The organism is Collinsella aerofaciens ATCC 25986 (genome assembly GCF_964259375.1).
GTDB classification, from domain to species: Bacteria; Actinomycetota; Coriobacteriia; order Coriobacteriales; family Coriobacteriaceae; genus Collinsella; species Collinsella aerofaciens_BO.
In genome coordinates this window covers 34,706-78,820 of sequence record NZ_CAXVJM010000012.1, presented here as the reverse complement: position 1 = coordinate 78,820, position 44,115 = coordinate 34,706, and the positions used below count along the sequence as shown (strand labels likewise).

Genomic DNA, 44,115 nt, shown 5'->3' with positions numbered 1-44,115 from the left:
AGGGCGCTCGTCCGGGAGGGCGGGATGCCGTTCGAGATGAGGGTCAAGACGCCGGCGCCCGACGGGGAGACGGCGAGATAGCCGGCAGGTCGGCATGAAACGGCAGGGCCAGGCGAGCAACTCGTCCGGTCTCGGGCGCATCGCCCCTTGCCGGATTCAGATTCGACAAGGGGCGACCATTGTGCAATCGCAAGAAGATGACGGGGCGGAATGTCAATCCTGGTCTAACAGAGCCTTAAAAAATCATCGAGAAGATTGCCTGCTCGAAAAGTAGTCAAAAAAGCCCCGTCCCAAAAAGACTGGGTATTGGGCGTTGACAGTTGGCGAGCCGTAGGTAAAATATCAACTTGTCCTGGGGACGTAGCTCAGTTGGGAGAGCGCTGCCGTCGCATGGCAGAGGCCGAGGGTTCGACTCCCTTCGTCTCCACCCTTGGATTTGATAAGCCGCTGACATTGTGTCGGCGGCTTTTTTTAAAAAGAAAGGGCTGCACCATGGCCGAGCTTGAGTCCCAACCACTGTCTGCCGAGGAGCGCGCCGAGTTGGAAGAGCTCCGCGCCGAGAAGACCCGCCGCGAGGAGCAGGAAAAGGCTCGTCGCGAGCGTGAGGAGCTGGCCGCCTTGCGTGCCGAGCGCAAGAAGGCCGAGGCAGCCGCTGCGAAGGTCGCATCCGAGCCTGCACCCGCGCCCAAGCCCGCCGCCGCGAAGCCCGCGCCCAACGCACCCAAACCTCAGCCCAAAAAAGCCGCTCACCCCAAGCCCGTCGAGCCCAAGCCGAGCCGTGACGAGATGACCTTTGCCCAGCGCATGGTCACCTCCAAGGAGCCTACGGGCGAGAATGAGATCCCCGGCATGGCCCCGGCTCAAAAAATCATCATCGTGCTCGCCCTCATCGCGTTTGTCATCTTTATGGGCTACACGATCCTGACCAGCATGGGCCTGCTCTAGCCGATTCGCGCCGGGTGCCATGCCCGAACACTCTACCCTTCTCCAACCCTCAACCTCTGCACAACACATCCGAAAGGTCGCCCCATGGCTTTGACCGACATCTCGCATCCCACCGACATCGCAATGCTCACCGATCTGTACGAACTCACTATGGCCCAGGGCCTGTGGGAGAGCGGCAAGGCCAATGAGCAGGGTTGCTTTACGGCGTTTTACCGCGACCATCCCTTTGGCAGTGCGTATGCCGTCATGTGCGGCACCGCCGAGCTGCCCGAGCTTGTCGAGAACCTGCGCTTTACGCCCGAGGACATCGACTATCTAGCTTCGCTCCAGGCTCCGGCCGGCGGCGCGATGTTTAAGCCTGCATTCCTCGACTACCTGCGCAACTTCCGCGCACACGTGAATATTGACGCCGTGCCCGAGGGCGAGCTTGTTTTTCCGCGCGAGCCCATGGTGCGCGTCACCGGCCCGTCGCTGGAGTGTCAGCTGCTCGAGACCGCGCTGCTCAACATCGTCGGCTTCCAGACGCTTGTTGCCACCAAGACGGCGCGCGTGGTACTGGCCGCCGATGGTCGCCCCGTTGCCGAGTTCGGCTTGCGTCGCGCCCAGGGTCCCGATGGCGGCCTGGCTGTTGCGCGCGCGAGCTTCGTGGCGGGCTGCTCGTCTACGTCCAACGTGCTTGCCGGACGCCGCTACGGCATTCCCGTCTTTGGCACGCATGCGCACAGCTGGGTGATGAGCTTCGATTCCGAGCTCGAGGCCTTCCGCGCCTTTGCCAAGTCGAGCCCCAAGAACTGCACGCTGCTCATCGACACCTACGATGTGCGCGAGGGCTGCGAGCATGCCATTACGGTTGCCAAGGAGATGGAGGCGGCAGGGGAGCGTCTGTCGGCCATTCGCATCGACTCGGGCGACCTCGCCAAGCTCTCCAAGTATGTTCGCGGCCGTTTTGACGCCGAGGGCCTGCCCTATGTGGGGATTTCGGTCTCCAACGATCTGGACGAGTACACGATTCAGTCGCTGCTCGACCAGGGCGCGCCCATCGATAGCTTTGGCGTGGGCACCAAGCTCGCGACCTGCTACGATCAGCCGGCGTTGGGCGGCGTGTACAAGCTTTCGGCCCGCCGCGCGAGCGACGCGGAGCCGTGGACGCCGGTGGTGAAGCTTTCCGAGCAGCCCTACAAGCGCACGATCCCCGGCGTGCAGCGCGTGCGACGCTATTACGATGGCTTTGGCGGCCCGGTCTGCGACATGATCTATGACGAGGACCATCTGGCGGGGGAGGGCGCCGCGCGCGGCAATACCCTCGTGGCCGTGAACGATGCCGCTCTGGTAACCGATGTGTCGGAGCTTGAGTATCGTGAGCTGCTGGTGCCGATCGTGCGCGACGGCAGCGCGGTGGCTCCGCGTGAGAACATCGAGGACGCGCGCGAGCGCTGTGCTTGGGCAATCGATCATCTGGACGCGGCTTTCAAGCGCTTCCTGTACCCGCAGACCTACGTGGTGGGCATGGAGCAGGGCCTGGCTCGGGTACGCGACGAGCTCGTGCGCAAGAACATGGCCGCGGCTTCGGCCTTCCCCTGGGCAAAATGATCCGCATGCGACGGAGGAAAACGAATCATTTTCTCGCTCGCCCGTTCGCCCGAACGCTCGACATTCGATTGGTTTGACGTATGACGACTTCTTATAAAACGATGGTGGTAAAGATCGGTTCGTCCACGGTGGTGGGCGCCGATGGCAAGGTCAACCGCGCCTTTATCGGTGGCCTGGCCGATCAGGCCGCGGCCCTGCGCAAGCTCGGCTGGCGCTTGGTCGTGGTGAGCTCCGGCGCCATTGCCTGTGGCTATCCCGTGCTGGGTTTCGACCGCAAGCCGGTCGGCGATCTGCCGAGCCTGCAGGCATGCGCTTCGGCCGGCCAGTGCATCATCTCGTCGGCCTACGACGAGGAGTTCCATGCGCGCGACCTGCTCACCTCACTCGTGCTGCTCACGCGCCACGACACGGCGCGCCGTACGTCCTACCTGCACGCGCGCGACGCCCTGCTGCGCCTCGTGGAGCTGGGCGTGGTGCCGGTCGTCAACGAGAACGATACCGTTACCGTCGATGAGATCAAGTTTGGCGACAACGATACGCTCGCGGCCCTCGTGAGCTGTTTGGTTTCGGCGGACCTGTGCGTGACGCTTTCGGACATCGACGGCCTCTACACCGCCAATCCGCATGAGGATCCGACGGCCGAGTTTATCCCGGTCGTGCGCAAAATCGATGCCAAGATCATTGCCTCGGCGGGCGATTCTTCGACCTCGGTGGGTACGGGCGGCATGATCACCAAGATCCGCGCGAGCCGCATTCTGATGACGGCGGGCATCCAGAGCGTGATCTGCTCGGGCGAGGAGTCCGATGCGCTCGTGCGCCTGGCCCGTGGCGAGAGCGTGGGAACCCTGTTCGATCCGCCGGCGGAGCGCCTGGACATTGCGCCCCGCAAGCTGTGGATCGCGCTGGGTGACAAGGCACATGGCTCGGTAACGGTTGACGACGGTGCCGCGAAGGCGCTGGTCAGCCGTGGCTCATCGCTGCTCGCGGTGGGCATTCGCCAGGTCGATGGAGATTTTGCCGAGGGCGATGTGCTCGACGTGTGCGACCCGAGCGGCATGGTCGTCGCCCGCGGTATCGCCGAGGCCGATTCAGACGTGCTGGAGCTTGCGGCAGGACGCCGCCAGGACCAGATTGCCAGCAACCGCCTGCTGGCAGACCTGGCCGAGAAGCCCGCAATCCACAGGGACAACTTGATAGTGTTCGCATGACCAATTGACGCTGCAAACGCCCCTAAGCGGCAATCTGACGTTCAATCGTCGGGCATGACCAAAAGGTCAATGCCCTCCTCTTTCACGTCACCTTGCTCGCTTAGGGGCGTTTTCGCTTTCCGTCCTCTACCTGCGATGTTGCTGTTACCGGCACTTGGGTGGCACTTGGGGACGTTCCTTATGTGCCGGCAGACGGGGACGCTCCTTTGCTAGAAGATCCGGCGCAGGTCTCCGCGGTTGAGGGCTTCGTCGAAGAGATGTTTGAATACCACGCTGCCGTGTAGGCCGTCGTGCTCGAACTCGTTGGTCACCCAGGCATGCGAGTTGCCCACGCGGCTGAGCGTGTCGAGCTGCAGACCCGAGTCCACGTACATGTCATCGAAGTACACCGCGGCCTGGAGCGGCACCTCGTTGCAGGCCAGGCGCTGCGGGTCGTAGATCTTGTCCCAGCTGGTGTCCTCCATCAGCAGGTCCATCGCCGGCTTGAAGGGCTTAAGTTCGGGCATCTGCTCAAACATCCACGGGAACATGGCCTCGCCGGTAAACATGAGCGGGCGCGCGAGTGTGTCGAACTCGGCACGATGAGCTTTCTCCTCTGTCGCGGCCCAGCGAATGGGCATGGTATCGCCGTCGGCGTAGATGAACTCCTGAAGCGTCCAGTACAGCGGATTCGTGCGCGTGTTGGTGCGCTCGAAGGCGCGCATCAAAAAGCTATCGGATACTGAGGCACCGCAGCTCAACGTGCCGTCGCCGTCAACAAAAGCGTGATCGATAATCCAATGCATGCGCTCAAAGCTCGGCTTCATGCCAAAGTCGCTGCCCATAAGCTGCAGGCGCTCCACCGTCATTGGCGAGCCATCGGGCAGCACGGGCTTCTGCTCCTCAAGCGCGTCGGCCAGCGCCGCCACGCGCTCGACGTCGGCGGGGTAGCGGTCGTAATACTGTTGCGTCTTGGTGGCCATGCGCGGGAAGGTGTGCGCGTAGACCTCGCTGGCGCTCGCCGGGACGTGGGGGATGCCACCGCAGGTAAAGCTCGCCGCCACGCCCTCGGGGAAGAGCGACAGGTAGCTCAGCGTCAAAAAGCCGCCGTAGCTTTGGCCGAGCGTGACCCACGGCTTGCCGCTAAAGCCCACCAGGCGCAGGTACTCAAAATCGCGCACGATGGAGCTGGCGAGGTGGCGCTTGAGGAAGTCCGCCTGCGAGCGTGCGGCATCGGAGCCGGCCGCCGTCGCGCGCTCGCCCAGAGCCGCGATCGTGCGCCCGTCTACACAGTTGCTGCGTCCCGTGCCGCGCTGGTCGGGCAGCACGACGCGGAAATGCTTGACGGCCTCCTCGATCCAACCATCGCTCGTGGGCGAGAGCGGACGCGGGCTCTCGCCACCGGGGCCGCCCTGCAAAAACAGGAGCAGCGGCAGATCGTCGTTGATGCGGTCGGGCGCACAGACCACGCGGTAGAAGAGCTTGATGCTCTCGGGCGCACCTGCGATGGGCGCTGGCATGGCGCCGCGGCGCATGGTGCTGCCGACGGCCAAAAGCATGGGCTCCAGGCCGCGCCAGTCGAGGGGGACATCGATGCTGTGGTCCTCGACGTAGAGGCCGGGGACGTGGTACGAAGTGATGAGGGCCATGCAGTACTTCCGTTCGTTGCGGTGTTTCGGGTTGACCAATTCTACCGCCGCGCGCGAGGGCATGCACAAATCGGCTACCATGGTGGGCAAACTACTAAGAGAAAGGGCCGCCCATGTCGGTCGATATAGCCACGTATGTCCACGATCTCGCCGTTGAGGCCAAGGCCGCTTCGAGCGCGCTTGCCGCGGCGAGTGATGCCCAGCGCCAGGAGGCCGTGTGCGCCATGGCCGCGGCGCTGCGCGATGGTGTCGACTCCATCGTCGCCGCTAACGAGCTCGATATGTCTGCCGCACGCGATGCGGGCACCTCGGCGGGACTCCTCGATCGCCTGCTGCTGACGCCCGAGCGCGTCGAGGGCATGGCCGCCGGCCTGGAGAAGCTCGCCGAGCTGCCCGATCCTGTCGGCCGCGTGCTCGACCATCGCGTGCTTGCAAGCGGTGTGGACCTTACGCGTGTGACTGTGCCGCTGGGTCTGGTTGCTATGGTCTACGAGGCGCGCCCCAACGTGACGGCCGATGCCGCGGGCATCTGCATCCGCACCGGCAACGCCTGTATCCTGCGCGGCGGTTCGCTGGCCTATCACTCGTGCGCCATGATTGCCGAACTGCTGGCCGATGCGCTTGAGGCCCAGGGTTTCCCGCGCGAAGCTATCTCGATGATCGAGTCCACCGACCGCGAGGCCACCGGCGAGCTCATGAAGCTCCGCGGTATCGTCGATGTGCTCATTCCGCGTGGCGGTGCGGGCCTGATCCAGCGCTGCGTGCGTGAGTCGCTCGTTCCGGTGATCGAGACGGGCACGGGCAACTGCCATATCTACGTGCATGAATCCGCCGACTTCGATAAAGCGCTCAACATTATCGTCAATGCCAAGACCCAGCGTGTGGGCGTGTGCAATGCCGCCGAATCGCTGCTGGTCGACCGTGCCGTGGCGGATTCGTTTTTGCCGGCGGTCGTTGCCGTGCTGCACGACCACGGCGTGCTGATTCACGGCGACGAGGCCACGTGCGCCGCATGCGCCGCCGCCGGGCTTGCCGAGGGCGACGACTATGTTGCCGCGACTGAGGAGGACTGGGGCCGCGAGTATCTGGCGCTCGAGATGAGCGTGAAGGTCGTGGCGAACGAGGACGAAGCCATCGCGCACATCAACCGCTACGGCACCATGCACTCCGAGGCCATCGTTGCCGAGGACGAGGATGCCTGTGAGCGCTTCCTGGATGCGGTCGATGCCTCGGCCGTGTACGCCAACGCCAGTACGCGCTTCACCGACGGCGGCGAGTTTGGGCTGGGTGCCGAGATCGGCATCTCGACCCAAAAGCTCCACGCCCGCGGCCCCTTTGCCGCCGAGGCCCTCACCACCTACAAATACAAGCTCCGCGGCACCGGCCAGGTTCGCCCCTAAACGCCCGCGCAAAAAATCACCGCAAAGGGGCCAAGCCCCTTTGCGGTGATTTTGGTGCTAGGCCTGGAAGGTGTCGCGGTCGGGGGCGAAGGACTGCATGGCTGCGATGGTGCGGTCGAAGAGCTCGGGAAGCTCCCAGCCCAGCATCTCGGCACCCTGCGAAATCACTTCGCGCGAGCAGCCGGCGGCAAAGCGCTTGTCCTTGAATTTCTTTTTGAGCGACTTGGTCGTAAAGTCCATGACGCTCTTGCTCGGGCGCATGATGACGGCGGCGCCGATCAGGCCGGTGAGCTCATCGCAGGCAAACAGGATCTTTTCCATCTGCAGCTCGGGCTTGGGCAGCGAAGAGTTGAAATCGGACGTGTGTGTCTGGATGGCACGGATAAGCTCGGGAGAGGCGCCCTCACCTTCGAGGATCTCGGCAGCATAGATGGTGTGGTTCATGGGGTCGTCCTCATGCTCCTCCCAATCCAGGTCGTGCAGCAGACCGACGATGCCCCAAAACTCCTCGTTCTCGGGGTCGAACTTGCGCGCAAAGTAGCGCATAGTGCCCTCGACCGTCTCGCCATGGGTGATGTGGAACGGGTCCTTGTTGTGCTCGTTGAGCAGTTCGAACGCACGGTCGCGGGTGATTCCGGCGGTAAGCGGCTCTGCCATAACAGACTCCTTGTGCTCGTAGGTATCGATAAGAATGAATACTACTAGAACAAGAAAACCGCCACAAAGGTACCTGTCCCCTTTGTGGCGGTTCTTGGTGCGGATGGGTTAGATGAGGGCGGCTTGGGCTAGGCGGGCTTCGGCGTCCTCCTCGGTGACACCCAGGGCCACGGCGAACTCCTCGATGGAGCGGCGCTTGGCTTCCTTGAGTACGCGCATGTAGTAAGAGCTGGGTTTTTTATCTGCTTCCTCGGCCTGGCGAATACGGTGCATCATGGTTTTTGCCACGCGGACCGTCTCGGGCGCGCCCAGCTTGAGCTGCTGCTTAAAGTGCGTCTCCTCCAGCGAGCTGTTGCGCTCGGTAAAGGTGTCGCACTCCAGCTCGTCGTAGTGGCTCAGAAGGTGCTCGGCATCTTGCTGGGAGATGGCGGCATGCAAACGGTCGGCCTGCGCCACGGGATACATGAGGATCGTCTGCGCATGTCCCTGCTTGGTCTCGAGCAACAGCATGGGCTGCGGCGTGTCGTCCCTAAAACCGACGACAGTGCAGACTCCCTGACCCGGATGAATGACGTGTTGACCGATTGAGAACATGCTACCTCCAACTTATACGAATTTACGTATGTCTAGAATAACACGCTGACGTGCGCAAACCCTTACTTTATGCAGGAAAAGCACACAACTCTGATAGGTAAGAGTATTCGATAAATAGAACGGCTTATTCAATCGTTTATGCATTTCCAGAACGTGTATAAATTGCAGGCAAACCGCCAACTTTGTACCACAGCGCAAGAGCGGTAGTCATTTTTGTGCATATGCAATTTCGATTGGCTTTACCCTGCGACAGTGTGCGTCGCTTGTGATAGAGTGCTACAAACTCTGGCTTTTGCCCTACGAGTGACCAAGAGCTCGGGGGCTTTAACACAAGGAGGATCTATGCCCGAGAAGATTGAAGAGCTGGTACGCGCTGCGCTTGCTGCGGCCCAGGAGGCCGGCGACCTTTCTGCATTTGAACTTGACGATTGCGCTATCGAGCGACCGGCTGACACTTCTCATGGCGAGTGGACCTCCACCATGGCCCTGAAGTCCGCCAAGCTGGCTCACTGCGCCCCGCGCAAGATCGCCGAGGCCGTCGTTGCCCATATGCCCGAGGACCCCGCGATCGAGAAGGTCGAGATCGCCGGCCCCGGTTTCATCAACTTCTACCTCTCCGTTGCCGTCAAGAACGCCATCTTTGGCGAGGCCCGCGAGAAGGGCATGGACTTCGCTAAGTCCAACGTCGGCGGCGGCCTGAAGACCCAGGTCGAGTTCGTCTCCGCCAACCCCGTCGGCCCCATGCATATCGGCCATGGCCGCTGGGCCGCGCTGGGCGACTCCCTCTGCCGTGTTATGGACCACGCCGGTTACGACATCCAGCGTGAGTTCTACATCAACGATCACGGCTCGCAGATGAACACCTTCGGCAACTCCATCAGCACGCGCTATATGCAGCTTGCCGACATCATCGCCAAGCAGGGTGTGGATATCGACGAGGCTCACAAGCTGCTGGTCGCCGACCGCGATGCTTTCGTTGCCGATGAGAACGACGAGCACCCCGAGACCCATCCGTATCAGGACAACTTTGCTGAGACCCTGGGCAAGGACTCCTACGGCGGCGACTACATCATCGATGAGGCTGCCGAGTTCTGGCGCACCGACGGCGACAAGTGGGTCGAGGCCGATCCGCAGGAGCGCATGGAGAGCTTCCGTGAGCGCGGCTATGTGAAGATGGTCGACAACATGCGCAACCTCTGCCACGCCGTCAACTGCGACTTTGACCGCTGGTTCTCCGAGCGCTCTCTGTACGTGAAGGACACCGAGGGCGAGACCGCCGGCACCTCTGCCGTCGACCGCGCTTTTGAGAAGCTCGACAAGATGGGCTACCTCTACACCAAGGACGGCGCCCTGTGGTTCCGCTCCACTGATCTGGGCGACGACAAGGACCGCGTCCTGATCAAGTCCGACGGCGAGTATACCTACTTCGCCTCCGACGTTGCCTATCACTGGGATAAGTTCCAGCGCGTCGACCACGTCATCGACATCTGGGGTGCCGACCACCACGGCTACATCGAGCGCGTCCGCTGCGTCTGCGACGCTCTCGGTTACCCCGGCAAGTTCGAGGTTCTGCTGGGCCAGCTCGTCAACCTGCTGCGCAACGGCAAGCCCGTCCGTATGTCCAAGCGCAAGGGCACCATGGTGACCCTGCAGGAGCTCGTCGACGAGGTCGGCTCCGACGCCGCCCGCTACACGCTCATCTCCAAGAGCTCCAACCAGATGGTCGACTTCGACATCGAGGCCGTTAAGAAGCGCGATAACTCCAACCCGGTCTATTACGTGCAGTATGCTCACGCCCGCGTGTGCTCCATCCTGCGCCGTGCCGCTGACGTTACGCCCGAGCAGGCTGACGAGATGGGCATGAAGGCCGTCGCCGCCAAGGCTATCGGTGAGAACGTCGATTACTCGCTGCTGACCGACCCGACCGAGCTTGCCCTTTCGCGCAAGCTTAACGAGCTTACCGACCTGATCGCCAGCTGCGCTCGCGACCGCGCCCCGTTCCGTCTGACGCACTTTGCCGAGGAGCTTGCCGGCGACTTCCACAGCTTCTACGCTGCCTGCCAGGTGCTGCCGAGCGAGGGCCGTCCCGTCGATCCCGAGCTTTCGCGCGCCCGTCTGGCCGCTTGCGACGCTGTCCGCGTGACGCTCGCCCTGGTGCTCACCCTCGTTGGCGTGACCGCCCCCGAGCAGATGTAAGCTGCGGGTCGTTTGACCGTGTAGGTTCGGCTTCGCTGAGCCCTATAAGCCCGATCTCCATGCGGAGGTCGGGCTTTTTGCGTTTGGCGGGGCTTTTTGGCGTGTTGGAAAATGCTACCAAATCGCAACTATAGCGGTTTACGGGGCTGAATCGCTGCCTGGCGACCATGGCGCCAATTGTGAAATTAAAACCGCAGGTAGACGGTTTATTGTTTCTTGAAAATACTGGATATGGTTGGCTCGCATCATTCTGGCTCTATAATCCGGCATAGTTTTGAAAATTGTCCCTTGGGGACGGAGGAAAACGGATTGATTTGTCTCGAGGAGCGGTGAAGCGATACTGTCCGCTACGATTTGGGCTCATCTCCTACGTTTGGACGCATATCCCGAACCATGACGAAAAGTGCGATATTAAAACCGCAGGTAGCGGGCTTGCAATTTTAGGAAGATCGAGGGAATGGTCAGGGGTCGCGGGTCAAACGTAGTAGATAGGCGCGTTACGTGGCGCGGCTATTCCGGATGCCACGGCTTCGCTCCTCTGGCGCGACATTTCAAGGTGCTTTTGAGGGAGAGTGTTCCTGATGACTGGGCGTTTAAGAACGTCCAATGACTAAGTTGCAGGTGGTTGCGGTTGTGTTACACTAACGCTGCGTATATGACGCAATCATCTCGATACAGATCAATGATGTCCGTCGGTATTTGACGGAGCTAGACTGTTTAGCCGCCCTGAAGGTTTATGCAGGGAGCATGTGATCACAGGGCTTGAAAAGAAAGTTGAGCAAACACTGTGTCTGATCAACAGCAAGAAAACGAAATAACGACGACGGCCGCTCCCGCTGCACCGGCTGCGTCGGACCAGGTCGTGATGCCTGCGCCGGTGCAGGCATCGGCTCCTGAGGCCTCCAAGGCTGCCCCGACAGCCGCGCCCGCTGCAGTCGAGAGCGCCGCGCCCGCACTTTCCGCCGCTGGCGATGAGGTCGCGCCTGCAAAGCCTAAGCGTACGCGCCGTGCATCCAAGCCCGCAGCCGAGGGTGTGGAAGCTGTCAAGCCCAAACGCCGCACCACGCGCACGACGCGAGCTAAGCGCACCGTTGCGGCCGACCCCGCCGCGCCGATTTCCGATGAGGTTGCACAGGCCCGTGCGCTGGCGCAGATTAGCGAGGCCCAGGTTGTGCGCGCCCGTCGCCGTGCTGCCGAGCGCGAGGCCGCGGCACTGACCGAGCTTGCAGCGCCGGTCGTCTCCGAGGCGTCTGCGGCCACCGAGGCCCCTGTCGCGGGACAGCTGACCGAGAAGCCGGCTCCGCGCACGCGTCGTCGTGTGGCCAAGTCTCAGCAGGATGCTGAGCAGGCGGCTCAAGAGTCCGGTGAAGCTCCGGCTCGTTCTGCAGTAGGGGAGGGTGCGCAGCCTTCTGAGTCTGCAACACCTGCCGAGGCCAACGAGGTTCCCGTTGTCGATCCCGCTCTTCGCCCGCACCGTCGCGGCCGCAAGCCCAAAGCCTTCGTCGAGGCCGAGAAGGCTGCCGCCGCTGCGGCCGCAGCCGCAACTCAGGGTGCTGCGGTGGCCACCGAGCCCACGCTCGTTGCCGATGCTCCTGTCCAGGACGCCGCAGTCACCGATTCCGCTGCCGAGGGCGAGCAGGCCGATGCCCGACCTGGTCGCAGCCGTCGTACCGCTTCCAAGCGCTCGACCAAGGCCAAGGGCGCAAAAAAGGACGTGTCCGAGGATGCCGCCAATGAGGTCGCTGGGGCAACCTCTGACGTCGCTCCCGAGACCGAGAGCGCCGATCAGCCGGCAAGCGAGAAACCCAAGCGCACGCGCAAAAAGTCCGCAAAGGCCAAGGCTGCCGAGCATCAGGCCGATGCCGATGCTGCTTCCGCCATCGATGGCAAGTCTGACGGCGAGGCCTCGAACAACGCCGATGGCGCTGCCTCTGACGGCGCTGCGCCTGCCGAGTCCGACGAGGGCAACCGTCACAACCGTCGCCAGCACAAGCGCAACGACGAGCGCAACGAGCGCAAAGACGAGCGCAACAACGACCGCCGCAACCGTCAGCGCGACCGCAAGCAGCGCAATAAGGAGCGCAATGCCGCCCCGACTGAGCCTACGCTTTCGCGCGAGGAACTCGCGGCCATGAAGGTCGCCGAGCTGCGCGAGAAGGCCAAGGAGTTCGAGATCGAGACGACCGGCAAGAAGAAGGCCGAGCTCGTCGAGGAAATCTACACCACCGCTGCGAAGGCCGAGGGCTTCCGCGACATCAAGGGCATTTTGCAGATTCGCCCGGACAGCTCCGGCATCATCCATGCCCACGGCTATATGAAGTCCAGCGACGACGCCTTTGTTCCCGCATATCTCATCCGCTCCGCACGCCTGCGCACGGGCGACGTGATTGAGGGCTCGCTTCGTCCCTCACGCGGCGGCGACAAACGCGCCGGCCTCGCCAAGATCGCGACCGTTAACGGCATGGATCCCGAGCAGATTCGCAATCGCCCCAAGTTCGGCGACCTTACCCCGGTCTATCCCAATGAGCCTCTGCGTATGGAGCACGGCAAGGATTCCATCACCGGTCGCGCTATCGATATCGTGTCGCCGATCGGCAAGGGCCAGCGTGGCCTGATCGTGTCGCCGCCCAAAGCCGGCAAGACCACGATCCTCAAGAAGATCTGCCAGTCCATCTCTATCAATAACCCCGAGGTGCACCTCATCTGCCTGCTCGTCGACGAGCGCCCCGAAGAGGTTACTGACATGCAGCGCTCCATCAAGGGCGAGGTCGTGGCTTCGACCTTCGATATGCCCGCCGACAACCACACTCGCGTGGCCGAGCTCGTCATCGAGCGCGCCAAGCGCATCGTGGAGCTGGGCGGCGACGTCGTGGTGGTGCTCGATTCCATCACGCGCCTTGCCCGTGCTTACAACTTGGCCGCGCCCGCCTCGGGCCGCATCCTTTCGGGCGGCGTCGATTCGGCGGCTCTGTATCCGCCCAAGCGCTTCCTGGGCGCAGCCCGTAATATCGAGAACGGTGGCTCGCTCACTATCCTGGCTTCCGCCCTTATCGATACCGGCTCCAAGATGGACGAGGTCATCTTTGAGGAGTTCAAGGGCACCGGTAACATGGAGCTCAAGCTCGACCGCGACCTGGCCGATCGCCGTATCTTCCCGGCCATCGATCCCGTTGCCTCGGGCACGCGCAACGAGGATCTGCTGGTCGACGAGCAGATGCGCCCGTTTGTCTTTGGCCTGCGCCGTATCCTCGCCGGCATGAACAATACCGAGCGCGCGGCCGCGTCGTTTATCAAGGGCCTCAAGGGCACCAATACCAACCAGGAGTTCCTGGTGCGTTCGGCAAAAAAGCACAGCGATTACGAGCAGACGTTCTAGGCCGTCCGCTGCACGCGACAGCAATAATAGACATGCCAGAAGGGCCGGGGTTTAGATCCTGGCCCTTTTCGTATAGCCGCTCGCCAACAATTATTGACCTCACGATCGGCAAGCAGCGATTTTCCCGTTTCAATCCCGCTTCGTCGCTTGCAATCCCCAAGGGGGTTTCGCATAATAGCTGTTAAGCTTCGCGACGGAAAACGCAGATGAAACGAACCATATACCGTTGCTTTGGGGCATAGCCCCGCTTCATCTTCTCTCGCGCAGCCAACTGAATGATGCGATTTGGGTGCTGGAAGATGGGGAGAGCTCATGGCTTCTTCTGATGCAACACAACGAGCGGTCCTTGCTGGACTTTCCTGCGGAATCGGCCTTGCCGCTCCCGTAGTGATGTATGCTGCCACGCTGCCGTTTTCGTCGGTGAACGAGACGGTCGTCGCGGGCGCTGTTCCCTTTGCCGTGGGTGCGGTGGCGGGCGTGGGTATCTATGCCGCCTCGCTCGGCATTTCTGAATATCGCGCGCAGCATGCCGAGCGCCTGTTCCAGCCCGACGCCATGGGTGGCGCCGCGAACGTCAACCAGCATCAAAATGAGTTCCAGACCGCCTCGATGCCCGCTCAACAGCAATGGGCTGCTCCTCAGGGCGTTGCTACTGCGGCTCCTGCCGTTCAGGCAAACGCCGCGCAGCCCTCTTCAGTTTTCTCCGGCCTGACCGGTGCCTTCCAGCGCCGTCGTGCCGACGATGGCGTCCCCACCATCGCTCGCGCCGCAGACGCCATGAGCGAGGCCGACGCCTGGTCCATGATCGATAGCATGCTCGACGACGATTCGCCGGTCAGCTGCGATCCCACGCGCTCACGCGACGTCTACCAGGTCGCTATCGACGAACTCACCTACGGCGGACAGACCGGCTCCTATAACCGCGATGACATCGCTGCCGCTGCGCGCGCCGTCTCGGGCTCTCATGCCGCCCCTGCGGGCAGCACGGCCGCCTTTGTGGCGGCCGTGGCTAACGCCGCCAACAACGCCGCCACGGCTCAATCCGTTACGTATGACACTGCCGTGCCCGTGACTCCGGCCGCCGCCACCGCCGCTGACCCCTACGCCGACGAGCCGCTGGCCGTCGACGAGGAGACTATTGCCGCCCGTCGTGCTGCCGAAAGCTCGCTGTGGGGCGCTCCTGCACAGCAGCAGGCGGCGGAGGCGGTGCCGTACAACGCGAACCTTGCCAACATGCCGATCATCAGCGACGCCTCTGCTGCGACCATCGATCTCGATGACCTTGACGAGCCGGTCATCTCGAACGACATGCCGTATGTGGTCGCTGCCCCGGTCGATGCCCCGGCCTCCGCGTCCCAGTCCGTCGCAGTCGACGAGCCTGTCGATGCGACTCCCGAGGAAGACGTCCCCATGGCCGATTATTCGGGCCACGAGGGCATGTGGGCAGCCGCTGCCGCAATTTTGGACGAGGCCGTCGAGCCTGCTCCCGTTGCCGCTCCGGTGTTTACACCTGCTCCTCAGCCCGTTGCCCCCGCTTACGTTGGCCGCCACAGCGCCGTGTTCCCCGAGGATACCGCCCGCATCTCGCGCGAAGGCATCGAGCGTGCCGAGGCCATCGCTGCCGGCATCATGGAGAACCGTCGTCACGAGCGCGTCAATCAGATTCTCGAGGAGGAGATCGACCGCCTGCAGTCTGCAGCGGTGAGGCGCACGGGCCGTGCCTATCTGAGTGTTATCGAGGGCGGCACCGCCAGCTTTGAGCCGCTCTGTGCGGAGGCATAACTTCTGCATGCTTAAACTCGATCGAAAATGGGCGGTCGCGACCTGCCTGATGGTGCTGCTCATCTGGGGCAATTCGATGGTTCCCGGCACGGGGTCCGGTTCATTGAGCTTGTCGATTATGGAGGCCGTTCGCGGCTTTCTGCACGGCATGGGACTTCCGTATGAGTGGGTGACCAACTTCGTCATTCGCAAGTGCGCGCATTTTACCGAGTACATGGTGCTCGGCATTCTGGCGACGCACGCTTTTGATATCGAGGGCCGTCGCACCTTTGACGTATTGCTTCCCACGGCGGTTTTCCTACTGCTGATCCCCTCGATTGACGAGACGATTCAGCTCTTTGTGCCCGGTCGCGCCGGTATGATTACTGATGTGATGATCGACTGCTGTGGAGCGATGACGGGCGTTGTGCTTCGGTATCTTCTACGATCGCTCATATGTGCCAAAAAGGCCGCCTAGGACACATTGCTTGGTCCTAAGGCGGCCTTTCTTTGTTTGGGGGCTTATACGGGGCGTGGCGGCGTCATCCCGTAGGATGGGATTGCTGGACGTTGCGGCGCCCCTTTGGCGCGCCTACTGCTGAAGCGCGGCGGCACCCAGGGCCAGGCATCCCATGATGCCCTGCTTGCCCTCGAGGCTATTGTTGACGATGTAGGTGTCGATATCGTTGACCTCGGGCGTGACGATATAGCCGTTAAGCATCTCGGCGCACTTTTTGCGGGCGAGCGGCACGATAGGGGTGTGATCGGCAACGCCACCGCCGATGATGATCTTCTGCGGGGCATAGCACAGCGTGTAGGTCATGAGCGCCTGCGCCAGATAGCCTGCGAGCAGGTCCATGGCCTCCGGGTCGTCGGCCATGTCTCCGGCGCTCTTGCCGTCCCAGCGCTTTTTAACGCCGGGACCGGCGATGAGGCCCTCGAGGCAGTTGTCGTGGAAGGGGCAGGCGCTATGCTCGCCAATGGTGTCGCGCGGGTCGCGCGTGACCAGGATGTGGCCGGCCTCGGGATGCATCATGCCATGCACGAGCTGACTGCCCGAGAGCACGCCAGCGCCCACACCGGTGCCGATGGTCAGGTACACCACGTCGGTGAGGCCCTGAGCGCAACCAAAGGTGACCTCGCCCAAGCAAGCGACGTTGACGTCGGTATCGTAGCCGCAGGGGACCTTGAGCTCGTTTTGGATGGTGCCCAGTAGGTCAAAGTAACGCCATGCGGTCTTGGGCGTCTCCAAGATCTTGCCGTACTGGGGCGAGGCAGGGTTGACCGCGGTGGGGCCAAAGGCGCCGATGCCCAGGGCGGCGATGCCCTTGTCTGCAAACCATGCGTTGACGGCCTCGACGGTTTCCTGCGGGGTCGTGGTCGCGATCTGCTCGCGCTCCAGGACCGTACCGTCCGCATAGCCCGTGGCGCAGACCATCTTGGTGCCGCCGGCCTCGAGTGCTCCGATAAGCTGCTGCTCTGCCATAGTATTCCTCTCTCTGGGACGAGTTGCTCCGTGACTAAAGTATAGAGCTCTAAACCATTTAAGAAAGCGCTATAAAAAGAAGCCCTGCAACGCGGCGGGCGGTGCGGGGCTTCTTTGGTTGCTTTAGTTGCCGGGCCGTCCTTACCCGCGCGGCTTGATTTTGTCACGTAGCGACTTGAGGTTCTCCAGTGCTGCGTTAAGCGTCTCGTCTCGCTTGGCGAAGTGGAAACGAATCAGGTGGTTGACGGGCTCGCGGAAGAAGCTCGAGCCGGGCACGGCGCCCACGCCAACCTTGGAGGCGAGATCCTCGCAGAAGTCGAGGTCACTGTCATAGCCAAACTCAGAGATGTCCATCATGACGTAGTAGGCGCCCTGCGGCACGTTATGCTCAAGACCGATACTGTCGAGCCCTTGGCAGAACAGGTCGCGCTTAGCGGTATAGAGGTCGAGGACCTCATCGTAATAGCTGCCGTCGAAGTTAAGGGCGGTAACGACGGCTTCCTGCAGGGGAGCGGCGGCACCCACGGTGAGGAAGTCGTGGACCTTCTTGATGCGCTCGGTAATCTCGGCCGGGGCAATGGTGTAGCCCAAGCGCCAACCGGTTATGGAGTAAGTCTTTGACAGCGAGCTGCAGCTGATGGTGCGCTCAAACATGCCGGGCAGCGTTGCCATATAGACATGTTCGTGGGGCGCATAGACGATGTGCTCGTAGACCTCGTCGGTGATGCAGTAGGCATCGTACTTTTTGCAGAGGTCGGCGATATAGGTGAGCTCCTCGCGCGTAAAGACCTTGCCGCAGGGGTTGGACGGGTTGCACAGGACGATGGCCTTGGGCTCGTTGCCGCGGAAGGCCGCCTCGAGGACCTCGCGATCGAAGTCGAACGTGGGCGGGTTGAGCGGCACATAGATGGGCTCAGCGCCCGAGAGAATCGTGTCGGCGCCGTAGTTCTCGTAGAACGGCGAGAAGATGACGACCTTGTCTCCGGGGTTCGTAACCGTCATCATGGCGGCCATCATGGCCTCGGTGGAGCCGCAGGTGACTACGATGTTCTCGTTGGGGTTGATCGGCATGCCCATAAAGTGCTCCTGCTTGGCCGCGAGCGCCTCACGCATGGCCTGGGAGCCCCAGGTGATGGAGTACTGGTGATAGAGCGGTTTGGGGTCGGTCGCGATGGCGCTGAGGCTCTCGAGCAGCTGTGCCGGAGGATCGAAGTCAGGGAAGCCCTGTGAGAGGTTGACGGCACCGTACTTATTGGAGATGCGCGTCATGCGGCGGATGACCGAATCGGTAAATGTCGCCGTACGGTTGGAGAGTTCTTTCATGTCTGTCCTTTCCAGCATTTGCAGTGGGCCAAGTTTACTCCTATGAAACCGGTGGGAATTGCTCGAAACGCGCTCGAAAGACTCTTTTCAAAATTCTTGAAAATTGGGGCTTGCATCGCGTGGCGTTCCTTGCAATAATAGTCGAGCGCGAAGCGCACAGGACACGGTGGGTGTAGCTCAGTTGGCTAGAGCGACGGGTTGTGGTCCCGTAGGTCGAGGGTTCGAGTCCCTTTACCCACCCCAGTTCTTGCTTCGTGTTGATATCGGGTCGTTAGCTCAGTTGGTAGAGCAGGGGACTCTTAATCCCAAGGTCCAGGGTTCGACCCCCTGACGGCCCACCACACGATATCTCCTCTAAAGTCCGCTACAACGGACTTTAGCTTTGGGTCGTTAGCTCAGTTGGTAGAGCAGGGGACTCTTAATCCCAAGGTCCAGGGTTCGACCCCCTGACGGCCCACCAAAGCATGTTAAAGCGACTGGCTTCGGCTAGTCGCTTTTTTGTTGACCTCACATGGGGTCGAACCCGAAAGGGCACAGACGCTTTACAAGTCGAGCCTGCCCTGGGGGTCGGTGAATCCGTCTGTGCCCTCCTTGAGCTTTTTCTCGTCTGCTTTCACACGACGTTCGAGTTTCTTTGTATCCTCGGCAGGCGGTAGATTCTCGGGGACAATTCTACGGTCGATGAGGCTGCCACGTACGCTTGTGTTGTTCTCGATGTGCTCTTGCTTGATCTGGTCCAGACCGTACAGGTCGTGTTCCTCGGCGTTAAAGGCCGTCATCGAGTTCGTAAGGTCCTTTGCTTTGATGAGGACATCGGCTAACCTGTCCGCCAATGCCGCGCTCTTGGGCACACCAAGCTGCCGCTTCATGTCCGCCGTGCTTCTGCCGCCGAATAACGCTTCATCGCCCTTCGACTTGATGATTGCGAATCCTTTGGAGTCCACGCCTCGTCTGAATGCAATGCCCGAGAGCTGTTTCTCTGAATCAGATAGCGAGTGGCGCGCCTGCAAGCGCTGAATCTCTGCGAAGCGCTGCTCTATGAGCTCTTGGCGGCGCGTCTGCACAGCAAAGTATGCCTGGGCGAGCGCGATTTCGGGCTTGTTTGGGTCTCCGTTTTGGGCGATTAAATAGCATGCGTAGCGTGTTAGCTTGTAGTCTTTTACGGCTCGTTTGGCGATGCCGGCATCTACCATTTTGCTGGCCTCAGCAAAATGGGCGGCAACAGGCATTTTATTGGTGTCACACGATGCCATGGATCTCTTAACCGCAGTCTCAAAATTACGCCATTGGGTGTATCCGAGGGGCTCCATTAAATCGCGTGCGAGCCAATACTCAACGCCGTCTTCTACATGGGCGTAGCTGTCAAGTTCGACACGCCATTTCTCGATATCCCTGCTGTCCATATCTCTTCCTTTCTGTTCGTTCGTCTACGTGGACTATGTCGACTCCGTATTCAGAATGAGTATATTTGCCCGCGCGGACACGAATGGGCCCCGTGTCGCTTTGAGCTCACGGGGCCCATAGATATCGATTAGTTGTGTTCTGCTCTAGATGGGTGCTCAGCTTAGTCTGCTCGATAGTGCGATCCGAGACTTTCGGTTCGCTTACGCATGGCTTTGACCATTTCCTGTGCTAGTTGAATCTGCGATTGCAGGCGGGCGAGGGCGGCGATTTCGCTGTCCTGGACTATCTGTGTGCTCAAGGTCGTTGCTTCCGTCTTCAAGCCCTCAAGCTCGTGTAGTGCCTCGGATAGGCCTGTCTCGGTGCGGTTGATCATGCAATGGGTACTCATCGTGTGCTTAAGGCTGTGTGTCAGGCGTTCGGCATCTGTCGTGGCAATGCCGTACTGGGGGAGGGCGATATCCGCCTTTGGGTCTGCTTCAGGCTCTTTCTGCGCTGCAAGGGCTGCCGATGCGCCCGCAATGCGCCCAAATACGATGCCGTTGGCGCTCGACAGGCCTCCGATGCGATCAGCGCCGTGCATACCGCCTGTCGCCTCGCCGCAGGCATAGAGGCCTTCGACGCCCGTGAAGGCTGTCTTGTCGATTTTGATACCGCCGTTGGCGGCGTGGGCATACATCGCCACGCGCATCTCGTCGGTCGGCGCGATGCCGTGCTCGTCTTGCAGCCAGGTGGCAAAGGTCTCTACAAACTCAGGAACGTCCTCGCGGGGGAAGTCGTAGTGGAGCGCCAGGCCTTCGGCGCCTGCTTGATCGATGGCAAGATCGATGGCGCGGGAGGCCAAGCGCGAGGTGAAAGGACCATATCCGGAGCGCTGCTCAAGCAGATCGTCTAACTTGTCGTCAGCGATTTTAACTGGCTGGTCGAACTTAACGTAGCGCCAGGTCTTCTCGTTAAAGACAAGGTTGCGCTTAGGTTCAATGAAGCCGGGCATCATCTGCATGAACTCTATATTGGTTAGGGATGCGCCGTGCGCCTGTGCGATGGCTTGTGATGAGCTGAGCACGTCGGCGGAAGTGAGGCTGCGCTCGAACAGGCCGCCCGTGCCGCCCGCAGCGATGATAGTGGTCCTGGCTGCCATAGGCACGAGATGCTCGTTTGCACGGTCGTAGAGCAAGGCGCCGGCAATCTTTCCGTTCGTATCCTCAACAAGATCGATAAGCTCGTGGCGGGGGAGTAGGCGAATGCCGAGCAACTCTATCTGGGCCGTACACGCGTCCTCAAGGGGTTTGCGGGTGAGGCCGCGCCACATACGCGTCTTATGGTCAAAGCAGGGGATAAACTGCTTTTGCTGGGCGCTCTCGGCGCTTTGCGGGCGCTGGAGTTCTACGCCCAGATCCTGTTCGAGCCAGTCAATCGCTTGGGGAATGCCGTGGACGAACGTCTGGACGAGTTCGGGGTCGGCAGCGCCGCCGCCGACGGTTTGGATGGTGTCGATGAGGTCTTGCTCGTCGTCTTTGTCGACGGGGCCAATAAGGCCGAGGCCCCAGGTGCCCGGGAAGAAGCTCGATCCGCTCATGGTCTTGCCGGCGCTTGCCATAGTGACGGTTGCGCCCGTACGCGCTGCCTCTATGGCGGCGCAAAGGCCCGCGATGCCCGATCCGATTACCAGTACATCAGTTGATTCCATAGGATTCCTTTCTCGTTCGCGCATTGTCGCATGGGTGATCGGCAAAGGCATCGCAAAGATGGGATAAATCGGCAAAGGGCAAATATGGCACGTGGACGTTGAAGCCACTTGGCGGCTCCTTCTCCTCACACTTCATGTTCCATCAGAACTGATATATCGGATCTCGAACGTTTTATGGCAACAAAAAAGAGCCGCTACCCGGGTAGGTAGCGGCTCTAAAACTCAACTATATGAGCATCGCGCGGGCGCGATTAGGCCTTGAGGGCCTCCTCGACGGCGACGGCGCAGGCGACGGTGGCACCGACCATGGGGTTGTTGCCCATGCCGATGAGACCCATCATGTCGACGTGCGCAGGCACGGAGGAAGAACCGGCGAACTGGGCGTCGGAGTGCATACGGCCCATGGTGTCGGTCATGCCGTAAGAGGCAGGGCCGGCGCCCATGTTGTCCGGGTGCAGGGTACGGCCAGTGCCGCCACCAGAAGCGACGGAGAAGTACTTCTTGCCAGCCTCGAGGCGCTCCTTCTTGTAGGTGCCAGCGACGGGATGCTGGAAGCGCGTGGGGTTGGTGGAGTTACCGGTGATCGAGATGTCGACGTTCTCGTGCCACATGATGGCAACGCCCTCGCGGACGTCGTCGGCGCCGTAGCAGTTGACGGCGGCGCGGGGACCATCGGAGTAGGGGATGGTCTCGACGACCTTGAGCTCGCTCGTGAAGTAGTCGAACTGGGTCTTCACGTAGGTGAAGCCGTTGATGCGGGCGATGATCTGGGCGGCGTCCTTGCCCAGACCGTTGAGGATAACGCGCAGCGGCTTCTTGCGAGCCTTGTTGGCGTTCAGAGCCAGGCCGATAGCGCCCTCAGCGGCAGCGAAGGACTCGTGGCCGGCCAGGAAGGCGAAGCACTCGGTGTCGTCGGAGAGCAGCATAGCGCCCAGGTTGCCGTGGCCCAGACCGACCTTGCGGTCCTCGGCGACGGAGCCGGGAACGGTGAAGGCCTGGATGCCCTCGCCGATGATGGCAGCAGCCTCAGAAGCGGTCTTGGCGCCACGCTTGATAGCGAGAGCGCAGCCGAGGGTGTAGGCCCACTCGGCGTTCTGGAAGGCGATGGACTGGGTGTTGTTGACGATCTCACGCGGGTTGAAGCCCTTATCGGTGCAGATCTGCAGAGCTTCCTCGAGGGAGGCGATGCCGTTGTCGGCGAGGCACTTGTTGATCTTGTCAGCGCGGCGCTCGTAACCTTCGAACGTAACAGTCATAGTTATTTCCCTCCCTTTCTACTCGTGAACCGGGAACACGCTGGCGACGGAGTGAGTCTCCTCGTCGGTGCGCGGGTCGATGTACTTGGCAGCGTTGTCCCACTGACCATAGTGGCCCATAGCGCCAGCGATGGCCTCCTCGGGGGTCTTGCCGGCCTTGACGGCGTCGGTGAACTTGCCGAGGTTCAGGAACTCGAACGCGATGATCTCGTTCTTGTCGTTGAGAGCCATGCGGGTGACGTAGCCCTGGGCGAGCTCGAGGTAACGAGCGCCCTTGGCCTTGGTGCCGAACATGGTGCCGACCTGAGAGCGAAGGCCCTTGCCGAGGTCGTCGAGGGAGGCGCCCACGGGCAGGCCGCCCTCGGAGAACGCGGTCTGGCTGCGGCCGTAAACGATCTGCAGGAAGATCTCGCGCATAGCAACGTTGATGGCGTCGCAGACGAGGTCGGTGTTGAGGGCCTCGAGGATGGTCTTACCGGGAAGGATCTCGGAAGCCATGGCGGCAGAGTGGGTCATGCCCGAGCAGCCGATGGTCTCAACGAGGGCCTCCTCGATGATGCCGTCCTTGACGTTCAGCGTGAGCTTGCAGGCGCCCTGCTGAGGTGCGCACCAACCCACACCGTGCGTAAGACCGGAGATGTCGGAAATCTCCTTAGCCTGGACCCACTTGCCCTCCTCGGGGATGGGTGCGGGGCCGTGGTATGCACCCTTGGCAACGGGGCACATGTTCTCCACTTCCTGTGAGTACTGCATGCCTCTCCTCTCTATCGTGTTGGCGTCCCGTCTGGGGGTCGTGGCTGGCGATTGCCGGGCGACCCTTCGAAAGGGACATGACATGCAGCCCCTATAATACCGCGAAATGCACGGAATATTCGGCGAACGGCTCAGTTTTCGTAGCGAGAAGCGCGGAACTTTCAATTGAAGCGGTTTAAATGAGATATATTCATCAGAAGCGCGCGTTTCATTTTTGTCGCTTTCGGTCATCTCGCGGAAACGTCGCATTGTCTGACCTGTGCTGCGGTGCCGTTCGCCGGTTGTTTGCTGCCATTTGCCGTGCGCAGATGCCATTTTGCGTGTTTGTTTTGATAGCACGCTTCAATCGTGGTGTATTGGAAGGCGCAAGTTGATCCCGCTGAAGGGGGCGCCGTGCAGCGCGTTTGGAGAACGGTCACCGGCTTTTACCATGTTTCGGCCCGTGGCACCGGAAAACAGCTCATCTTTGAGACCGATGACGACCGGTGGGAGTTTTTGGAGCTGATGCGCGACTGCTGCCGCGATGCCGGTGTGACGGTCGTGGCGTGGTGCCTTATGAGCAACCATGTTCAACTGGTACTCGCGGATTATGAGGATGCGATGAGCGCGGCGATGCAACGACTGCTTTTGACGTACGCCCGTCGGTTCAACAAGCGTACTGGGCGATCGGGCCGCCTGTTTCGGGACCGTTTTGAGCGCCGCTCGCTCGATACCGACTGGCAGGTGATGGAAGCTGTTCGCTCCGTGCACGCCAATCCGCAGGAGGCGGGTATTGCTCTGATCGAGCGCTATCCGTGGAGCAGTTTTGCCGAGTATCTACGGGCCTATGACAACGATATGACGAGGGGATTTTCCGATCCTTCTTGCGTGCTTGAGCTTTTTGGTTCCGCCGAGGGCTTTATTGCTTATTCGCTTTCGACGCCCGACGGCGTCAAGCCAGCGCTGGGCGATATGGAAGAGACGGAGTGGGAACGCCACGCCTTTGCCGAAAAGTTGGCGAAGGGGCTCGGGGTTCCGCTCCACGGGGTTAAAGCCGCACCGTCGGCGCAGCGCAATATCGTGATTCTTGGATTGCACGATGCCGGTTTAACGGTGCGTCAGATTGAGCGGTATACGGGGATTGGCAAAAGTACCGTTTCTCGCATTGTGCGTGCCTGTGCACGAACGGCGGTGCGGAGTGACGGAAACATGGTGTAGGGGCGGGGCCGGACGCATGAGCTGCGTGTGCGCTCGTTATGAAAAAACCGAGCCGCCCGTATCGAGCGGCTCGGTAATCAAAATTCTTGGATTTGGGGCATCCGCTACTGGTTAGCTTGCCCCTCGAGCATACCGTCGAGGGTGCGCCAGGCGAGCTCGGCGCACTTGACGCGGGCGGGCATGTGCGAGATGTCCTGAAGCTGGGCAGCCTCGTCCAAGTCTTCCAGGTCTTCCTCGGAGAGCTGCTCGCCGCGGATCATCGCCAGGAAGAGCCCTGCCAGACGACGAGCCTCCTCGACCGTCTCGCCGGTGATGAGGTCGGCCATGATATCGGCGCTGGCCTGGCTGATGGCGCAGCCATGACCGGTAAACGAGGCCTCCTCGATCACGCCGTTCTCGACACGCAGCTGCAAGGTGAGCTCGTCGCCGCAGCTGGGGTTGATGCCGTCGTGCTCGTGCGTGGGGGCGTCCATCTCGTACTTGTAGTCGGGGTGCGAGTTGTGCTCCATAAACGTGGTGGAGGTGTACAGATTACCCATTGAACGTGCTCCAAACGTGATGCAGTCCTGCGATGAACTTATCGATGTCGGCCTTGTCGTTGTAGAAGGCCACGCTGGCGCGGCAGCAGGCGAGGTTCTCGACGCCCAGCCAGGTAAGCAGCGGCTGCGCGCAGTGGTGGCCGGCGCGGATGCACACGCCGTCCATGTCCATGATGCTCGCGACATCGTGCGGGTGGATGCCCTTGACGTTAAAGCTGACGACGCCGTGATGGTTGTCCCAATAGATGGAGCCGATGATCTGGACAAAGTCGAGCTGCATGAGCTCGCCCATCAGGTAGTGGACGAGTGCCTGCTCGCGTGCCTGGATGTTTTCGTAGCCAACCGTGTTGACGAGGTAGTCGAGGGCGGCGCCTGTGGCGAAGATGCCGGCGGCGTCCTGCGTGCCGGCCTCGAACTTCTCGGGGACGGGAGCCCAGACGGCGTCCTGCTCGGTGACCGAATCGATCATCTCGCCACCGGTGAGCATGGGCGGCATGGCGTTGAGCAGGTCCATCTTGCCCCACAGCACGCCGATGCCCATGGGGCCCATGGCCTTGTGCGCGCTAAAGGCAAAGAAGTCGGCGCCCAGATCGGCCACGTTGACCGGCATGTGCGGCAGCGACTGCGCGCCGTCGACGACCAGGTAGCCGCCGTACTTGTGCACGAGCTTGCCGAGGTTCTTGACTGGGTTCTCGACGCCTAGCACGTTGGAGACCTGACCCACGGCCAGAATCTTGGTCTTGGGACCCACCTTGGCCAGAACCTCCTCGGTGGTGAGCTGGCCGGTCTTGGTGGGATAGAGGTAGACGAGCTTGGCACCGGTCTCGCGGCAGACCTGCTGCCACGGGATCAGGTTGGAGTGGTGCTCCATGATGGTGATGACGACCTCGTCGCCGGGCTCCAGTACCGTGGGCGCAAAGCTCTTGGCGACCAGGTTGAGCGACTCGCTCGTGTTGCGGGTGAAGACGACTTCGTTGGCCTGGGCGGCGCCGATGAGGTCGGCAATCTGCTGGCGGACCTTAGCGATGGCATCGGTGGCCTCGACGGACAGCGAGTACAGGCCGCGCAGCGGGTTGGCGTTCATGCGCTGGTAGAAGTCGCGCTCGGCGTCGAGCACGCAAGCGGGGCGCTGCGCGGTGGCGGCGCTATCAAGGAAGGCGATCTCGGGATGCTGCTGGAACAGCGGGAACTGGCACTTGTAGGGGTTAGTTTCGATGTCCACGGTGGGCCAACCGCGCGAAGCCTCGTCGCTGGCGTCGAGCTCCATGGGCTCGGGGGCGGTGCAGGTATCGCATTTAACGTGCTCGGTATCGATCATGCGAGCTCCTCTTCAAAGTTATCGATCAGGTTGTTGCCCAGGCGGACGACGGCGGCGCGGGTGCGCTCATCGGTGGCGGAAAGCGCGGCGTCCTCCAGCTTGGCGCGGATGAACAGATCCTCGGCGGCGATTTGGTCAAGGCCGCGGCAGGCGAGGTAGAACAGCTGCTCGTCACGGACGTGACCGATGGTGGCGCCGTGATTGCCGGCGACGTCGTCCTCGTCGCACAGGATGACGGGGACGGTCTTGTTGTCGACGCCCTTGTTGGCCAGCAGTACGGTCTCGCGCTCGGTGCCGGTTGCGCCCTTGCAGCCGTGCACGAGGTCGATGGTGCCGCGGTAGACCTTCTTGGACGTGCCGGTCAGCACGCCGTTGGCGTCGATCTCGCACTCGGTCTTGCGACCGCGATGGCGCAGCTCGTAGTTAAAGTCGCGCACCTGCTCGCGGGCGCCCAGGTAGTCGGTATCGATCGTCACCTTGGCGGTATCGCCCAGCAGGTCGCCGGCAAGGCCGGTGGCGCTGGCGCCGGCACCCAGGACAGTGTGCTGCACGTTGACGCGTGCTCCCTCGTCCAGGAACAGACCGGTGTCGTCGAGTGCAATCCAGCTGTCGTCGAGCGTCTGCGTGCAGGTCACGTTGACGGTGGCGTACTCGTGGGCGCACACGCGCAGCACGGAACCCACGACGCCCTCGCCGGCAACGGGGGAGTCTAGGGCGATCTGCAGGTCGAGCGTTGCCTGCGGGCGGGCAACGACGTCGATAGCGGCGATGGCTGCCGCCGCGTCGACGCCACTCACGCGCACGGTAACCGTGGCGTGCTGGTATGCGGGCACATCGATGACGATGCGCTTGGTGGCGTGGTCGGTCAGATAGGTGTAGGCAGCCTTGCCCATGCCGGTCTCGAAGGCCTCGGCGGGGGAGAGTTCCTCCTCGAGCTTGATAGCGCCGGCCTGGTAGACGGAGGTGGCGGGCACGTCAAGCTCGGTCTCGGGCGTGAGGCGGGCGCGGTCGGCGGCGTCGCCGGGGGCGGAGGCGCGACGCTCGGGGAAGCGTTCGGCCGTGGCGTCCATGGCGGCGTCGAAGGCGTTGGCCGAGCCGGCAAACTGCTCGTCCAGGCCCTCGACCTCAACGGCCTCGGCGGGAGCGATGACAAGCTCGTCGGAAAGCTCGAGCTTGGTCTGGTTCATCTTGAGCCAACCCCAAGTCGCCGCAGGCATCGCATTAACCTGCTCAAGCGTGGTTGCAGCGGTGTTCGTGGTCTGTTTCATTATCCGATCGCTCCTTCCATCTCGAGCTTGATTAGGTTGTTCATCTCGACGGCGTACTCCAGCGGCAGCTCCTTGGAGACCGGGTTGGCAAAGCCGTTGACGATCATGGTGCGGGCCTCTTCCTCCGAGATACCGCGGCTCATCAGGTAGAACACCTTATCGTCGCCGATGCGGCCGATAGTTGCCTCGTGGCCGATGTCGACGTTCTTGGCGCGGATGTCCATGGCGGGGATGGTATCGGAGCGGCTCTGGTCGTCGAGCATCAGCGACTGGCAGCTCACGGTTGCCTTGGAGCCCTCGGCCTTGGGCGTGGCCACGATAGAGCTACGGAAGGTCTGGATGCCGCCGCTCTTGGAGATGCCCTTGGTCTCGACGGTCGCCGAGGTCTCGGGCGCGTTGAGTACGACCTTGCAGCCGGTGTCGAGGTTCTGGCCGGCACCGGCAAAGGTGATGCCGGTAAAGCTCGAGCGAGCGCGGCGGCCGTTGAGCACGCTCATGGGGTAGAGATAGCCCACGTGGCTGCCGAAGGAGCCACTGATCCACTCGATGTCGCCGTCCTCGTCCACGCGTGCACGCTTGGTATTGAGGTTATACATGTTCTTGGACCAGTTCTCGATGGTCGAGTAGCGCAGGTGCGCACGCTTGCCCACAAAGAGCTCCACAGCGCCGGCGTGGAGGTTGGCCACGTTGTATTTGGGCGCGGAGCAGCCCTCGATAAAGTGCAGGTCGGCGTCGTCCTCGACGATGATGAGCGTATGCTCAAACTGGCCGGCGCCCTTGGCGTTGAGGCGGAAGTAGCTCTGCAGCGGAAAATCGAGCTTGGTGCCCTTGGGCACGTAGACAAACGAACCACCCGACCACACGGCACCGTGCAGGGCCGCAAACTTGTGGTCGGTGGGCGGGATGAGCGTCATAAACTTCTCGTGGATGAGCGGCTCCCACTGCGGATCGTGCAGGGCTTCCTCAATACCGGAGTAGACGATGCCCATCTTGGACGCCGTGTCCTGCATGTTGTGGTAGACGAGCTCGGAGTCGTATTGCGCGCCGACACCTGCCAGATAGCTGCGCTCGGCCTCGGGAATGCCCAGGCGCTCAAAGGTGTTTTTGATGTCATCGGGCACCGACTCCCAGTCGTGCTTTTGGTCGGTGTTGGGTTTGACGTAGGTGACGATGTTGTCCATGTCCAGGCCCTCGATGGAGGGGCCCCACGTCGGATCCGGGAAACGGTTAAAGATCTCGAGGGACTTGAGGCGCAGGTCGAGCATCCACTGCGGTTCGTCCTTCTTGGCGCTGATCTCGCGCACGATGTCGGGCGTGATGCCGGCGTCGAGTCGCTCGAATCCCTCCTCGCCATAGGTGAAGTCGTAGAGGCTGCGGTCGATGTCCGCGACCTCGGTGCGGTTCTTGGTCATTGCGTCGCCCCTTTACGCCTGCTGCTCGGCAGCGGCGGCCTCGGCCTGGGCGCGCTGCTCGGCGGCCTCGCGCTCGAAGGTCTCAAAGCCGTTCTTGTCGATCCAGGGGATGAGCGAGGCGTCGTCCTCGCGCACGATGTGGCCCTTGACCATAACGTGGACGCGGTCGACATCCAGGTGCTCCAGGATGCGCGTGTTGTGCGTGATGATGAGCATGGAACCGTCGCAACTCTTGCGGTAGGCGTCCATGCCATGGCTGACGGTGGACAGGGCATCGACGTCCAGACCCGAGTCGGTTTCGTCCAGGATGGCAAGCTTGGGCTGCAGCAGCAGGAGCTGGAGCATCTCGACCTTCTTTTTCTCGCCGCCCGAGAAGCCCACGCCCAGTTCACGGTTGAGATAGGCGGTATCCATGTTGAGCTCGGCCGCGAGCTCCTTGACGCGACGGCGGAACTCCTTGCCCTTCATCTCCAGGCCGGGGCGGCCGGCGATGCTGGCGCGCAAAAAGCTCGACAGCGGTACGCCGGGGATCTCGACCGGTGCCTGGAAGCTCAGGAACAGGCCGGCGCGCGAGCGCTTGTCGGTGGTGAGCTCGGTGATGTCCTGGCCGTCAAAGACGATGCGGCCGTCGTTGACGGTGTAGACGGGGTCGCCCATGACCAGGTGGCCGAGGGTGGACTTGCCGGCGCCGTTGGGCCCCATCAGCACGTGGGTCTCGCCGGCGGCGACGTTGAGGTTGACGTTGTGGAGGATGGTCTTCTCGTCCACGGAGGCGGTCAGACCTTCGATGGAAAGCAGCGGATTTGCACTCATGCTGTCCCTCTCTGTATATGGTGTACTCATAGGTGTACGAAACCCTAGGAATCTTCTCGGAATAAAGTTACTATGGGTTCGGCGTTAGTCAAGGGAAAACCCGACTAATCCACTCGACTTTTCAGATTGTGGGACAAATTCATCGGCAGTGCTTGTCCCCAGCGTTATGGAAGGGTAGGTATGCTCATTTCTTCCAAGGGCCGCTATGCCCTCCGTTTGATGATTTATATCGCAGCGCTTGGTGACGCCGAGGGCAAGATTGCTCTGCGCGAGGTCGCCGACCGCGAGCATATCTCGCAAAAGTATCTGGAGCAGCTGGTTCGTCCGCTTATGAAGGCTGGCCTGCTTAAGAGCGTGCGTGGCAAGGGCGGCGGCTACATGATGGCCAAGGACCCGGCCGAAGTGCGTGCCGGCGACATCCTGCGTGCCGTCGAGGGCAGCACGGCTCCGGTGGCGTGCGACGGCATCGACAACAGCTGCACCCGCAGTGACCTGTGCTCAACGGTCAAGTTCTGGCGCGGGCTGGACGAGGTCATCGAAAAGTACGTCGACGGCGTGACACTGGCAGACCTGGCCGCCGTCCCCGAGATCAACTTCGACATTAAGCTGTAGCTCGAGTGCAATCCCTTAAGATTTCGCGGAGGGTTGTTGCCGTTTACCGATGGGTTGTTGTGCAACAAACGGGGAACTGTAATACTGAATCCATCTTTGCAAACTGTACTTTAACCACACCAATGCAGGGAGGATGTATGCAACCCAAGCATTCCGCGATTGTTGCGGGCCTGACGTTGGCGCTTTCGTTTGGCGCCGTTGCCGCACCCGCAACCGCTATTGCTGAGGAGCCCACGCCGGGTGTTGCCTCGGATGCCACCGATATCGATAAGGGCCTTTACACTCAGCAGTCCTTCTCGGGCGTGCTGAGGTCGGTCCAGGGAGTCTCGTTTGTCAACGTGACCGCAGAGATGAAGTACTTCACCAAATACGAGAGCCATGGCAACTATAACCAGGGTTTTTCGTATGGCGACGGCTATAACGCGCTGGGTTATTATCAGTTCGACCGACGCTGGTCGCTTATTCCGTTTATGAAGCAGGTCTATAACTACGATTCTGCCAAGTACGGCATGCTTAAGGCTGCGATCGACCGCGGCAGCGAGATTTCCAACGGAAGTAACCCCATGTATGCGAACGGCCAGCTCACCGAGCTGGGTCACATCGCGCAGGATGCCTTCCTGGGTGCTTACAACACCGATCCGGTTGAGTTCTCGGCGCTGCAGGATGCCTATGCGTACAACTCCTACTATGCAGTGACCGAGTCGTGGCTTAAGAACGCTCTGGGCATTGATATTTCCGGTCGTGCTGATTGCGTCAAGGGCATGGTATGGAGCACCACCAATATGTGCGGCACGGGTGGCTGCCAGGACTTTTTCCGCTGGGCGAATCTTTCCAACGATATGACCGACCGTGAGTTTGTGACGGCGCTTTCGAACAGCGTAGTTGATAACGTGGCGCGCAAGTATTCGAGTCAGCCTCAGTACCATGAGGGATGGAAGAATCGCTATAAAAACGAGCTCAAGGACTGCCTGGTCTATATCGCCGAGGACGAGGCTGCCGCGGCAGCGCCCGCGGAGCCTGAGCCCGCGCCGGCACCTCACCCGAACAAGGTCCCTGCTGCGCCTGCCGGGCCAACGGTGGAAACCGATAGTGATACGGACAATGGCGGCGAGACGGGTGCGCCTTCGACTGGTGTTGGCAACAATGGTGCCGGTAATAGTGGGACTGCTTCGGGTGGAACGGAGTCTGCTGGCGGTGCTGGTGATTCGGGCTCTGGTTCAACCGGCGGTTCTGTCTCTGGTCCGATCGATAGCGGCTCCTCCAATGGCTCCACCGATGTTGGCGAGAGCTCTGGCACCGATTCCGACTCGACCGCGGACCCCGATGTCAGCAATTCGTCGACCGAGAACAAGCCCTCCGTTGGCAAGCAGCTTGGCGCCTTGATTGGGTCTTCGATGACGGGCATTAACGGCGGCTCTTCTTCTGATGAGGGAGCGTCTGAGCAGGGCTCCGGCTCTAATGTCGACAGCGCCGCTGATGCTTCCGCCGATGCGGGTGCAAAACAGTCCGACGCCGATGCTCAGAAGGTTGACGACAAGAACGTCACCTCGACCACCACGACGACTACCACGACCACGACGACCAAGGCCCCGGGTGGCAATATGCCCAAGACGGGCGACCTCATCGTGATGGCGAGCCTGGCCAGCGCGAGCCTGGCTACGCTTGGTGCCACGTCCATCGTGAGCGGCAAGCATAAGCTCGATCAGCAAAAGAAGGCTGCTGGGGAGAACGGTTCCGAGGAGTAGTCTTTCGGTTGCCTGATAACTAAAGATTCGCAATGGGGTCCGGTGCGGTTGCATCGGGCCCCATTTTGTTGCACAACGATTTGTTACGCCCCCTCAAGGCCTTTGTTCCTACCGTTGCCCGATGCCTTTGCACGGATCCAGCATTGCGCTCGAACTGCTCGCTACAATGGGCTTCGTGCTGCGTTTTAGGGAGAAGTTACGGTGTCTGAACAGGAGTATTGCAACAGTGCCGATACTTTTGGCGTACGGCTTGTCAACCATGTCGATGATGCGGTTTTGCCGGTCGGTGTGCATGATTTTGCCGATGCCATTGGTTGCTGCACACTGGTCGACAAGACCATGTTTATTGCCGATGTGTTGGACTGCGACGCGTCCGTTGTGGTGTGCTGCCGACCCGAGGGTTTTGGCAAGAGCATGAACTTGTCGATGCTCAAGGCTTTTCTGGAGCGTCCCGCGGTCGGTCGCGCCGGTCGGAGCCTGTTTGCCTATACTCAGATTTGGGATGCGGACGGCGGGCGCTATCGGGACGAGTACGCCTGTTATCCGGTGATATCGCTGGACTTTTCTGGCGCTGAGAGGCATGGCGCCGCTGTTGCCGATGTCGTGCGTGACGCTCTTTCGGGTGAGTGTGCTCGCTTGTTGGCGCTTTTGGAGGCTCCGGATTTACCACGAGATAAGATGCGCCACATCGAGCGTGTTGCGCGTGGCGTGGCAAGTGCAGAGGAAGCCAACTCGGCGCTTGGCATTCTCATTGAGCTGCTGGAGACAGCTTGCGACGAACAGGTAGTGTTACTCGTTGATGGATACGACGCGGCGTGGTTGGACCGTTCGAACGCGAGGGGCTCTTCCGGAGCCGATCTGGCGGAGCTGCTTGGCAATGTGCTGTTTGATGCCATTGCCGCTGCGGGCAATTCGCTACGCTTGGCTTGTCTGATGGGGGAGCGTCCCGGTCCTGCCGAGTTGGAGCTTTCTTCGCGCAGTTGCTCGTATTGTCTGTCAACGTCGCTCTCGACGTGGTGTGACCGGTGGTTTGGCTTTTCGGATGCCGAGGTTGAGGCTCTGCTAGGTCATGCTGGATGCGGGGAATACCTGGATGACGCGCGTGAATGGTTCGAGGGATACCGATTTGGCGGGTTTTATTGCTCGAGTCCGGCGCGCGTGATCGATTTCTTGAACCGCGGTTGCACGCCACTGGTGCGGGCCGATTTGTATGGGTTTGCCGACTGCCTGAGTAGGGTGGCTGGAGACTGGAATCTCGAGAGGCTTTCGACTCTGTTCGATTTACTTGAACCGCATGGATGCGTTGAAACCCCGCTTTGTCTGGGCGCCGTCGTGTCGAATGACGCTTGCGTCGATGATGTTTGGACCGCGTTATACCTATCCGGCTTCCTAACGACGGATATGGTTGAGGAGCCGGGAAACAGCGCTCGCTCCCGTGCTCTGCGTCTGCCCAATGGCGAGCTTCGCCAGGCGTTGCGTCTCGTGATTATTGAACGGTTTGAGTGCGCCGCCGAGGATGTGCGGGACGTCGATGCGTTTCGTGACGGGTTGTGTCGCGGTGACGAAGACGCGGTGAGGCAGGCGCTGCGTCGAATTCTAGGTGACGCGGGAATCGGCGCGGTCGAGATGGATTCGCCGTTGCCATACCACCTGCTGTTGCAAGGGCTCTGCTTTGGTATGCCGGGGTATGCCAATCCTGCCTCGAAGCGAAAGTGTGGCGCGGATCGCTGGGATATCCAGGTGTTCCCTAAGGGAAGGATGCTCGATGTGGCCGATACCCTCGGCATGCTCGACGAACGTCCGCTTGTCACTATGAACATGATGTATGACCCCGACGTGGATGCTCTGGGTCTGGAGCTGCTGGCGGTTCAGGCGCTACTCGACATAGAACGTGACGGTATCGACGAAATCCGTGTGCCGCGACCCGGCGTTGGCCGCGTGCGCTGGGGCTTTGGTTTTGATGGGCAGCACGTGGCCGCGGTGTGTCAGCGGCTTTAAGCGTCGAGGTGTTCCCGACTTCCGTTACTCGGTATCCTTCATGGGCGGCATGGGCTTCCAGTCGGGATCCTTGATGATCTTGCGGGCGTCCTTCATGCCACGGCGCAACGCTGGGATACCGGTCTTAAAGCATTTGTCGACCGCAGCCAAGCGGATGAACTCTTTGCAGAAGGTCGCGGCGTTGCCCAGACGGAACAGCACGGGATGATAATCGCCGTAGATCTGCATGTAGCGGGCCAAAAAGCCGCGGTTGCGCATGATGTAGTAGCGATTGGTGTCGCTCGTGGAGTTGAGCTGGCGTTTGCCGGCGATATCCCAGTTAGAGACGGCGCGGGCGCGCTTGAGCACCACGTCGGCAACCACGGCGGCGGGGAAGTGCTGGCTGGCGACATAGCCGTAACAGGCGTCGTCGCCATAGATGAAGAAGCGCGCGTCGGGCAGGCCGATCTTGTCGACTACGCGACGCGAGAAGAGGCCGCCTTCAAAGCACAGCTGGTTCATGACGCGGTAGCCCTCGGGGCCCAGGTCCCACTTGGCGATGGGGTTGGGAATGCCGAGCGAAAGGATGAGTTGGTACTGCCAAAAGAAGGCGCCGCCGTCGAAGTCCAGACGCGAACCCTGGATGACGTCGTAGCGGTCCGTCCACTTTGCTAGGCGCTCAATGCCTTCGGGGATGACGAGTACGTCGTCGTCCATCACCCAGAACCACCGGGCGCCCAGGTCGTAGGCGCATTTGGTGCCGGCGGAGAAGCCACCCGCGCCGCCACCGTTTTCGAGCTGCGGAGCGTAGATGACACGGTCGGTGCCGCCCTGCGCGTCGGGCTGCTCGGTGTCGATGCCCCACAGGTTGGTCAAGCGCTCGTTAAATGCGGTGCACATGGCCTCGGTCTCGCGCGAATTCTCGTTATCGACAATCACGATGCGCCAGGGCGCGGCCGTGAGCTCGGTCATAGAGTCGAACAGGTTGGCCAAGAGCTCCTGGCGCTTATAGGTGACGACAACGATGGCGAGCTTGTCGATGTGGGCGGGAAGGGTGGAAGTCATGAACGAGAATATCCTTTCGCGTGGGCAGCATATCGGCCCTGCGGAATAAACAACGTGTCCCATAGGACATGACTATTGTAAGCGTAGGCAGACGCCCGCGGGCAATGTTCCGCTAATCACCAAGAACGTTTGCTACAAACCTGGTTGATGTGTGGGCGTAGCGAGATTGCATGCACGCATTGTGGTATTACATAGGTGCCGATTCCTGTGGACGTAATCTTTCTGTTTGGATGACCCGTGAATAAAACGCGTTTAGCTTCCTTTGCCGATAGCCTTCCCGTCAAGGCCATGTTGCTGTTTTTGGTTCTTCAGGTCGCATTTGTCTTGAGCAATACCGCGGCGAATTGCCTGCCGAGGCCCGTTATCGAGTCGCATGCGCAGGGCTCGGAGTCCTCGGCCCTGTTGTCTGACATGTATGTCTACGACCACCGTGTTGCAGCTGGCCCTGTTTGCTTTGATAACAATCGATTTATCATTGAAGTCGCACAGCAAATGGACCAAGGTTCTCCGTTTAAGACGATGACTGTTGCCGAGATTGATGACGTTACGAAAGCTGACGGGATTACACATCAGCAGTACTACCGGTATTGGCATGGATGGCAGCTACTTACGAATCTCTGCCTGTTTATTGGTGGTATCGACGTTGTCGTGGCGCCTGCGGCCGTTCTGGCGATTGCCGGCTCCGCTTGCGCTTACGTTGCCTTGCGAAAGCGGTTTTCAAAGCCATTGACTTTGGGTTTCCTTGCAATCCTGTTGTTCTCGACCAATCTGTTTTTCAATTATATCGGTGATCTGCTGCTGTGCATCTCATTCTTTGTGGCGCTCATCATGATGTCTTGCATGAGCCTTCGTTTGGATTCGGCCCCAAACGCACGGGTTTTCACAAGCCGCCTTGTCCTTTGGTCGATAGCGTCGGGCGCCGTGTTTTCGTTTCTTGACTTTTTAACGATTCCTGCCGCAGTTGTCGCTCTGCATTGCTTTTTCGCCTTCATTGCGCTGCCCGAAGGCGAGTGCCCCAAACGCTGTGTCGTCACGATGCTGCAGGCGCTCTTTGGGTTTGGGCTTTCGTTTGTGTTTACCTGGGCGATGAAGTGGGTTGTCGCGGCGTTTGTGCTGGGCTGGAACGAGGTCTTTTCGAACGTTCTGGGCGAGATGGGTCTTTGGTCTGCACACGGTGCGTCGTCGCTGCTGCCTCAAGCTGACTGGCCCCAGATATTGAAGGATTTGTATTGCATGAGCCCGCAGCTGTTCGCCATTTGCTCAACTGCTGGTTATGCGATGATCTCGAACGTCGTTTGTCTTGTTTCGTTTGCTGCCGTATTGGCGATTTGGATTGCCGTGCTCGCTTACTCGATACGGGGCGGCGCGCAAGGCGGTCGTCGTCGCAAGGTGTTGATTCAGCCGCTGCTCATGGCGCTGCCCCTGGTTGTTGTTTTGGGTTATTTCGTTGTTATGCATGACCATGCGATCGTTCATATTCCGGTATTTGGCTGCAAGAACTGGGCGATTGTCTTTGCGATGTTATTTGCTTCGGGTGTAAGCGCGCTTCGTGGTCTGAGGAGTCAGAAGGTCGCTTAGCCGTTCATACGGGCTCTGATGGACTCGACTACGGCCCTGCGCACGATATCCACGAGGAGCAGGGCGAGCGCGAGGCAAAGGCTCATAAGGATTCCGAGCAAAATGGCGGCGGCTGGACGGGGCTCTCCCGTTTGGATGCCTGTCGCTATGGTGTAGATTGCTTCGTCAAAAATAGGTCGCCAGACATTGCAGGTAAACGACTGTACGGCGTAGAAAGCGAGCGTTCCTGCGGCGAGAGTCATGATTGTCTTGTCTGCAGCTGGGACTTCGTGGCGCGGCTGATGGAGCGCTGCGGCGGCAACGGATGCGGCGGCCAAGATAAAGGATATGACGGAAGTTGACTTGTAGGAGAGCTTCCAGAGCGCGTCGTACTGGCTATTTGCCGATAACAGAAGCTCGAACGCGATGGTGACGGCAACGAGTCCGATGAGTACGATCTTGGATTTTTGAGCGCCGGATGCGTTGCCGCGGCATTCGAGGACAAAACGCATTTCTCCAGCCGCAATAAACGCGACCAGGTAGGTAACGGCGCTCATGAGCTTGCGCCACAAAACGATACCGGTAGCTTCGTTTGCCGTCGCCGCGATGTAGCAGTTGATTCCAAATGTTGTGAACGTGAGGAGCGCTACGACAAACGGGGCCCTTTTGCTGCCGATCTGCTGTCGTATCAGTGCAATCACTGGGACGAGCAACACGGATGCCGCGTAGACCCAGATAAACTCGATGCCCAACGTGAGCCAGCCAATCTCGTGTAGTGAGATTTCGGGCAGGGGATAGACGTACATCGAAACAAGCAAGCAAGCTGAGCAATAAAAGAGCGTGGGCAAGACGATCTTCTTGAGGCGCTCAAGCGATTTGAGCGTGAGGCTCTGCGCGGATGAACCGTTTTTGAGGGCGCGTATCGCCGAGGGAATCAGGAAGTACCCCGAGATCATAAAGAAGACCTCGTTGGCCCAACAGCCCAGCAGATTGATAAAGCCGAGTGCGCCGGAGTAAGGGAAGGCGGCGAGCGGCGCATATTCCGGTAGGCCGGTGCAGACGGCTTGGAAGGTCCACTGAAACGTGTGGAATACGGCAATCCCAGCGACCGCGACCAAGCGAAGCGCTTCGATGGATATGTTGCGTGCGGCTTTGGGCTGCATGACGTCCTTTCGTATCGGTTTGCCTCTGCGGGCTCCATAGATTATATAAACGCCCGCGGGCGGGACGACCCTTTGATACCATTAACGGCAGGTATTTCCTAAGGAGCACATTTGTCTACTAATTCCTCTGGCAGCCCTGTCCTGTCGCTGCTTATTCCCATCTACAACGTTGAGCGCTACCTGCGCGAGTGCCTCAATTCCGCCGTGGCGCAGACGCTCAACGACATCGAGATCATCTGCATCAACGATGGCTCTACTGATAGCTCGCCGGATATCATCCGCGAGTACATGGAGCGCGACTCCCGCGTCAAGATGATTGACAAGACCAACAGTGGCTACGGCGACTCGATGAACCGCGGCCTTGAGATGGCGCGTGGCGAGTACGTGGGCATTCTGGAGTCCGATGACTTTATGGCGCCCGATGCGATGGAGAAGCTCGTGGCAGCGGCCGAGCGCAATGGTGCCGACTTTGCGAAGGCGAATTTTGACCTGTATTGGTCGAAGCCGGAGGAGCGCCGAGAGCTGATGGAGCTCTTTAAAGCCAAGGACTGCGGCAAGCCGGTTCACCCGAGCGACACCGTCGATGCCTTCGCGCTTAAGCCCTCGATTTGGTCTGCGGTGTATCGTCGAGACTTCTTGAACCGTAATGCCATTCGTTTCTTGCCGACGCCTGGCGCTGCGTTTCAGGACGCCTCGTTTACCTTTAAGGTGTTCGCCCTTGCCGATGCCGCGGTTTACCTGCATGATTCCGTGCTTTCATATCGCCAGGATAACGAGGGCTCTTCGGTCAATTCGCCTAATAAAGTTCATTGCGTAAACGACGAGTATGCCGAGATTCATCGCTGGATTGTTGAGGATTACGCCGAGTCGCACTCTTCGCGGGACGTTGCCAAGCTGCTTAGGTTTGCAAATATCATTAAATACGATTCGTATATGTGGAGCTACATTCGCTTGAATCCCAAATTTTATGCTGAGTTTTTGGACCGTATGGCTCAGGAATTCCATGGGGCGCTTGAGGCCCATGAGTTTGAGCTAACAGACCTTAAGCCGTGGAAGCGAGCAAACCTGAAGGCCATTGTCAACGATCCGCAAAAGTGGCTGGCAGAGTCTTCGGACTTTGCCGGTGCCGGCGCGATGGGTCGCGCGAAGCATTATGCTCGCGTCGGCGGCCCGGGCGTGGTTGCCGCATTCGTCCTGGATGCAATTAAGAAATAGGGGAGTTATGGCAAACCCGAAGGTCTCATTTATCGTCCCCGTTTATAACACCCAGGAATTCCTACCTCGTTGTCTTGACTCCCTTTTGGGGCAGACCTGTCCGGATATCGAGATCGTGGTTGTTAACGACGGATCGCCGGATGACTCTGCTGCGATTATCGGCAAGTATTCATGCAAGGACTCTCGCGTGCGTGTTGTCGAGAAGTCTAACGGGGGGCTGTCATCTGCCCGTAATGCGGGCATGGATGTTGCGCGCGGCTATATTTTCGACTTCGTTGACTCAGACGATTACGTTGAGCCCAATCTTGCCGAGTTCTTGGTCGATACGTTTGCTAAGGAGCATCCCGAGATTGTTGTGTTTGGAGCTGAGTGCGAGCCTGCCGAGTTGGCTTCTGAGCGCATCAAGCAGCTACTTTCTCCTGAAGCGCGCAGGTTTGAGTCATTTGATCCGGCCCTGCTGTTTTCCGCGAATGCGCAGCCCTATGTCTGGCGTGCGGCATACTCTCGCGAGCTGATTGAGCGTATGTCTTTGCGTTTTGCCGAAAATGTCCGGTTTGCCGAGGACGTTGTGTTTCAGCTTGAATCGTATCCGCTGTCTGTCAGGACGGTCCTTGCGCCCGAGAGGCTGTATCACTACGTGATGCAGGAAAAGTCGCTGACGCATGTGTTTAACGCCGGCGCCAAGCGCATGGACAAGGTCGATGCCCATTTGCTGGTGCTTCATGAAGTGCTGGAGCGCTGGGACAGGCGAGGACTGCTGGATTTGTGCCCCGGTGAGCTTGTGACGTGGTTCTTGGATCTGGTTGTGTTCGACCTTGCGCGCTTGGATGCAGGGGACTATGCCGCGGTTGCCGCTCGCGTTAAGGATGAGCTTGAGGGGCATTTGGCGCAGGATTGGCCGGGGTTGCCTGCAAAAGCGACTGTTCGTCGCGTGTCGGACAAGATTGCAGATGGATCGAGGGTTTCGATGTTTGATGCCGCGCGGATGTATCTTGCGACCCGTGGGCTCATGAGCTGCTTGGAAAAAGTAATCAGTTTAAGCCATTGGAGATGAGCGCTTGGCTAAACAGTTATACCGATTTATAAAATGACTTTTGTTGGGATTTGTATGGCTAAAGCAAAGAAGCACCACCTTGTTCCAAAGTGCTATTTAAAAGCATGGTCTGTCAATAAGAATTCAGTATTGTGTTTTAATGCGCGTGGGCTAAATCCCTGCGTCGAGCCTCTGAATTTGAAAAATAGTTTCTATGAAAATAACTTTCATACCATAAGGCCCGGAATGTTGGGGTTTAAGGACTATAAAGACCTTATTCTAGACAAAATTAAAGGTTATGAAGTCTATTTAAATGATGAACGCATAGCCGAAGATTTGATTTGGAATTACGCATCTGAAATCAATAACTGGGTTTTTGTAAAGAACGGAATTCCGCTTTGTGGTAAAGATGAGCGTACTATAAAGCAAACACTTAGTATGGTTCGCGATACTTCTATCGAGGAAAATTGGTCCGAAGATTTTGAGAACGATTGGCAAAACCTAAAGGATCTTATCGTACGGTGGGCGCAGTCTGAGCATAAGCCTTTGATCCTTCCATTTAATTTAGGCAAGCTAATTCAGGTAATTGTTGCCATGGATTGGAGGGGGTTAAATCAAAATCAGCAACTAAATGAGTCATTTGATTCCACCTGGAATCTATTAATCGGTTTGTTGGGTAAAGATGCAACGAATCATGTCCAAGAATTGGATAAAGATAGAAACGAATTCAAGCACTCCATCTTGCTCAAACAATATTTAGCCTATTTCGAGGGACGAGGCTGTATCGCTAAACAGATTGACTTGTATTGTAAATTGCTTGCCAAATTTATTTATAGCGAAAGAGGTGAGTTATTCACGTCAGATAACCCTTCTTTCTTCGATTCAGAGAAACATATTCATTTCTTTCCAGTTTCTCCGTTCGTAGGTGTTGAATTATTTCAGTCGAACGACGGTATTAAGTCTAACTGGAGCTTTCGGGAGGCCGATAAAAACGACATTAGCTTATTCAATGATGCCGTTAAAAGAAATGCGGTAGCAAAGGTCATTCTGCCTCCTAGCTATGGAAACAATTAAGTATTTTTCTTTTAAAGTTACGGGAGATGACCTGTTCTGTACTTTTGTGAGTAGCTCTGGGTGCGCACCGGAGCTCCTCCGACTGGCTGAGTACTAGGCCCTTTCGGCAGCACCTATATCGCAAATCGGCACCGCAGTCCACCCGGCCGAATATTTCCGTTCAGCACTCCTATTAAACGTCCCGCTGTCCATCCCCCTGTTGCGCTCGGGCAGCCATGCAGTCCAGAGAACGAGGAGATTCCGCACGGTGAGAATGACCAGGGCCAAGGGGTCTGGGGTCGGTGAACGGTCTCCTCAGAACGTGATTGCCCACACCGCCCTCGTCTCGAAGCACAACGGCCAAGACGTGCGCAAGGCCGCGAGGGAGTGGGGCGTCTTCTTGGAGGACGTCGAGGGGATGTCCGAAGAGGTGGCCTACGCGCTGCTGTTTTCCCGGCAGTGGCGAATCCGGGCTGGTGCGCGCTAGCTCCCATTTCGCCTCGGCGCTCGGGAAGGTAGCGTGCGTCAGGAGTGCAGGGTCGCGTTGCATCCTCCAGCTCTATCTTGAGGGCCTCTGGTGGGAGGGCCGCAAACGGACGAACGGCGCGCGCAAGCTCGTTCGTAAGCACGGCACGCTCGGCCTGCTCGTGGTCGACGAGTAGCTTCTCATCAGCCCTATGTGGAGTTCAGATCGATATTGTTGGAGCTGATTGAGCTGAGGTGCGAAACCGCCCCTAGCGTCTTTTGAACGTGGTTCATGAAGAAGGACTGGCATCTGAAGCCAGTTATTTGCAACTTCTATTTCCATGCGTTCGCTGCTCCCGAAAGTCCTTTCTCCTAAATTTATTTTTAATATGGGCCCATTTATTAGATAATCTATGTTTGGGAATTATCATTTTGACTAGGGATTTGATATGAAAAAGGTTTTACGTGTCACAACCACTTTTTCTCTGGCTGCACTTCTGACATTTTCCTCGTTGATGAGTCCCGTAGTCGCTGCCTACGGTTTGAACGAGGCGAAGCCCGCTGAAGCTGTGACGGATGTGGCGTCCGCAGGTGATGACGGAGTGGCTGCACGCGGCGACGATGTTGAAGGCAGCGATGCCACCGTCGACCAGTCTTCGGTTGAAGGGGATTTTGAGGCTATCGACTCGTTGAGCCAAGGTTCAACTGAAAGCGATGTCAAGACCGAGCAAGAGGTCGATTCGGTCGAGTCGGACTTTCAATACGTTTACCTGGCCTACCCAAGCCTTCCCTCTGGATCCAATCAAGTCATTGCTTTTGCTACTCATAATGACGGTGAAGTTCTTTCCTCTGCTACGCTTGGCTATGTGAGCGCCAATGGCGTAAAGGGCTCTGTCGACGCGTCTGCTACGGCTGATAATTCTGCCGCCTTTACCTTTGGCGCAAAACTCGAAGCTAATACTTATTTCCTCACTTCGATTTCGTATTATCTAGAGGGAGATGGGACTGAGCATAAGATCGATCTTTCTGACCGAGATTATTCGTTCACCGTCGTAGACAGCTCTATGAACTCCGAGGGCACATCTGTTTATTATGCAGATGGGGACGGAAATGCTGTTGAGGCACAGTCTATTCAGCAGGCGTTGGAGTGCGCCGATTCTCCGGATGGTGTTTCTACTTATGCCGCTCGCTCCGCTCGCAACGTTAGCGTAATCGCTCTTGATGCTGGTCATGGTGGATCTGATCCCGGTGCGCAGGGTAATGGTAAAAGTGAAGCTGATCTTACCTGGAAGATTGTGACGGCCTGCAAGAATAAGCTTGAAGCATATGGTTTTAAGGTCGTTCTTGCTCGTGAGCAGTACGGCAATTACTCCGGTAATGATTTTCTTTATCGCGTTCAGCGTTGCATCGATCAGGGTGCGCAGGCTTTCGTGAGCTTCCATATTAATTCCGGCTCCTCTGCTGCTCATGGTGCTGAGGTTTACGCTCCCACCGCAAATGGATCAGACTATACACAGGTTTCTGTTGAGCTTGCCAATAAGGTTATGAATAACCTTGCTGCCATGGGCCTTTCCTATCGTGGTGTTTTCCAAATGGAAGTAGGCGACGAGTTCGCTGTGATTCGTTGTGCACGCGAGCAGGGGATCCCCGGCATTCTTATTGAGCACGGCTTCATTTCGAATTCCGGCGACGTCGCTAACTATTTCTCTGACGACGGCTGCCGTCGCCTTGGCGAGGCTGATGCCGCTGCTATTATTGCGCAGTTTCCTCATCCTTATTCCATTGATGGAATTACCTTTTCGGAAGAATTGGGGCGCGCTGGATCTTCGATTAAAGTTGGAGTGAATGTTACCGGCAAGACCGACGGACTCAAATATAAGTTTGTTTGGCATAGGGCTGGGGCAGATTGGACTGACGCTAACTGGGGCGTGATCGGTCAAGATTTGACCGCCCCGTCAGTTGTTTGGACTTTGCCGCAAGCTGGTGAATACGAAATTTATGCCGATGTTGTTGACTCCAATGGTTACATATCGAGCACCTCCAAATATAAAGTAGTCAATTGGTCCGTCGAGGGCCTCGACGTCTCCGGCGAGGCGCGCTCCGGCAAGCCGCTCGAGCTCAAGGCCAGGGTCTCCGGCGACACCGACGGCCTCAAGTACAAGTTCGTCTGGGAGAAGGGCGGCTGGGCCAAGTGGGGCACCGTCGGCGGCGGCTCCAGCTCCGCCTCCTCCTGCGAGTGGACCCCCTCCGAGCCCGGAGAGTACACCCTCTACCTCGACGTGATCGACGGCGAGCAGGCCAAGCACCTCACCCGCAAGGTGACGGTCGAGGACCGCTTCAGCGTCGAGGGCCTCGACGTCTCCGGCGAGGCGCGCTCCGGCAAGCCGCTCGAGCTCAAGGCCAGGGTCTCCGGCGACAC

At 59.5% G+C, this 44,115-nt stretch carries 34 protein-coding genes and 4 tRNA genes; 22 read left to right on the top strand and 16 right to left on the bottom strand.

Annotated elements, in window-relative coordinates; all coding sequences use genetic code 11:
• Positions 1-354: 354 nt before the first annotated feature.
• The 4 genes from ACEXKH_RS06765 to proB all read left to right on the top strand — a co-directional run bounded on the left by ACEXKH_RS06765 (position 355) and on the right by proB (position 3,743).
• Positions 355-427, top strand: a tRNA-Ala gene (locus tag ACEXKH_RS06765).
• Between the two features lie 65 nt (positions 428-492).
• Complete coding sequence (locus ACEXKH_RS06760; protein WP_373573565.1) at positions 493-945, top strand: hypothetical protein; 453 nt, start codon at positions 493-495, stop codon at positions 943-945.
• A gap of 84 nt (positions 946-1,029) precedes the next feature.
• Complete coding sequence (locus ACEXKH_RS06755) at positions 1,030-2,535, top strand: nicotinate phosphoribosyltransferase (RefSeq protein ID WP_373573564.1); 1,506 nt, start codon at positions 1,030-1,032, stop codon at positions 2,533-2,535.
• A gap of 80 nt (positions 2,536-2,615) precedes the next feature.
• Positions 2,616-3,743, top strand: a complete 1,128-nt coding sequence (gene proB, locus ACEXKH_RS06750) for a glutamate 5-kinase (protein WP_373573563.1) — start codon at positions 2,616-2,618, stop codon at positions 3,741-3,743.
• Positions 3,744-3,952: 209 nt separating this feature from the next.
• Here proB and ACEXKH_RS06745 read toward each other — a convergent pair whose 3' ends face one another.
• Positions 3,953-5,371, bottom strand: coding sequence for an alpha/beta fold hydrolase (locus ACEXKH_RS06745; protein WP_373573562.1), 1,419 nt, complete (start codon positions 5,369-5,371; stop codon positions 3,953-3,955).
• Between the two features lie 113 nt (positions 5,372-5,484).
• Between ACEXKH_RS06745 and ACEXKH_RS06740 the strand changes: the two genes are divergently transcribed.
• A complete protein-coding gene (locus tag ACEXKH_RS06740) occupies positions 5,485-6,771 on the top strand; it encodes a glutamate-5-semialdehyde dehydrogenase (RefSeq protein WP_373573561.1) in 1,287 nt (428 codons plus the stop codon).
• Between the two features lie 57 nt (positions 6,772-6,828).
• On the opposite strand, the gene ACEXKH_RS06735 is transcribed toward ACEXKH_RS06740, so the two are convergent.
• Positions 6,829-7,428 (bottom strand): HD domain-containing protein, encoded by a 600-nt coding sequence (locus ACEXKH_RS06735; protein WP_373573560.1) that lies wholly within the window; start codon positions 7,426-7,428, stop codon positions 6,829-6,831.
• 108 nt (positions 7,429-7,536) lie between these two features.
• Complete coding sequence (locus ACEXKH_RS06730) at positions 7,537-8,022, bottom strand: CarD family transcriptional regulator (protein ID WP_373573559.1); 486 nt, start codon at positions 8,020-8,022, stop codon at positions 7,537-7,539.
• Between the two features lie 342 nt (positions 8,023-8,364).
• Between ACEXKH_RS06730 and argS the strand changes: the two genes are divergently transcribed.
• The 4 genes from argS to ACEXKH_RS06710 all read left to right on the top strand — a co-directional run bounded on the left by argS (position 8,365) and on the right by ACEXKH_RS06710 (position 15,833).
• On the top strand, positions 8,365-10,218 hold the full coding sequence (gene argS, locus ACEXKH_RS06725; RefSeq protein WP_373573558.1) for an arginine--tRNA ligase: 1,854 nt from the start codon (positions 8,365-8,367) through the stop codon (positions 10,216-10,218).
• A gap of 787 nt (positions 10,219-11,005) precedes the next feature.
• A complete protein-coding gene (gene rho, locus ACEXKH_RS06720) occupies positions 11,006-13,594 on the top strand; it encodes a transcription termination factor Rho (RefSeq protein ID WP_373573557.1) in 2,589 nt (862 codons plus the stop codon).
• A 312-nt stretch (positions 13,595-13,906) separates the two neighbouring features.
• The gene (locus ACEXKH_RS06715) at positions 13,907-15,376 is read left to right on the top strand and encodes a hypothetical protein (RefSeq protein WP_373573556.1); all 1,470 of its coding nucleotides are present in this window, start codon (positions 13,907-13,909) and stop codon (positions 15,374-15,376) included.
• A 7-nt stretch (positions 15,377-15,383) separates the two neighbouring features.
• Positions 15,384-15,833 (top strand): VanZ family protein, encoded by a 450-nt coding sequence (locus ACEXKH_RS06710; protein ID WP_373573555.1) that lies wholly within the window; start codon positions 15,384-15,386, stop codon positions 15,831-15,833.
• A 114-nt stretch (positions 15,834-15,947) separates the two neighbouring features.
• On the opposite strand, the gene ACEXKH_RS06705 is transcribed toward ACEXKH_RS06710, so the two are convergent.
• Positions 15,948-16,841, bottom strand: a complete 894-nt coding sequence (locus tag ACEXKH_RS06705) for an ROK family protein (protein ID WP_373573554.1) — start codon at positions 16,839-16,841, stop codon at positions 15,948-15,950.
• 141 nt (positions 16,842-16,982) lie between these two features.
• On the bottom strand, positions 16,983-18,164 hold the full coding sequence (locus tag ACEXKH_RS06700; protein WP_373573553.1) for a pyridoxal phosphate-dependent aminotransferase: 1,182 nt from the start codon (positions 18,162-18,164) through the stop codon (positions 16,983-16,985).
• Positions 18,165-18,330: 166 nt separating this feature from the next.
• Between ACEXKH_RS06700 and ACEXKH_RS06695 the strand changes: the two genes are divergently transcribed.
• From ACEXKH_RS06695 to ACEXKH_RS06685, 3 genes are all read left to right on the top strand, one after another.
• A tRNA-His gene (locus tag ACEXKH_RS06695) sits at positions 18,331-18,407 on the top strand.
• A gap of 22 nt (positions 18,408-18,429) precedes the next feature.
• Positions 18,430-18,505, top strand: a tRNA-Lys gene (locus tag ACEXKH_RS06690).
• Positions 18,506-18,548: 43 nt separating this feature from the next.
• Positions 18,549-18,624, top strand: a tRNA-Lys gene (locus ACEXKH_RS06685).
• Positions 18,625-18,706: 82 nt separating this feature from the next.
• Here the strand turns inward: ACEXKH_RS06685 and dinD are convergent.
• The 4 genes from dinD to ACEXKH_RS06665 all read right to left on the bottom strand — a co-directional run bounded on the left by dinD (position 18,707) and on the right by ACEXKH_RS06665 (position 23,264).
• The gene (gene dinD / locus ACEXKH_RS06680) at positions 18,707-19,567 is read right to left on the bottom strand and encodes a DNA damage-inducible protein D (protein WP_373573552.1); all 861 of its coding nucleotides are present in this window, start codon (positions 19,565-19,567) and stop codon (positions 18,707-18,709) included.
• A gap of 161 nt (positions 19,568-19,728) precedes the next feature.
• Positions 19,729-21,255: an FAD-dependent oxidoreductase gene (locus ACEXKH_RS06675; protein ID WP_373573551.1), complete on the bottom strand. Its 1,527-nt coding sequence runs from the start codon at positions 21,253-21,255 to the stop codon at positions 19,729-19,731.
• A gap of 251 nt (positions 21,256-21,506) precedes the next feature.
• Positions 21,507-22,511, bottom strand: a complete 1,005-nt coding sequence (locus tag ACEXKH_RS06670; RefSeq protein WP_373573550.1) for a GGGtGRT protein — start codon at positions 22,509-22,511, stop codon at positions 21,507-21,509.
• 18 nt (positions 22,512-22,529) lie between these two features.
• Positions 22,530-23,264: an iron-sulfur cluster assembly scaffold protein gene (locus tag ACEXKH_RS06665; protein ID WP_022094816.1), complete on the bottom strand. Its 735-nt coding sequence runs from the start codon at positions 23,262-23,264 to the stop codon at positions 22,530-22,532.
• Positions 23,265-23,612: 348 nt separating this feature from the next.
• On the opposite strand from ACEXKH_RS06665, the gene ACEXKH_RS06660 reads away from it, so the two are divergent.
• A complete protein-coding gene (locus ACEXKH_RS06660; protein ID WP_373573549.1) occupies positions 23,613-24,461 on the top strand; it encodes a transposase in 849 nt (282 codons plus the stop codon).
• Between the two features lie 104 nt (positions 24,462-24,565).
• Here ACEXKH_RS06660 and sufU read toward each other — a convergent pair whose 3' ends face one another.
• The 5 genes from sufU to sufC are packed head-to-tail and all read right to left on the bottom strand — an operon-like array spanning position 24,566 to position 29,811.
• Positions 24,566-25,000 (bottom strand): Fe-S cluster assembly sulfur transfer protein SufU, encoded by a 435-nt coding sequence (gene sufU, locus ACEXKH_RS06655; protein WP_117758331.1) that lies wholly within the window; start codon positions 24,998-25,000, stop codon positions 24,566-24,568.
• Entirely contained in the window at positions 24,993-26,318 is a 1,326-nt protein-coding gene (locus tag ACEXKH_RS06650; RefSeq protein WP_373573548.1) for an aminotransferase class V-fold PLP-dependent enzyme, read from the bottom strand. The genes sufU and ACEXKH_RS06650 overlap by 8 nt, the downstream gene beginning before the upstream one ends.
• Complete coding sequence (locus ACEXKH_RS06645; RefSeq protein ID WP_373573547.1) at positions 26,315-27,586, bottom strand: SufB/SufD family protein; 1,272 nt, start codon at positions 27,584-27,586, stop codon at positions 26,315-26,317. Before ACEXKH_RS06645 ends, ACEXKH_RS06650 begins: the two co-directional genes overlap by 4 nt.
• On the bottom strand, positions 27,586-28,998 hold the full coding sequence (sufB, locus tag ACEXKH_RS06640; protein WP_022094821.1) for a Fe-S cluster assembly protein SufB: 1,413 nt from the start codon (positions 28,996-28,998) through the stop codon (positions 27,586-27,588). Before sufB ends, ACEXKH_RS06645 begins: the two co-directional genes overlap by 1 nt.
• A 12-nt stretch (positions 28,999-29,010) precedes the next feature.
• Positions 29,011-29,811: a Fe-S cluster assembly ATPase SufC gene (sufC, locus tag ACEXKH_RS06635; RefSeq protein ID WP_006235561.1), complete on the bottom strand. Its 801-nt coding sequence runs from the start codon at positions 29,809-29,811 to the stop codon at positions 29,011-29,013.
• Between the two features lie 180 nt (positions 29,812-29,991).
• On the opposite strand from sufC, the gene ACEXKH_RS06630 reads away from it, so the two are divergent.
• The 3 genes from ACEXKH_RS06630 to ACEXKH_RS06620 all read left to right on the top strand — a co-directional run bounded on the left by ACEXKH_RS06630 (position 29,992) and on the right by ACEXKH_RS06620 (position 34,166).
• On the top strand, positions 29,992-30,423 hold the full coding sequence (locus ACEXKH_RS06630; protein ID WP_373573546.1) for an RrF2 family transcriptional regulator: 432 nt from the start codon (positions 29,992-29,994) through the stop codon (positions 30,421-30,423).
• A gap of 137 nt (positions 30,424-30,560) precedes the next feature.
• Complete coding sequence (locus ACEXKH_RS06625; RefSeq protein WP_373573545.1) at positions 30,561-32,168, top strand: VgrG-related protein; 1,608 nt, start codon at positions 30,561-30,563, stop codon at positions 32,166-32,168.
• Positions 32,169-32,369: 201 nt separating this feature from the next.
• Positions 32,370-34,166: an AAA family ATPase gene (locus ACEXKH_RS06620; RefSeq protein WP_373573544.1), complete on the top strand. Its 1,797-nt coding sequence runs from the start codon at positions 32,370-32,372 to the stop codon at positions 34,164-34,166.
• Between the two features lie 24 nt (positions 34,167-34,190).
• On the opposite strand, the gene ACEXKH_RS06615 is transcribed toward ACEXKH_RS06620, so the two are convergent.
• The gene (locus tag ACEXKH_RS06615; RefSeq protein ID WP_373573543.1) at positions 34,191-35,210 is read right to left on the bottom strand and encodes a glycosyltransferase; all 1,020 of its coding nucleotides are present in this window, start codon (positions 35,208-35,210) and stop codon (positions 34,191-34,193) included.
• A gap of 237 nt (positions 35,211-35,447) precedes the next feature.
• On the opposite strand from ACEXKH_RS06615, the gene ACEXKH_RS06610 reads away from it, so the two are divergent.
• The gene (locus tag ACEXKH_RS06610) at positions 35,448-36,788 is read left to right on the top strand and encodes a hypothetical protein (RefSeq protein WP_373573542.1); all 1,341 of its coding nucleotides are present in this window, start codon (positions 35,448-35,450) and stop codon (positions 36,786-36,788) included.
• Here the strand turns inward: ACEXKH_RS06610 and ACEXKH_RS06605 are convergent.
• A complete protein-coding gene (locus ACEXKH_RS06605; protein ID WP_373573541.1) occupies positions 36,785-37,930 on the bottom strand; it encodes an acyltransferase family protein in 1,146 nt (381 codons plus the stop codon). The two genes, ACEXKH_RS06610 and ACEXKH_RS06605, sit on opposite strands and share 4 nt — an antisense overlap.
• 111 nt (positions 37,931-38,041) lie before the next feature.
• Here ACEXKH_RS06605 and ACEXKH_RS06600 point away from each other — a divergent pair, with 111 nt between their 5' ends.
• From ACEXKH_RS06600 to ACEXKH_RS06580, 5 genes are all read left to right on the top strand, one after another.
• Entirely contained in the window at positions 38,042-39,145 is a 1,104-nt protein-coding gene (locus ACEXKH_RS06600; protein WP_373573540.1) for a glycosyltransferase family 2 protein, read from the top strand.
• On the top strand, positions 39,084-40,199 hold the full coding sequence (locus tag ACEXKH_RS06595) for a glycosyltransferase family 2 protein (RefSeq protein ID WP_373573539.1): 1,116 nt from the start codon (positions 39,084-39,086) through the stop codon (positions 40,197-40,199). The genes ACEXKH_RS06600 and ACEXKH_RS06595 overlap by 62 nt, the downstream gene beginning before the upstream one ends.
• A gap of 54 nt (positions 40,200-40,253) precedes the next feature.
• Positions 40,254-41,252, top strand: a complete 999-nt coding sequence (locus ACEXKH_RS06590; protein ID WP_373573538.1) for a DUF4238 domain-containing protein — start codon at positions 40,254-40,256, stop codon at positions 41,250-41,252.
• Between the two features lie 455 nt (positions 41,253-41,707).
• A complete protein-coding gene (locus tag ACEXKH_RS06585) occupies positions 41,708-41,893 on the top strand; it encodes a hypothetical protein (RefSeq protein WP_373573537.1) in 186 nt (61 codons plus the stop codon).
• 252 nt (positions 41,894-42,145) lie between these two features.
• The coding region (locus ACEXKH_RS06580) for an N-acetylmuramoyl-L-alanine amidase (protein WP_373573536.1) at positions 42,146-44,115 on the top strand (1,970 nt) is incomplete at its 3' end.

Excerpts from the sequence above, each read along its gene's own strand:
- ACEXKH_RS06760 (WP_373573565.1), top strand. The coding sequence starts at position 493 with ATGGCCGAGCTTGAGTCCCAACCACTGTCTGCCGAGGAGCGCGCCGAG.
- ACEXKH_RS06755 (WP_373573564.1), top strand. The coding sequence starts at position 1,030 with ATGGCTTTGACCGACATCTCGCATCCCACCGACATCGCAATGCTCACC.
- proB (WP_373573563.1), top strand. The coding sequence starts at position 2,616 with ATGACGACTTCTTATAAAACGATGGTGGTAAAGATCGGTTCGTCCACG.
- ACEXKH_RS06745 (WP_373573562.1), bottom strand. The coding sequence starts at position 5,371 with ATGGCCCTCATCACTTCGTACCACGTCCCCGGCCTCTACGTCGAGGAC.
- ACEXKH_RS06740 (WP_373573561.1), top strand. The coding sequence starts at position 5,485 with ATGTCGGTCGATATAGCCACGTATGTCCACGATCTCGCCGTTGAGGCC.
- ACEXKH_RS06735 (WP_373573560.1), bottom strand. The coding sequence starts at position 7,428 with ATGGCAGAGCCGCTTACCGCCGGAATCACCCGCGACCGTGCGTTCGAA.
- ACEXKH_RS06730 (WP_373573559.1), bottom strand. The coding sequence starts at position 8,022 with ATGTTCTCAATCGGTCAACACGTCATTCATCCGGGTCAGGGAGTCTGC.
- argS (WP_373573558.1), top strand. The coding sequence starts at position 8,365 with ATGCCCGAGAAGATTGAAGAGCTGGTACGCGCTGCGCTTGCTGCGGCC.
- ACEXKH_RS06715 (WP_373573556.1), top strand. The coding sequence starts at position 13,907 with ATGGCTTCTTCTGATGCAACACAACGAGCGGTCCTTGCTGGACTTTCC.
- ACEXKH_RS06710 (WP_373573555.1), top strand. The coding sequence starts at position 15,384 with ATGCTTAAACTCGATCGAAAATGGGCGGTCGCGACCTGCCTGATGGTG.
- ACEXKH_RS06705 (WP_373573554.1), bottom strand. The coding sequence starts at position 16,841 with ATGGCAGAGCAGCAGCTTATCGGAGCACTCGAGGCCGGCGGCACCAAG.
- ACEXKH_RS06700 (WP_373573553.1), bottom strand. The coding sequence starts at position 18,164 with ATGAAAGAACTCTCCAACCGTACGGCGACATTTACCGATTCGGTCATC.
- dinD (WP_373573552.1), bottom strand. The coding sequence starts at position 19,567 with ATGGACAGCAGGGATATCGAGAAATGGCGTGTCGAACTTGACAGCTAC.
- ACEXKH_RS06675 (WP_373573551.1), bottom strand. The coding sequence starts at position 21,255 with ATGGAATCAACTGATGTACTGGTAATCGGATCGGGCATCGCGGGCCTT.
- ACEXKH_RS06670 (WP_373573550.1), bottom strand. The coding sequence starts at position 22,511 with ATGACTGTTACGTTCGAAGGTTACGAGCGCCGCGCTGACAAGATCAAC.
- ACEXKH_RS06665 (WP_022094816.1), bottom strand. The coding sequence starts at position 23,264 with ATGCAGTACTCACAGGAAGTGGAGAACATGTGCCCCGTTGCCAAGGGT.
- sufU (WP_117758331.1), bottom strand. The coding sequence starts at position 25,000 with ATGGGTAATCTGTACACCTCCACCACGTTTATGGAGCACAACTCGCAC.
- ACEXKH_RS06650 (WP_373573548.1), bottom strand. The coding sequence starts at position 26,318 with ATGATCGATACCGAGCACGTTAAATGCGATACCTGCACCGCCCCCGAG.
- ACEXKH_RS06645 (WP_373573547.1), bottom strand. The coding sequence starts at position 27,586 with ATGAAACAGACCACGAACACCGCTGCAACCACGCTTGAGCAGGTTAAT.
- sufB (WP_022094821.1), bottom strand. The coding sequence starts at position 28,998 with ATGACCAAGAACCGCACCGAGGTCGCGGACATCGACCGCAGCCTCTAC.
- sufC (WP_006235561.1), bottom strand. The coding sequence starts at position 29,811 with ATGAGTGCAAATCCGCTGCTTTCCATCGAAGGTCTGACCGCCTCCGTG.
- ACEXKH_RS06630 (WP_373573546.1), top strand. The coding sequence starts at position 29,992 with ATGCTCATTTCTTCCAAGGGCCGCTATGCCCTCCGTTTGATGATTTAT.
- ACEXKH_RS06625 (WP_373573545.1), top strand. The coding sequence starts at position 30,561 with ATGCAACCCAAGCATTCCGCGATTGTTGCGGGCCTGACGTTGGCGCTT.
- ACEXKH_RS06615 (WP_373573543.1), bottom strand. The coding sequence starts at position 35,210 with ATGACTTCCACCCTTCCCGCCCACATCGACAAGCTCGCCATCGTTGTC.
- ACEXKH_RS06605 (WP_373573541.1), bottom strand. The coding sequence starts at position 37,930 with ATGCAGCCCAAAGCCGCACGCAACATATCCATCGAAGCGCTTCGCTTG.
- ACEXKH_RS06595 (WP_373573539.1), top strand. The coding sequence starts at position 39,084 with ATGCTCGCGTCGGCGGCCCGGGCGTGGTTGCCGCATTCGTCCTGGATG.
- ACEXKH_RS06590 (WP_373573538.1), top strand. The coding sequence starts at position 40,254 with ATGGCTAAAGCAAAGAAGCACCACCTTGTTCCAAAGTGCTATTTAAAA.